The 55,389-nt window shown below is 60.3% G+C and carries 59 protein-coding genes (1 of these 59 only partly in view); 35 read left to right on the top strand and 24 right to left on the bottom strand.

Going from position 1 to position 55,389, the window contains the following annotated elements; translation table 11 throughout:
• The 14 genes from rplF to bfr form a co-directional block, all read left to right on the top strand.
• Nucleotides 1-471 carry the 3' portion of a 50S ribosomal protein L6 gene (gene rplF, locus YA0848_RS11000; RefSeq protein WP_003176412.1) on the top strand. It extends 63 nt beyond the left edge of the window, so only the last 471 of its 534 coding nucleotides appear in the window; the start codon falls outside the window, past its left edge; the stop codon is at nt 469-471.
• Between the two features lie 10 nt (nt 472-481).
• Nucleotides 482-832, top strand: coding sequence for a 50S ribosomal protein L18 (gene rplR, locus YA0848_RS10995; RefSeq protein WP_198712583.1), 351 nt, complete (start codon nt 482-484; stop codon nt 830-832).
• Nucleotides 833-835: 3 nt separating this feature from the next.
• On the top strand, nt 836-1,336 hold the full coding sequence (gene rpsE / locus YA0848_RS10990) for a 30S ribosomal protein S5 (protein ID WP_010566852.1): 501 nt from the start codon (nt 836-838) through the stop codon (nt 1,334-1,336).
• A gap of 2 nt (nt 1,337-1,338) precedes the next feature.
• Entirely contained in the window at nt 1,339-1,515 is a 177-nt protein-coding gene (gene rpmD / locus YA0848_RS10985; RefSeq protein ID WP_003176408.1) for a 50S ribosomal protein L30, read from the top strand.
• Between the two features lie 3 nt (nt 1,516-1,518).
• Complete coding sequence (rplO, locus tag YA0848_RS10980) at nt 1,519-1,956, top strand: 50S ribosomal protein L15 (RefSeq protein ID WP_016969471.1); 438 nt, start codon at nt 1,519-1,521, stop codon at nt 1,954-1,956.
• Nucleotides 1,957-3,285, top strand: coding sequence for a preprotein translocase subunit SecY (secY, locus tag YA0848_RS10975; RefSeq protein WP_198712584.1), 1,329 nt, complete (start codon nt 1,957-1,959; stop codon nt 3,283-3,285).
• Nucleotides 3,286-3,312: 27 nt separating this feature from the next.
• Nucleotides 3,313-3,429: a 50S ribosomal protein L36 gene (gene rpmJ, locus YA0848_RS10970; RefSeq protein WP_002555468.1), complete on the top strand. Its 117-nt coding sequence runs from the start codon at nt 3,313-3,315 to the stop codon at nt 3,427-3,429.
• Between the two features lie 129 nt (nt 3,430-3,558).
• Entirely contained in the window at nt 3,559-3,915 is a 357-nt protein-coding gene (gene rpsM, locus YA0848_RS10965) for a 30S ribosomal protein S13 (RefSeq protein WP_003194635.1), read from the top strand.
• A 30-nt stretch (nt 3,916-3,945) separates the two neighbouring features.
• Entirely contained in the window at nt 3,946-4,335 is a 390-nt protein-coding gene (gene rpsK, locus YA0848_RS10960) for a 30S ribosomal protein S11 (protein ID WP_002555466.1), read from the top strand.
• A gap of 18 nt (nt 4,336-4,353) precedes the next feature.
• The gene (rpsD, locus tag YA0848_RS10955) at nt 4,354-4,974 is read left to right on the top strand and encodes a 30S ribosomal protein S4 (protein WP_003176404.1); all 621 of its coding nucleotides are present in this window, start codon (nt 4,354-4,356) and stop codon (nt 4,972-4,974) included.
• A 22-nt stretch (nt 4,975-4,996) separates the two neighbouring features.
• Entirely contained in the window at nt 4,997-5,998 is a 1,002-nt protein-coding gene (locus YA0848_RS10950) for a DNA-directed RNA polymerase subunit alpha (protein ID WP_003176403.1), read from the top strand.
• A gap of 41 nt (nt 5,999-6,039) precedes the next feature.
• Entirely contained in the window at nt 6,040-6,426 is a 387-nt protein-coding gene (gene rplQ, locus YA0848_RS10945) for a 50S ribosomal protein L17 (RefSeq protein ID WP_003176402.1), read from the top strand.
• Nucleotides 6,427-6,664: 238 nt separating this feature from the next.
• Nucleotides 6,665-8,113: a catalase gene (locus YA0848_RS10940; RefSeq protein WP_169868948.1), complete on the top strand. Its 1,449-nt coding sequence runs from the start codon at nt 6,665-6,667 to the stop codon at nt 8,111-8,113.
• A 155-nt stretch (nt 8,114-8,268) separates the two neighbouring features.
• A complete protein-coding gene (bfr, locus tag YA0848_RS10935) occupies nt 8,269-8,733 on the top strand; it encodes a bacterioferritin (RefSeq protein WP_003176400.1) in 465 nt (154 codons plus the stop codon).
• A 66-nt stretch (nt 8,734-8,799) separates the two neighbouring features.
• Here bfr and uvrA read toward each other — a convergent pair whose 3' ends face one another.
• Entirely contained in the window at nt 8,800-11,634 is a 2,835-nt protein-coding gene (gene uvrA, locus YA0848_RS10930; protein ID WP_169903373.1) for an excinuclease ABC subunit UvrA, read from the bottom strand.
• A gap of 178 nt (nt 11,635-11,812) precedes the next feature.
• Between uvrA and YA0848_RS10925 the strand changes: the two genes are divergently transcribed.
• Nucleotides 11,813-13,207, top strand: a complete 1,395-nt coding sequence (locus YA0848_RS10925) for an MFS transporter (protein WP_034100992.1) — start codon at nt 11,813-11,815, stop codon at nt 13,205-13,207.
• 9 nt (nt 13,208-13,216) lie between these two features.
• The gene (locus tag YA0848_RS10920; protein WP_017849542.1) at nt 13,217-13,732 is read left to right on the top strand and encodes a single-stranded DNA-binding protein; all 516 of its coding nucleotides are present in this window, start codon (nt 13,217-13,219) and stop codon (nt 13,730-13,732) included.
• Between the two features lie 81 nt (nt 13,733-13,813).
• Here YA0848_RS10920 and YA0848_RS10915 read toward each other — a convergent pair whose 3' ends face one another.
• Nucleotides 13,814-14,638: an alpha/beta fold hydrolase gene (locus YA0848_RS10915; protein ID WP_034100991.1), complete on the bottom strand. Its 825-nt coding sequence runs from the start codon at nt 14,636-14,638 to the stop codon at nt 13,814-13,816.
• A 283-nt stretch (nt 14,639-14,921) separates the two neighbouring features.
• Here YA0848_RS10915 and tam point away from each other — a divergent pair, with 283 nt between their 5' ends.
• Complete coding sequence (tam, locus tag YA0848_RS10910) at nt 14,922-15,683, top strand: trans-aconitate 2-methyltransferase (protein WP_034100990.1); 762 nt, start codon at nt 14,922-14,924, stop codon at nt 15,681-15,683.
• 21 nt (nt 15,684-15,704) lie between these two features.
• Here the strand turns inward: tam and YA0848_RS10905 are convergent, their stop codons facing one another.
• The gene (locus YA0848_RS10905) at nt 15,705-16,268 is read right to left on the bottom strand and encodes a cysteine hydrolase family protein (RefSeq protein ID WP_034100989.1); all 564 of its coding nucleotides are present in this window, start codon (nt 16,266-16,268) and stop codon (nt 15,705-15,707) included.
• A gap of 96 nt (nt 16,269-16,364) precedes the next feature.
• Here YA0848_RS10905 and YA0848_RS10900 point away from each other — a divergent pair, with 96 nt between their 5' ends.
• The 3 genes from YA0848_RS10900 (at nt 16,365) to YA0848_RS10890 (ending at nt 19,362) form a co-directional block, all read left to right on the top strand.
• Complete coding sequence (locus YA0848_RS10900) at nt 16,365-17,336, top strand: GlxA family transcriptional regulator (RefSeq protein ID WP_169903375.1); 972 nt, start codon at nt 16,365-16,367, stop codon at nt 17,334-17,336.
• Between the two features lie 171 nt (nt 17,337-17,507).
• A complete protein-coding gene (locus tag YA0848_RS10895; RefSeq protein ID WP_034115253.1) occupies nt 17,508-18,617 on the top strand; it encodes a DUF3182 family protein in 1,110 nt (369 codons plus the stop codon).
• Nucleotides 18,607-19,362 carry an alpha/beta hydrolase family protein gene (locus YA0848_RS10890; protein ID WP_034100986.1) on the top strand — a complete coding sequence of 252 codons (756 nt, stop codon included), beginning with the start codon at nt 18,607-18,609 and terminating at the stop codon, nt 19,360-19,362. The genes YA0848_RS10895 and YA0848_RS10890 overlap by 11 nt, the downstream gene beginning before the upstream one ends.
• Before the next feature lie 2 nt (nt 19,363-19,364).
• Here YA0848_RS10890 and YA0848_RS10885 read toward each other — a convergent pair whose 3' ends face one another.
• Genes YA0848_RS10885 through YA0848_RS10870 form a run of 4 tightly spaced genes read right to left on the bottom strand, consistent with a single transcriptional unit; the run spans nt 19,365 to nt 23,269 of the window.
• The gene (locus YA0848_RS10885; protein ID WP_034100985.1) at nt 19,365-20,321 is read right to left on the bottom strand and encodes a lysylphosphatidylglycerol synthase domain-containing protein; all 957 of its coding nucleotides are present in this window, start codon (nt 20,319-20,321) and stop codon (nt 19,365-19,367) included.
• Entirely contained in the window at nt 20,311-21,573 is a 1,263-nt protein-coding gene (clsB, locus tag YA0848_RS10880) for a cardiolipin synthase ClsB (RefSeq protein ID WP_034139474.1), read from the bottom strand. The genes YA0848_RS10885 and clsB overlap by 11 nt, the downstream gene beginning before the upstream one ends.
• The gene (locus tag YA0848_RS10875) at nt 21,570-22,346 is read right to left on the bottom strand and encodes an endonuclease/exonuclease/phosphatase family protein (RefSeq protein ID WP_034115251.1); all 777 of its coding nucleotides are present in this window, start codon (nt 22,344-22,346) and stop codon (nt 21,570-21,572) included. Before YA0848_RS10875 ends, clsB begins: the two co-directional genes overlap by 4 nt.
• Nucleotides 22,343-23,269, bottom strand: a complete 927-nt coding sequence (locus YA0848_RS10870) for a DUF72 domain-containing protein (RefSeq protein WP_034139473.1) — start codon at nt 23,267-23,269, stop codon at nt 22,343-22,345. The genes YA0848_RS10875 and YA0848_RS10870 overlap by 4 nt, the downstream gene beginning before the upstream one ends.
• A 159-nt stretch (nt 23,270-23,428) precedes the next feature.
• Here YA0848_RS10870 and YA0848_RS10865 point away from each other — a divergent pair, with 159 nt between their 5' ends.
• The gene (locus YA0848_RS10865; protein WP_169903376.1) at nt 23,429-25,504 is read left to right on the top strand and encodes a mechanosensitive ion channel family protein; all 2,076 of its coding nucleotides are present in this window, start codon (nt 23,429-23,431) and stop codon (nt 25,502-25,504) included.
• 297 nt (nt 25,505-25,801) lie between these two features.
• Here the strand turns inward: YA0848_RS10865 and YA0848_RS10860 are convergent, their stop codons facing one another.
• Nucleotides 25,802-30,049 (bottom strand): Lhr family helicase, encoded by a 4,248-nt coding sequence (locus tag YA0848_RS10860; protein WP_169903377.1) that lies wholly within the window; start codon nt 30,047-30,049, stop codon nt 25,802-25,804.
• A gap of 167 nt (nt 30,050-30,216) precedes the next feature.
• On the opposite strand from YA0848_RS10860, the gene YA0848_RS10855 reads away from it, so the two are divergent.
• A complete protein-coding gene (locus YA0848_RS10855; protein WP_040265596.1) occupies nt 30,217-31,101 on the top strand; it encodes a sugar nucleotide-binding protein in 885 nt (294 codons plus the stop codon).
• A 120-nt stretch (nt 31,102-31,221) separates the two neighbouring features.
• Here YA0848_RS10855 and YA0848_RS10850 read toward each other — a convergent pair whose 3' ends face one another.
• The 5 genes from YA0848_RS10850 to YA0848_RS10830 form a co-directional block, all read right to left on the bottom strand.
• Nucleotides 31,222-31,920, bottom strand: coding sequence for an OmpW/AlkL family protein (locus YA0848_RS10850; protein ID WP_034100978.1), 699 nt, complete (start codon nt 31,918-31,920; stop codon nt 31,222-31,224).
• Nucleotides 31,921-32,015: 95 nt separating this feature from the next.
• The gene (locus tag YA0848_RS10845) at nt 32,016-32,537 is read right to left on the bottom strand and encodes a DUF3299 domain-containing protein (RefSeq protein WP_034100977.1); all 522 of its coding nucleotides are present in this window, start codon (nt 32,535-32,537) and stop codon (nt 32,016-32,018) included.
• An 11-nt stretch (nt 32,538-32,548) separates the two neighbouring features.
• Nucleotides 32,549-33,814 (bottom strand): ABC transporter permease, encoded by a 1,266-nt coding sequence (locus YA0848_RS10840; RefSeq protein ID WP_034100976.1) that lies wholly within the window; start codon nt 33,812-33,814, stop codon nt 32,549-32,551.
• Complete coding sequence (locus YA0848_RS10835; RefSeq protein ID WP_169903378.1) at nt 33,796-34,533, bottom strand: ABC transporter ATP-binding protein; 738 nt, start codon at nt 34,531-34,533, stop codon at nt 33,796-33,798. The genes YA0848_RS10840 and YA0848_RS10835 overlap by 19 nt, the downstream gene beginning before the upstream one ends.
• 6 nt (nt 34,534-34,539) lie before the next feature.
• On the bottom strand, nt 34,540-35,139 hold the full coding sequence (locus tag YA0848_RS10830; protein WP_034115247.1) for a DUF2796 domain-containing protein: 600 nt from the start codon (nt 35,137-35,139) through the stop codon (nt 34,540-34,542).
• Nucleotides 35,140-35,270: 131 nt separating this feature from the next.
• Here YA0848_RS10830 and YA0848_RS10825 point away from each other — a divergent pair, with 131 nt between their 5' ends.
• Nucleotides 35,271-35,618, top strand: a complete 348-nt coding sequence (locus YA0848_RS10825; protein WP_034100973.1) for a hypothetical protein — start codon at nt 35,271-35,273, stop codon at nt 35,616-35,618.
• Here the strand turns inward: YA0848_RS10825 and trxA are convergent.
• Nucleotides 35,615-36,487 carry a thioredoxin gene (gene trxA, locus YA0848_RS10820; protein ID WP_034115246.1) on the bottom strand — a complete coding sequence of 291 codons (873 nt, stop codon included), beginning with the start codon at nt 36,485-36,487 and terminating at the stop codon, nt 35,615-35,617. The two genes, YA0848_RS10825 and trxA, sit on opposite strands and share 4 nt — an antisense overlap.
• Nucleotides 36,488-36,560: 73 nt before the next feature.
• On the bottom strand, nt 36,561-37,460 hold the full coding sequence (locus YA0848_RS10815) for an Abi family protein (protein WP_332873552.1): 900 nt from the start codon (nt 37,458-37,460) through the stop codon (nt 36,561-36,563).
• A 12-nt stretch (nt 37,461-37,472) separates the two neighbouring features.
• On the opposite strand from YA0848_RS10815, the gene YA0848_RS10810 reads away from it, so the two are divergent.
• A complete protein-coding gene (locus YA0848_RS10810) occupies nt 37,473-37,790 on the top strand; it encodes a hypothetical protein (RefSeq protein WP_169903372.1) in 318 nt (105 codons plus the stop codon).
• A gap of 34 nt (nt 37,791-37,824) precedes the next feature.
• Here the strand turns inward: YA0848_RS10810 and YA0848_RS10805 are convergent, their stop codons facing one another.
• Complete coding sequence (locus YA0848_RS10805) at nt 37,825-38,478, bottom strand: class I SAM-dependent methyltransferase (protein ID WP_034100971.1); 654 nt, start codon at nt 38,476-38,478, stop codon at nt 37,825-37,827.
• Complete coding sequence (locus YA0848_RS10800) at nt 38,475-38,930, bottom strand: YbaY family lipoprotein (RefSeq protein ID WP_034100970.1); 456 nt, start codon at nt 38,928-38,930, stop codon at nt 38,475-38,477. Before YA0848_RS10800 ends, YA0848_RS10805 begins: the two co-directional genes overlap by 4 nt.
• A gap of 139 nt (nt 38,931-39,069) precedes the next feature.
• Here YA0848_RS10800 and nrdR point away from each other — a divergent pair, with 139 nt between their 5' ends.
• The 11 genes from nrdR to YA0848_RS10745 all read left to right on the top strand — a co-directional run bounded on the left by nrdR (nt 39,070) and on the right by YA0848_RS10745 (nt 47,276).
• Nucleotides 39,070-39,540 (top strand): transcriptional regulator NrdR, encoded by a 471-nt coding sequence (nrdR, locus tag YA0848_RS10795; protein WP_034100969.1) that lies wholly within the window; start codon nt 39,070-39,072, stop codon nt 39,538-39,540.
• A complete protein-coding gene (gene ribD / locus YA0848_RS10790; RefSeq protein WP_034115244.1) occupies nt 39,537-40,673 on the top strand; it encodes a bifunctional diaminohydroxyphosphoribosylaminopyrimidine deaminase/5-amino-6-(5-phosphoribosylamino)uracil reductase RibD in 1,137 nt (378 codons plus the stop codon). The genes nrdR and ribD overlap by 4 nt, the downstream gene beginning before the upstream one ends.
• Nucleotides 40,674-40,718: 45 nt before the next feature.
• Nucleotides 40,719-41,381: a riboflavin synthase gene (locus tag YA0848_RS10785; protein WP_034100967.1), complete on the top strand. Its 663-nt coding sequence runs from the start codon at nt 40,719-40,721 to the stop codon at nt 41,379-41,381.
• Between the two features lie 15 nt (nt 41,382-41,396).
• Nucleotides 41,397-42,488: a bifunctional 3,4-dihydroxy-2-butanone-4-phosphate synthase/GTP cyclohydrolase II gene (gene ribBA, locus YA0848_RS10780; protein WP_034100966.1), complete on the top strand. Its 1,092-nt coding sequence runs from the start codon at nt 41,397-41,399 to the stop codon at nt 42,486-42,488.
• A gap of 88 nt (nt 42,489-42,576) precedes the next feature.
• A complete protein-coding gene (gene ribH, locus YA0848_RS10775) occupies nt 42,577-43,053 on the top strand; it encodes a 6,7-dimethyl-8-ribityllumazine synthase (RefSeq protein WP_034100965.1) in 477 nt (158 codons plus the stop codon).
• Entirely contained in the window at nt 43,050-43,550 is a 501-nt protein-coding gene (gene nusB / locus YA0848_RS10770; protein ID WP_034100964.1) for a transcription antitermination factor NusB, read from the top strand. The genes ribH and nusB overlap by 4 nt, the downstream gene beginning before the upstream one ends.
• Before the next feature lie 18 nt (nt 43,551-43,568).
• Nucleotides 43,569-44,534: a thiamine-phosphate kinase gene (gene thiL, locus YA0848_RS10765; protein ID WP_034100963.1), complete on the top strand. Its 966-nt coding sequence runs from the start codon at nt 43,569-43,571 to the stop codon at nt 44,532-44,534.
• Nucleotides 44,535-44,600: 66 nt separating this feature from the next.
• Nucleotides 44,601-45,329, top strand: coding sequence for a substrate-binding periplasmic protein (locus YA0848_RS10760; protein WP_169903379.1), 729 nt, complete (start codon nt 44,601-44,603; stop codon nt 45,327-45,329).
• Between the two features lie 128 nt (nt 45,330-45,457).
• Nucleotides 45,458-46,075, top strand: a complete 618-nt coding sequence (gene ribA, locus YA0848_RS10755) for a GTP cyclohydrolase II (protein WP_034100961.1) — start codon at nt 45,458-45,460, stop codon at nt 46,073-46,075.
• Entirely contained in the window at nt 46,072-46,491 is a 420-nt protein-coding gene (locus YA0848_RS10750) for a hypothetical protein (RefSeq protein ID WP_034100960.1), read from the top strand. Before ribA ends, YA0848_RS10750 begins: the two co-directional genes overlap by 4 nt.
• Nucleotides 46,488-47,276 carry a cobalamin-binding protein gene (locus tag YA0848_RS10745; RefSeq protein ID WP_047882872.1) on the top strand — a complete coding sequence of 263 codons (789 nt, stop codon included), beginning with the start codon at nt 46,488-46,490 and terminating at the stop codon, nt 47,274-47,276. Before YA0848_RS10750 ends, YA0848_RS10745 begins: the two co-directional genes overlap by 4 nt.
• Before the next feature lie 8 nt (nt 47,277-47,284).
• On the opposite strand, the gene YA0848_RS10740 is transcribed toward YA0848_RS10745, so the two are convergent.
• The 7 genes from YA0848_RS10740 to YA0848_RS10710 all read right to left on the bottom strand — a co-directional run.
• Entirely contained in the window at nt 47,285-49,168 is a 1,884-nt protein-coding gene (locus tag YA0848_RS10740) for a TonB-dependent receptor domain-containing protein (RefSeq protein ID WP_169903380.1), read from the bottom strand.
• A gap of 82 nt (nt 49,169-49,250) precedes the next feature.
• On the bottom strand, nt 49,251-51,149 hold the full coding sequence (gene dxs, locus YA0848_RS10735) for a 1-deoxy-D-xylulose-5-phosphate synthase (RefSeq protein ID WP_034100957.1): 1,899 nt from the start codon (nt 51,147-51,149) through the stop codon (nt 49,251-49,253).
• 111 nt (nt 51,150-51,260) lie between these two features.
• Nucleotides 51,261-52,148, bottom strand: a complete 888-nt coding sequence (gene ispA, locus YA0848_RS10730; RefSeq protein ID WP_034100956.1) for a (2E,6E)-farnesyl diphosphate synthase — start codon at nt 52,146-52,148, stop codon at nt 51,261-51,263.
• Nucleotides 52,145-52,387 carry an exodeoxyribonuclease VII small subunit gene (locus YA0848_RS10725; protein WP_003194556.1) on the bottom strand — a complete coding sequence of 81 codons (243 nt, stop codon included), beginning with the start codon at nt 52,385-52,387 and terminating at the stop codon, nt 52,145-52,147. Before YA0848_RS10725 ends, ispA begins: the two co-directional genes overlap by 4 nt.
• A 74-nt stretch (nt 52,388-52,461) precedes the next feature.
• The gene (locus YA0848_RS10720; protein WP_169903381.1) at nt 52,462-53,601 is read right to left on the bottom strand and encodes a Fic family protein; all 1,140 of its coding nucleotides are present in this window, start codon (nt 53,599-53,601) and stop codon (nt 52,462-52,464) included.
• A 409-nt stretch (nt 53,602-54,010) separates the two neighbouring features.
• Nucleotides 54,011-54,343 (bottom strand): hypothetical protein, encoded by a 333-nt coding sequence (locus tag YA0848_RS10715; RefSeq protein WP_169903382.1) that lies wholly within the window; start codon nt 54,341-54,343, stop codon nt 54,011-54,013.
• The coding region (locus YA0848_RS10710; RefSeq protein WP_198731299.1) for an RHS repeat domain-containing protein at nt 54,340-55,389 on the bottom strand (1,050 nt) is incomplete at its 5' end. The genes YA0848_RS10715 and YA0848_RS10710, both read right to left, overlap by 4 nt.

The raw sequence follows: 55,389 nt of genomic DNA, 5'->3' as shown, positions 1-55,389 counted from the left end.
CAACAGCTTTCGGTGAAGGGTGCCAAGGGTACTCTTGAACTGAACATCCATTCGTCCGTTGAGATCGTTGAAGAAGCTGGTGAGCTGCGTTTCGCTGCTCGCAATGGCGATCAACAGACTCGCGCAATGGCCGGTACCACGCGTGCGTTGGTGAACAACATGGTCCAAGGCGTAAGCCAAGGCTTCGAGCGTAAGCTCCAGCTGGTCGGTGTTGGTTACAAAGCGCAAGCAAAAGGCACGGTTTTGAACCTGGCCCTTGGCTTTTCGCACCCAGTGGATTACGAACTGCCGGAAGGCATCACCGCTGAGACTCCTAGCCAGACCGATATCCTGATCAAGGGCATCGATAAGCAGCTGGTAGGTCAAGTGGCTGCTGAGATCCGCGACTTCCGTCCACCAGAGCCGTACAAAGGCAAAGGTGTGCGCTACGCGGACGAAGTCGTCCGTCGTAAAGAAGCCAAGAAGAAGTAGGGCATAGCAAATGACCGACAAAAAAGTTACTCGACTGCGTCGCGCTCGCAAAGCACGCCTGAAAATGCACGAACTCGAAGTCGTGCGTCTCTGCGTGTTCCGCTCGTCGCAGCACATCTACGCCCAGGTCATCACGGCCGACGGCAACAAAGTCCTGGCAAGCGCCTCGACTTTGGATAAAGAACTGCGTGATGGTGCCACTGGCAACATCGACGCGGCCACAAAGGTTGGCCAGCTGGTCGCTACGCGTGCTAAGGCCGCTGGCGTCTCGCAAGTGGCTTTCGACCGCTCTGGCTTCAAGTACCACGGCCGCGTTAAAGCGTTGGCTGATGCTGCTCGTGAAGCTGGGCTGGAGTTCTAAGTTATGTCAAATAACGACCAAAAGCGCGACGAAGGCTACATTGAGAAGCTGGTTCAAGTTAACCGCGTAGCCAAAACCGTTAAAGGCGGCCGTATCTTCACTTTCACCGCGTTGACCGTGGTTGGTGATGGTAAAGGGCGTGTTGGCTTCGGCCGTGGCAAGTCGCGTGAAGTGCCTGCTGCGATCCAGAAGGCAATGGAAGCTGCTCGTCGCAACATGATCCAAGTTGATCTGAACGGAACCACCCTGCAGTACGCAATGAAGTCCGCCCATGGCGCTTCGAAGGTGTACATGCAGCCTGCTTCTGAAGGTACCGGTATCATCGCTGGTGGCGCTATGCGTGCTGTCCTCGAAGTTGCTGGTGTTCAGAACGTTCTGGCCAAGTGCTACGGCTCGACTAACCCGGTAAACGTGGTTCACGCCACTTTCAAAGGTTTGAAAGCTATGCAGTCCCCTGAATCCATTGCCGCCAAGCGTGGCAAAAGCGTCCAGGAGATTTTCTGATCATGGCTACCGTTAAAGTAACGCTGATCAAAAGCATGACCGGCCGCATCCCTAACCACAAACTGTGTGTTAAGGGTCTGGGTCTGCGTCGCATCGGTCACACTGTAGAAGTCCAGGATACTCCCGAGAATCGCGGGATGATCAACAAGGCTTACTACATGCTGCGTGTCGAGGGTTAATCGATGAAACTCAATGATCTGAGTCCAGCGCCGGGTTCCCGTCGCGAAAAGCATCGTCCGGGCCGTGGTATCGGTAGCGGTTTGGGTAAGACTGGTGGCCGTGGCCACAAAGGTCAGACCTCCCGCTCCGGTGGTACCATCGCTCCAGGCTTTGAAGGCGGTCAACAGCCGTTGCATCGTCGCCTGCCTAAGTTCGGTTTCGTATCCCTGAAAGCCATGGATCGCGCAGAAGTGCGTCTGTCCGAGCTGGCTAAAGTGGAAGGCGACATCGTTACTCTGCAGACCCTGAAAGATGCCAACGTGATCAACGTCAACGTACAGCGTGTGAAAATCATGCTGTCCGGTGAAGTGACTCGCGCTGTCACTATCGGCAAGGGAATCGGCGCCACCAAAGGTGCGCGTTCGGCTATCGAAGCAGCTGGCGGCAAGTTCGAGGAATAAATGGCTAAGCAAGGTGCTCTCTCTGCGCTCGGCAAAGGCGGTATGTCTGAACTCTGGGCTCGTCTGCGTTTTCTGTTCCTGGCGATTATCGTCTACCGAATAGGCGCACACATCCCGGTTCCAGGTATCAACCCGGACCGACTCGCAGACCTGTTTCGACAGAATGAGGGGACCATTCTTAGCTTGTTCAACATGTTTTCCGGCGGCGCGCTGGAGCGGATGAGCATCTTTGCGCTGGGGATCATGCCGTATATTTCGGCATCGATCATCATGCAACTGATGACCGCCGTCAGCCCGCAGCTGGAGCAGTTGAAGAAGGAAGGTGAAGCTGGCCGTCGCAAGATTAGCCAGTACACCCGCTACGGCACTGTCATCCTCGCACTGGTTCAAGCTATCGGCATGTCCGTTGGCCTGGCCGGGCAGGGTGTTGCGTTCACTGGTGACTTTGGCTTCCATTTCGTTGCAGTTTCCACTTTTGTGGCTGGTGCAATGTTCATGATGTGGCTGGGTGAGCAGATTACTGAGCGTGGTGTTGGTAACGGTATCTCGATGTTGATTTTCGCAGGTATCGTCGCCGGTCTTCCGAGAGCGATTGGGCAGTCTTTTGAGTCTGCACGTCAGGGTGATATCAATATCTTCGCCTTGGTTGCCATCGGTTTGCTGGCAGTAGCGATTATCGGTTTTGTGGTGTTCATTGAGCGTGGCCAGCGTCGTATTGCTGTTCACTACGCCAAGCGTCAGCAGGGCCGTAAGGTTTTTGCCGCGCAGACTAGCCACTTGCCGCTGAAAGTGAATATGGCCGGTGTTATTCCGGCAATTTTCGCGAGCAGCATTTTGCTGTTTCCGGCTTCGTTCGGTACCTGGTTTGGTCAGTCTGAAAATATGGGCTGGCTGCAGGACCTCTCTCAGTCGATCGCTCCTGGTCAGCCGTTGAATATTCTGCTGTTTAGTGCAGGGATTATTTTCTTCTGCTTCTTCTATACGGCGTTGATGTTCAATCCGAAAGACGTAGCGGAAAACCTGAAGAAGTCCGGTGCCTTTATTCCGGGTATCCGTCCAGGTGAGCAGTCTGCACGCTACATTGATGGCGTTTTGACTCGTTTAACCCTGTTCGGTGCTCTATATATGACGGCCGTGTGCCTGTTGCCCCAGTTCCTGGTGGTTGCGGCAAACGTTCCGTTCTACCTTGGCGGGACCTCGTTGCTGATCGTGGTCGTGGTTGTGATGGACTTCATGTCCCAAGTACAATCGCACCTCGTTTCGCACCAGTACGAATCCCTGATGAAGAAAGCCAACCTGAAGGGTTACGGCAGCGGCATGTTGCGCTGAGTACCCATAAGGTTCGAGGAGTTGGTGATGAAAGTTCGTGCATCGGTGAAAAAGCTGTGCCGTAACTGCAAGATTATTCGCCGCGAAGGTGTTGTTCGAGTAATTTGCAGCGCGGAACCGCGTCACAAACAGCGCCAAGGCTGAGTGTGATCCGCTTGAAGCCCGGCAGCTAGTGCGCTGCCGGGTTGATTATTTGTTATTACAGCGATATTATCTCGCGCCCTATTTCTTGGCTTCCGGGGCGTAGGTAGCTGTCAATTGGAGTCCCACTGAATGGCCCGTATTGCAGGCGTTAACATTCCAGATAACAAGCACACTGTTATCTCGCTGACCTACATCTATGGTGTTGGTCGCACTACTGCGCAGAAAATTTGCGCAGTTGCTGGGGTAAACCCAGCCGCTAAGATCAAGGATCTGAGCGACGAGCAGATTGAACAGCTGCGTGGCGAAGTGGCGAAGTTCACCACTGAAGGTGACCTGCGTCGCGAAATCAACATGAAAATCAAGCGTTTGATGGACCTCGGTTGCTATCGCGGTCTGCGTCATCGTCGTGGTCTTCCAGTACGCGGTCAGCGTACCAAGACTAACGCGCGTACCCGTAAAGGTCCGCGTAAGCCGATCCGCAAGTAATCGCCCCCGCGAATCGACAGGAAAATTATCATGGCAAAACCTGCTGCTCGTCCTCGTAAAAAAGTTAAAAAGACAGTGGTTGATGGCATCGCCCACATCCATGCATCTTTTAACAACACCATCGTGACCATCACCGACCGTCAAGGTAACGCGCTTTCTTGGGCTACCTCCGGTGGTTCGGGTTTCCGCGGTTCCCGCAAGTCCACCCCGTTCGCTGCTCAAGTAGCTGCTGAGCGTGCTGGTCAAGCTGCGCTGGAATACGGCCTGAAAAACCTCGACGTTAACGTCAAGGGTCCAGGTCCAGGTCGTGAGTCTGCTGTCCGTGCTTTGAACGGCTGTGGCTATAAGATCGCCAGCATCACCGACGTGACGCCAATCCCGCACAACGGGTGCCGTCCGCCGAAGAAGCGCCGCGTGTAATCCAGGAGATTGTAAAGAATGGCTCGTTACATTGGTCCAAAATGCAAACTCGCTCGTCGCGAAGGCACCGATCTCTTCCTGAAGAGCGGCGTGCGCGCGATCGAATCGAAGTGCAACATCGAAGCAGCACCTGGTATCCACGGCCAACGCCGCGGTCGCCAGTCCGATTACGGCACCCAACTGCGTGAAAAGCAGAAGGTCCGTCGTATCTACGGCGTTCTCGAGCGTCAGTTCAGCGGCTACTACAAAGAAGCTGCTGGCAAGAAAGGTGCAACCGGTGAAAACCTGCTGCAACTGCTCGAATGCCGTCTGGACAACGTTGTATACCGTATGGGCTTTGGTTCGACTCGTGCCGAATCCCGTCAGCTGGTATCGCACAAGTCGATCAGCGTTAACGGTCAGACCGTAAACGTTCCGTCTTATCAGGTTCGTGCTGGTGACGTGGTCGCAGTTCGCGAGAAAGCTAAAAACCAACTTCGCATTGTCCAAGCTCTCGATCTGTGTGCCCAACGTGGCCGCGTAGAATGGGTAGAAGTAGACACTGAGAAGAAGTCGGGCGTTTTCAAGAACGTTCCAGCTCGCAGTGATCTGTCCGCCGACATCAACGAAAGCCTGATTGTCGAGCTCTACTCCAAGTAAGGGCTAGAAAATAGGTGCATCCATGCAGATTTCGGTAAATGAGTTCCTGACACCCCGCCACATTGATGTGCAGGTTGTCAGTCCAACCCGCGCTAAGATCACTCTCGAGCCTCTCGAGCGTGGTTTTGGCCACACCCTGGGCAACGCGCTGCGCCGCATCCTGTTGTCCTCAATGCCCGGCTGTGCAGTAGTCGAGGCCGAGATTGACGGTGTGCTCCACGAGTACAGCGCCATCGAAGGTGTACAGGAAGACGTAATTGAAATCCTGTTGAACCTTAAAGGTCTGGCTATCAAGCTGCACGGCCGTGACGAAGTTACGCTGACCTTGTCGAAGAAGGGTTCGGGGGTGGTTACCGCTGCCGATATTCAGCTGGATCATGATGTCGAGATCGTTAACCCCGATCACGTAATCGCTAACCTGGCGTCTAACGGCGCCCTGAACATGAAGCTCACCGTAGCTCGTGGTCGTGGTTATGAACCGGCCGACTCGCGTCAGAGCGATGAAGACGAAAGCCGCAGCATTGGTCGCTTGCAGCTAGACTCTTCGTTCAGCCCGGTTCGCCGTATCGCATACGTGGTGGAAAACGCCCGTGTCGAACAGCGTACTAACCTGGACAAGCTGGTTATTGATCTGGAAACCAACGGTACCCTGGATCCTGAAGAGGCTATCCGCCGCGCGGCAACCATTCTGCAACAGCAGTTGGCTGCGTTCGTGGACCTCAAAGGTGACAGCGAACCAGTGGTAATCGAGCAGGAAGACGAGATCGATCCGATCCTGCTTCGCCCGGTTGACGATCTGGAACTGACTGTACGTTCGGCTAACTGCCTTAAGGCGGAAAACATTTACTACATCGGCGACCTGATTCAGCGTACCGAAGTAGAACTGTTGAAGACTCCGAACCTGGGCAAGAAATCCTTGACCGAAATCAAGGACGTTCTGGCCTCCCGCGGTCTGTCCCTCGGCATGCGCCTCGACAACTGGCCGCCTGCAAGTCTTAAGAAGGACGACAAGGCGACTGCCTGATCGTCGTAATCACCGAACGTGAGTTTGGTAAGGAATGAACCATGCGTCATCGTAAAAGTGGTCGTCACCTGAGCCGTACCAGCTCGCACCGCAAGGCCATGTTCCAGAACATGGCGGTGTCGCTGTTCGAGCACGAGCTGATCAAAACTACACTGCCGAAAGCTAAAGAACTGCGTCGCGTTGCTGAGCCGCTGATTACTTTGGCTAAGACAGACAGCCTGGCTAACCGCCGTCTGGCTTTCGACCGTACTCGTTCGAAAGCTATCGTTGGTAAGCTCTTCAACGACCTGGGTAAGCGCTACGCTACCCGTGAGGGTGGCTACCTGCGCATCCTCAAGTGCGGTTTCCGCGCTGGCGACAACGCGCCAATGGCGTACGTCGAGTTGGTTGATCGTGCTACTGCTGGCGAAGCTGTAAGCGCCGAGTAAGACGACAGTCTGTAACGAAAAACCGGGCCTAGTGCCCGGTTTTTTGTGCGCACAAGAAAAGCGCGAAGGGTACAAGCTTCCTCAAATTGCAGTTGGCACCATGGGCATAGGAATTGTTGGTAGATATTTTCTATTGATGCTTACGATTTAATGAATTTGTCAGTGTCATGTTGATGATCAATACTTCCTTCAAGCCGATTAGCCGGCAGTGCCACATCTGACCTGAGGAAAATTGAACATGAGCCAGGATAAAATCCTTACCACCGCGAGCGGTGCTCCCGTTGCGGATAACCAGAACTCTCGTTCGGCCGGCCCGCGTGGTCCTCTGCTTCTTGATGATTTTCATCTGATCGAGAAGCTTGCTCACTTCAACCGTGAAAACATTCCTGAGCGCCGCGTACACGCCAAAGGCTCGGGCGCATACGGCACGTTTACCGTGACCCGCGACATCACCCAATACACCAGTGCTAAGCTTTTCGAAGCGGTTGGCAAGCAGACGCCTACCTTTTTGCGATTTTCTACGGTCGGTGGTGAGCGTGGTTCGGCTGACACTGAGCGCGATCCCCGCGGTTTCGCTTTGAAGTTCTATACCGAAGAGGGTAACTGGGACATCGTGGGTAACAACACGCCGGTATTCTTCATTCGCGATCCGTTGAAATTCCCTGACTTTATCCACACTCAAAAGCGCCTGCCGCAAAGCAACCTGAAAAGCGCGCAAATGATGTGGGATTTTTGGTCGCATTCTCCCGAAGCGCTGCATCAGGTCACGATTTTGTTCTCTGACCGCGGTATCCCTGATGGCTACCGTCATATGCACGGCTTCGGTAGCCACACCTACAGCCTGATCAACGCGCAAGGCGAGCGGCGTTGGGTCAAGTGGCACTACAAGACCAAGCAAGGCATCAAGAACCTCGCGCCGGAAGAGGCCGCGCGCCTCGCGGGAACAGATCCCGATTACGCGCAGCGCGACCTGTTCAGCGCAATTGAGCGCGGTGAATTCCCTAAATGGCGGGTGTGCATCCAGATCATGACTGAGGCGCAGGCCAATGCTCATTACGAAAATCCTTTCGACGTGACCAAAACATGGTCGCAAAAGGAATTCCCGCTGATCGAAGTTGGCGAGCTGGAGCTTAACCGTAACCCGCAAAACTACTTCGCTGAAGTAGAGCAGGCTGCGTTCGGCCCAAGCAACATGGTTCCGGGTGTAGGGTTGTCTCCCGACCGTATGCTGCAAGGTCGCGTATTCGCTTATGCAGATGCGCACCGCTACCGTGTCGGTACCAACCACCAGCAGCTGCCAGTGAATGCGCCACGCAGCCCGGTGAATAGCTACCAGCGTGACGGCTCCATGGCATTCGGTAGTAATGGCGGGGCGGCTCCCAACTACGAACCGAATAGCTATTCCGACGCGCCGAAACAAGCGCCTCAATATGCTGAACCCGCATTGGCATTGAGCGGTGCGGCGGACCGCTACGATCATCGCGAAGACACCGACTACTACAGCCACGCAGGTGCGCTTTTCCGGCTGATGAGCGATGAGCAGAAAGCTCTGCTCACCAACAACATTGCCGGTGCGATGTCTGGGGTTTCGAGTGATGTCGTTGAGCGTCAGTTGCGACACTTCTACAAAGCAGACCCAGCTTACGGAGAAGCAATCGCAAAGGCGCTGGGTGTATCGCTTAACTGACTCTAAACGAGAAGCAGAACCGCCCTCATTTGGGCGGTTTTTGCGTTATTTCAGCTACTTTTCGCGATAAATCTTCACTTTTCTGCCGTTGGTCTCGTGACCTCCGCGTCATCATGGTTCAAACTACAGACTTTCAAGCAGGGAGATGTAGGGCGATGCAAGGTCACCCCGACGTAATCGATTACCTCAACACGTTGCTGACGGGCGAACTGGCAGCTCGTGACCAATATTTCATCCATTCGCGCATGTACGAGGACTGGGGCTTTACCGAGCTCTACGAGCGTATCAATCATGAAATGGAAGAAGAGGCACAGCACGCCGATGCTTTGATGCGCCGCATCTTGATGCTCGAGGGAACGCCACGTATGCGCCCTGATGATCTGGATGTGGGCACCACGGTACCTGACATGCTCGCCGCCGACCTTCGCCTTGAGTACAAAGTTCGTGCTGCGCTCTGCAAGGGCATTGAGTTATGCGAACAGCATAACGACTACGTCACCCGCGAAATTCTGCGTGTGCAGTTGAACGACACTGAAGAAGATCACACCTACTGGTTGGAAAAACAGCTGGGTCTGATCAAGCTGATTGGTCTGGAAAACTACCTGCAATCGCAGTTCTGATTTCCGGTACGAAAAAGCCCCTGTCACCCAATAAGGTGACAGGGGCTTTTTATTGCGCCGGATAAATCAGGCCCGATCGCGTTCCAGCAAAGGTTTCAAGTAGTAACCCGTGTGGGATTGAGGCATCTCGGAGACCTGCTCCGGCGTGCCCACTGCGATGATCTGGCCACCCTTGGAACCACCTTCCGGCCCGAGGTCCACCAGCCAGTCGGCCGTCTTGATCACATCCAAGTTATGCTCGATTACTACCACGGTATTGCCGTGGTCACGGAGTCGGTGCAGTACATCCAGCAGTTGCTGGATATCGGCGAAGTGTAGGCCGGTGGTCGGCTCGTCCAGGATGTACAGGGTCTTGCCGGTATCGCGCTTTGATAGTTCGCGAGACAGCTTCACCCGTTGCGCCTCACCGCCCGACAGGGTAGTTGCCGACTGTCCGAGCTTGATATACGACAAGCCTACATCCATCAAAGTCTGCAGCTTGCGCGCCAGTGCCGGAACTGCATCGAAGAACTCCCGCGCTTCCTCGATCGTCATTTCGAGGGTTTCGTGGATGCTCTTGCCCTTGTATTTGATCTCCAGGGTCTCGCGGTTATAGCGCTTGCTCTTGCATACATCGCAGGGCACGTAGATGTCCGGCAGGAAGTGCATTTCTACCTTGATCAAGCCATCGCCCTGGCAGGCTTCGCAGCGGCCACCCTTGACGTTGAACGAGAACCGGCCAGGCCCGTAGCCGCGGGAGCGCGACTCCGGAACCCCAGCGAACAGTTCGCGAATCGGGGTAAACAGCCCGGTGTAAGTCGCAGGGTTAGAGCGCGGCGTGCGACCAATAGGGCTCTGGTCGATATCGACCACTTTATCCAGATGTTCCAGGCCTTTGATGCTGTCGTGTGCCGCCGCTTCCAGAGTGGTCGCGCCGTTCAAGGCGGTGGCACTCAAAGGGAATAGCGTGTTGTTGATCAGCGTCGACTTGCCTGACCCGGAAACACCCGTCACGCAGGTAAGCAGGCCCAGTGGAATCTCCAGGTCTACATTGCGCAAGTTATTGCCACGCGCGCCCTTGAGGTGCAGGGCCATCTTCTTGTTGCGCGGTGTGCGTTTGGCCGGGACTTCGATCTTCACTCGACCCGAGAGGTACTTACCGGTCAGCGAATCCGGGTGAGCCATGACTTCGGCCGGCGTGCCCTCGGCGACAATATGCCCGCCATGCACGCCTGCACCCGGCCCGATGTCGACCACATAATCCGCCAAGCGAATCGCATCTTCATCGTGCTCGACCACAATCACCGTATTACCGATATCGCGCAGGTGTTTCAAGGTGCCCAGCAACCGGTCGTTGTCGCGCTGGTGCAAACCAATCGACGGTTCATCGAGGATATAAAGCACACCCACGAGGCCTGCGCCGATTTGACTGGCCAGGCGAATCCGTTGGGCTTCACCGCCGGACAGCGTGTCCGCGCTGCGATCGAGCGAAAGGTAGTCCAGGCCGACGTTGACCAGGAACTGCAAACGCTCACGAATTTCCTTGAGAATCTTGTCGGCAATTTCCCCGCGCCGTCCGGTGAGCTTTAGCTCACCAAAGTACTCACAGGCATCGCCAATCGGCAGATTGGTCACCGCCGGCAGGGTTTTTTCACCAACCCACACATGACGCGCCTCGCGTCGCAGGCGCGTACCCCGGCAATCCGGGCACGGCTGGGTGCTGAGGAACTTCGCCAATTCTTCGCGCACGCTCGCCGATTCGGTCTCGCGATAGCGGCGCTCCAGATTCGGCACGATGCCTTCAAACGGGTGAGAACGCTTGACGATATCGCCTCGGTCGTTCAAGTACTTGAAGTCGACATTCTGCGAGCCGCTGCCATTTAGGATGACCTTTTGCTGGTCCGCTGGCAGTTGGTTGAACGGCACTTCCAGGCTGAACTTATAGTGGGAGGCCAGCGAACCGAGCATCTGGAAGTAATAGACGTTACGTCTATCCCAGCCGCGTATCGCGCCTTCGGCAAGGGTCAACTCACCATTGACCAGGCGCTTGATGTCGAAGAATTGCTTGACCCCCAGACCATCGCAGGTCGGGCAGGCGCCGGCCGGGTTGTTGAAAGAGAACAGCTTGGGTTCCAGCTCGCTGATGGCGTGGCCACAGATCGGGCAGGCAAAGCGCGCGGAGAAGATGATTTCTTCGCCCGGTTCGTCATCCATTGGTGCGACCAGGGCAATACCGTCCGCCAGTTTCAGCGCTGTTTCAAACGATTCAGCCAGGCGTTGCTGCAGGTCCGCCCGCACTTTGAAGCGATCGACTACAACATCGATAGAATGCTTCTTCTGCTTGTCGAGCTTCGGTGCTTCATCGAGTTCATAGAGCTTGCCGTTGATGCGAGCTCGCACGAAACCCTGGGCGCGCAGCTCTTCGAATACGGACAGATGTTCGCCCTTGCGCTCGCGGATCACCGGCGCCAGCAGCATCAGCTTAGCCCCTTCGGGCTGCGCCAACACCAGGTCGACCATCTGGCTGACGGTCTGGGCTTCCAGAGGAATGTCGTGGTCCGGGCAGCGGGGGATACCTACCCGCGCATACAGCAGGCGCAGATAGTCATAGATTTCGGTAATGGTGCCCACGGTGGAACGGGGGTTATGGGACGTCGACTTCTGTTCGATGGAAATGGCTGGCGACAGACCTTCGATGGTATCGACGTCAGGCTTTTCCATCATCGACAGGAACTGGCGGGCGTAGGCCGACAGCGACTCCACATAACGACGCTGACCTTCGGCATACAGCGTATCGAAGGCCAGAGACGATTTGCCGGACCCGGACAGGCCGGTGATCACGATCAGTTTGTCCCGTGGCAGGGTCAGGTCGATGTTCTTCAGGTTGTGGGTTCTAGCCCCACGAATCAGGATCTTGTCCAAGATGGCCTCGCACGGCGGGCGTAAATAATGCCGGAGTATACGGCTAAAGACTGGATGAATATACACTGTCAAAAGGCCGCTTGCAGCCTTACATGAAAGCTGCGCGGCAAACCGCCGCATATACCCTCTCAATCGATGGGACTGGTAGAATCGCCGCCGGTTCACACGAGGTTTTTCCATGCACGATCCCCACAGCGAACGCATGAGTAGCGGCGAGACCCGCGCGGCAAGCGGTCTGGCCCTGGTGTTCGCCTTCCGTATGCTTGGCATGTTCATGGTATTGCCGGTACTGGCGACCTACGGGATGGATCTCGCAGGCGCGACCCCCGCTTTGATTGGTCTGGCCATTGGTGCCTACGGCCTGACCCAGGCGATTTTTCAGATTCCGTTCGGGATCATTTCCGACCGCATTGGTCGTCGTCCGGTGATTTATCTCGGGCTGGTCGTATTTGCCCTTGGCAGCGTACTCGCAGCGCAATCCGATTCGATATGGGGCGTGATCGCTGGCCGCATCCTACAGGGCGCCGGGGCGATTTCGGCGGCGGTGATGGCGTTGCTATCGGACCTGACCCGCGAACAGCATCGAACCAAGGCCATGGCCATGATCGGCATGACCATCGGCCTGTCGTTTGCCGTGGCCATGGTGGTGGGTCCGCTGCTGACGCGCGCTTTTGGTCTGCATGGTTTGTTTCTGGCCACTGGTGGTATGGCATTGTTCGGTATCGTGATCGTGGCGTTCATGGTGCCGCGCTCCACCGGCACGCTGCAGCATCGCGAGTCGGGCGTTGCGCGCAAGGCGCTGTTGCCGACGCTCAAGCACCCGGACTTACTGCGCCTGGATTTAGGTATCTTCGTATTACACGCCATGCTGATGTGCAGCTTCGTCGCCTTGCCCCTGGCCCTGGTACAAAAAGCCGGTCTGCCCAAGGAGCAGCACTGGTGGGTGTACCTGACCGCGTTGCTGATTTCATTCTTCGCCATGATCCCGTTCATCATCTATGGCGAGAAGCGACGCAAAATGAAACGTGTTTTGCTGGGCGCCGTCGCGACATTGATGCTCACTGAACTATTCTTCTGGCAGTTCGGCGATAGCCTGAGGGCGCTGGTAATCGGCACGGTGGTGTTCTTCACCGCGTTCAACCTGTTGGAGGCTTCGCTGCCTTCGCTGATCAGTAAAGTTTCACCGGCCGGCGGCAAGGGCACGGCGATGGGGGTGTATTCCACCAGCCAGTTCCTGGGCTCCGCATTGGGCGGCATCATGGGTGGCTGGATGTTCCAGCATGGCGGTTTGTCGGTTGTGTTCCTTGGGTGCGCAGGTCTGGCTGCCCTCTGGCTGGCCTTTGCTGTTACCATGCGCGAACCTCCGTATGTGACGAGCCTGCGCCTGCCGTTATCGCCTGAAGCGATGCGCGAGGCTGGCTTGGTCGAGCGCCTCAAGGCCGTCGTTGGAGTAACGGACGCAGTAGTGGTTGCGGAAGAAGCCGCGATCTACATCAAATTGGACACCGAATTATTGGATCGCGCGACGCTCGAGCAACTGGTCAACCCAGTGCCGACAGCGCGCCCAGCTTAGGAGAACGTTATGGCCCGTGGGGTTAACAAAGTCATATTGGTCGGTACATGCGGCCAGGATCCCGAAGTTCGCTACTTGCCTAACGGTAATGCCGTGACCAACCTGAGTCTGGCGACCAGCGAACAGTGGACCGACAAGCAGACCGGCCAGAAGGTCGAGAAGACCGAATGGCACCGCGTGTCGATGTTCGGCAAGGTCGCGGAAATCGCCGGCGAATACCTGCGCAAAGGTTCGCAGGTCTACATCGAAGGCAAATTGCAGACCCGCGAGTGGGAAAAAGACGGCATCAAGCGCTACACCACTGAAATCGTGGTCGACATGCAAGGCACCATGCAACTGCTGGGCGGCCGTCCACAGGGCGATCAACAGGGCCAGGGCGGCATGTCCAACTCGGCACCGCGTCCACAGCAGTCGCGCCCACAGCCAAGCCAGCAGCCTCAGCGTGAGTCGCGTCCAGCGCCACAGCAGGCGGCACCCCAGCCGGCTGCGGATTTCGACAGCTTTGATGATGACATTCCGTTCTAGGACGTCTTGAAGGCAAACACTGCGAGCTGAAAAAAACCGCGCCGCTGACAAAGCCGCGCGGTTTTTTTGTATGGACTGCGCCTAACGCAGGGCGAATGCCAGCATGTCTGTGTTGACCCGCTGCTTATGAGTGTCCGTCAAACCATGAGGCGCGCGTGAGTAGATCAGCAACTCGGAGTGCGGGATCAAGAAGTTAGTCTGCAACGCAGAGGCCTGTATCGGCACTATTTGATCGTCACTGCCGTGGATGATGAGTGTGGGTATGCTGAAGTGTTTCAAGTCCTCTCGGAAGTCGGTTTCCGAAAATGCTTTGATGCTATCAAAAGTATTTTTATGCCCCCCCATCACACCCTGCGCCCAGAATGAATTAATTAAACCTTGAGAGGGTGTGACGCCCGCCCGGTTGAATCCAAAAAATGGGCCGCTGGCCAGATCAAGATAAAGCTGCGAGCGATTGGCGATGGAGTCGGCACGTAATCCGTCGAAAACTTCGATTGGTGTTCCTTGTGGGTTGCTGGCGGTTTTAAGCATCAATGGCGTGACCGCGCAAATCAAACCCGCCTTCGCTACGCGCGCAACGCCGTGGCGAGCGATGTAGCGTGCGACTTCGCCGCCGCCGGTAGAAAACCCGAAAAGAATTACCTCTTTCAGATCCAGATGTTCTATCAGCTCCGCCAAATCATCGGCGTAATGGTCCATGTCATTGCCATCCCAGGGCTGGCTTGAACGACCATGCCCCCGGCGGTCATGTGCAATGGCGCGAAAACCATTGTTAGCGAAATGCAGCATCTGCGATTCCCAACTGTCGCTGTTCAGTGGCCACCCATGACAGAACACAACGGGCTGACCGCTGCCCCAGTCTTTGTAATAAAGATCATTGCCTTCGCGAGTTTTTAGATAGGACATGGCATAGCTCCATGGATATGCGGATTAATTTGGCGGTGATGGCCAGAAAAATCGTCCGTGGACACTGCGCTGGCAGTTTTTACTAATGCCTCCCTGATGCCGATTCTGCACGGGGCATAACTGAGTTTAGATCGGTTTCTCGGGCGACACGATGGAAAACCCCCGTTGGGTTTCTGATGTACCAACCCCCTTACCACGCAGGGAGGGCCAATAATCCTAGGTTTGTTCTCATGGCTAACACGATTTAGGCTGTGGCCATCCTCTCAAACGAAGGAAAGCCGCGATGACCTGGTCAGCCAAGCAATACACGATGTTCGAACAGCAACGTACCCGCCCGGTGCGTGATCTGGTTGCCGCCATCCCCACCGTCGAGGTGCGCACGGCCATTGATCTGGGGTGCGGCCCGGGCAACTCCACCGAAGTATTGGCAGCGCGTTTCCCGCAGGCGCACATCACTGGCATCGACAGCTCCGGCGATATGTTGATCGACGCCCGTAAGCGTTTGCCTGCCTTGAGTTTCGAACTGGCGGATATTGGCGCGTGGCAGCCGTCCCAGTCTTTCGATGTGATTCTGGCCAACGCCTCGCTGCAATGGCTGCCCGACCACGCTACGTTGTACCCGCACCTGATCCAGCAACTGACGCCCGGCGGCACCTTGGCCGTGCAGACGCCGGACAACCTTGATGAACCTGCCCACCGGCTCGCCCGCGAAGTCGCTGCCGATGGCCCGTGGGCGGCGAAGATTGGTGGCTTCAAACACAACGAGCGGCATGCGCCTGGCTACTACTACGAACTGCTGAGCAAGCACTGCAGCACGGTCGACGTATGGCGCACCACCTACCAACATCCGTTGGCCGATCATGGGGCCGTGGTGGAGTGGTTCAAGGGCACAGGGCTGCGACCTTTTCTTGCGCCGTTGACCGACGAAGAAAGAGTCGCTTTCCTACAGGAATACCAGGCGCGGATCACCCAAGGTTATCCGGCTCTGGCTGACGGCACCGTGCTGTTGCCGTTTCCACGTCTGTTCATCATCGCCACGCGCTAAAGCGCCCCTTGACGGTGACGGTCAGGCCGTCGCCGTTTGCGCTGTCAGAAACTCATCCGCCGACACCACGCCCGCATAACCGAATGCCAGTGACGCCATATAGGCGCCATGCACCTGCGCTGCGGGAATCACTTGGCCGTTGAACTCCAGGTCGCGGGTGGCGCACGCATCATGGATCACGGTGACGGTGTAGCCCATGTCTGCCGCAGCCCGCACCACGCCGTCGATGCACATATGGCTCATGCTGCCGACTACCACCAGTTCGGTGATGCTGCGTTGTTCGAGCAACGCGCGCAGGTTGGTTTCGCGAAACGCGTTCACGAAATGCTTGAGCACCACTGGCTCATCGCCTTGATTGAGCACCTGGCTGTGCAGGTGTGCGCCTTCGGAGCCGGGAGTGAAGAACGGTGCATCCTCGGACGTAAACTCATGACGCACATGAATCACCGCATCGCCGGCCTGGCGAAAGGCTTGCAGCACCTGCGCCGCCTTGTCGGCAGCGGCTTGCACGCCGTCGAGCGGCCACTTGCCCTGGGGGAAGTAGTCGTTCTGGATATCGATTAGGATGAGCGCCTGCTTGGCCATGGAGGTTGCCTCGAGATGGGTTGATGGGCCCAGTATCTTAGCTGGCGCCGCGCCCGAGGATTGGCAGCACCGACAATAACAGGGGGAAAACTGACAATGGCCGTGGAACGCTCCACCGTTGAGCTGGGTGTGCTGATCTACCAGGGCGCGCAATTGGCCGCGGTGCATGGTTTGACCGATCTGTTCGGCGTGGCCAATCGCATTGCTGCCGAGCATGCGTCCACCCAGCTACCGTTGCTGCGCATCAGCCATTGGCAAGTGCAGGCCGAGGGTGAACCTGTGCGGGTATTCGACAGCCAGCCCGGCCCGGAACTGCCGCTGATAGCTGTGTTGGTGCCGCCCTCGATTTGTGGCTTCACTGACGACCAGGCGCCGCCGACTCTACTGGCGTGGCTGCGTAAAAGGCATGCCGACGGTACGGTGCTCGGTGGCGTGTGCATCGGTTCGATCATGCTGGCGCGCAGCGGCCTGCTGGACGGGCGCAGCGCCACCACCCATTGGTCATCCGCCGAGTCGTTTGCCGCGCTGTACCCGTCGGTGCGGTTGGAGGCGGATAAGCCGATTGTGGACGACGGCGACCTCATCACCACCGCCGGGCTGATGGCCTGGTCCGAATTGGGCTTGCGCCTGGTCGACCGCCTGATGGGGCCGAGTATCGCCGCCGACACCGCGCGTTTCCTGGTGATCGAGCACAGCGACAGCGCCAGCCAGTGCGGCAGCAACTTTGCGCCGATCCTCAGCCATGGCGATGGGGCGATTCTCAAGGTCCAGCATTGGTTGCAGGCCAGCGGCGCGGTGGATGTGTCCGTTGCAGCCATGGCGCAGCAGGCGGGACTGGAAGAACGCACGTTCCTTCGCCGTTTTCGCAATGCCACCGGGCTCAAGCCCACTGAATACTGCCAGCACCTGCGGGTTGGCAAGGCGCGGCAAATGCTGGAATTCACCAATGGCACCATCGACCACATCGCCTGGACCGTGGGTTATCAAGACCCCAGTGCCTTTCGCGCCACCTTCAAGAAGATCACCGGCCTGGCGCCGAGCGACTACCGTAGTCGTTTTGGCGTTTGAATCGTGCAGAACGCCGGAGGCGCTAGAAGAGGTCGTGCAGAATCAAACAGGCCAATGGCTATCGCTCTGAGCGTAACTGACTGATTTGCCAGCGCTGTCCCTCTACTTGGGGTTGGCCTGATCCCTGCAACTGTCCTTCTACACACATGGCAGGATGGCCAAGGGGGACGCATGACCCCGATTCAACGCAAAAAATCTGTTGCGGCGCATTCCACGCGCGATGGAGCGCCCCAGCATGAAGTCGACACCAATCGCGCCCTGGCTCGTTGGCTGGCGCAAATCCTTGGGCTCAAGTTTGCGGGCAGCTTTGACCCGCAGCAGCATGCGGGGCGCGATCTCTACTTATTACCCACGCAAACCATTGTTGGCCAAGAACAGGCCCGCGCTTTGAATATCCAAGGTCCGGACGATCTGTGGGGCGGATATGTGGATCACGCTTTCATCTGCACCAAAGCCATCAGCCATGGCTTGCTCGGCCCGGATGCCAAGGCACCGGAGGGCTGGTCGCCGCAGTTCTGCGAGCAAGTGCGCGATGTGGTGCTCGACGGCCTCAGCGTATTTGCCTTAGGCGATGCGCGGGAGGCTGCCACGCGCCTGCTGTACAGCGGGCCGATTCGCCTGAAACCCGTGCATGCCTGCGCAGGGCGCGGTCAACAAGTAATCCGTAGCCTCGACGAACTGGATACCGTGCTGGCGCGCCCGGAAGCAGCGGTAATGTTCAACAACGGCGTGGTGCTGGAGCAGGACCTGCACGACGTCGTCACTCACAGCGTGGGCCAGAGCTTTATCGGCGATTACGTGCTCAGTTACTGCGGCCAGCAATACCTGACGCGGGACGGGCAGGGCGAAGAGGTCTACGGGGGCTCTAACCTGCTCGTGGTGCCTGGGGACTATGCCGACCTGCTTGCACTGGCGCTGCCCGACGACGTGCGCCTGGCGGTCGAGCAGGCCAGGGTATTCGACGCCGCCGCCGACCAATGTTACCCAGGGTTCTACGCCTCGCGGCGCAACTACGATATCGCCCAAGGCCTGGACAGCCAGGGCCAGCGCCGCAGCGGCGTGCTCGAACAGTCCTGGCGCATGGGCGGTGCCAGCAGCGCGGAAGTCGCCGCGCTACAGAGCTTTATCAACCATCCGGGCCTGAAGGCTATTTACGTGTCCTCGGTGGAGACTTACGAGGATCAAGCGCTGCCGGCGGATGCCATCGAGGTGTACCGAGGCCCGGCGGAACACAGCGAATTTCTTCTCAAGTACGTAACGGTCAATTCTTATGACGGCTAGAAGCGAAAGCATTGCGATCGATATCGACGACGAACAAATGAGCGGCACATTCCTGAGCCCCAAATCCAAAGTGCCCGGCGTGTTGTTTGTGCACGGCTGGGGCGGCAGTCAGGAGCGTGACCTGGAGCGGGCCAAAGGTATTGCGGGGCTGGGTTGTGTATGCCTGACCTTCGACCTGCGAGGTCACGCCGGCACCGGTATTCCGCTGTCGCGGGTGACGCGCGAAGACAACCTGCGCGACCTGCTGGCCGCCTACGATCGATTGATCGCGCACCCGGCCATCGACACCTCGGCGGTGGCGGTGGTGGGCACCAGCTACGGCGGTTACTTGGCGGCAATCCTCACCTCGTTACGCCCGGTGCGTTGGCTGGCGTTGCGGGTACCGGCGCTGTACCGCGATCAGGAGTGGCTCAAGCCCAAGCGCGACCTGGATAAGGCTGATTTGATGGATTACCGCAGCACCCTGGTGCAGGCCGAGACCAATCGTGCCCTGCACGCGTGCTCGGTGTTTACCGGGGATGTATTGATCGTCGAATCGGAAACCGACGACCACGTGCCCCATGCCACCATCATGAGTTACCGCGCGGCATGCCGGCATACTCACTCGCTGACCCACCGCATCATCGACGGTGCCGACCATTCCCTCAGCGATCCGGTGTCCCAGCAGGCTTATACCTCGATCCTGGTGGACTGGATCACCGAGATGGTGGTGGGCGAGCGCTTAAGCATCATCCAGTCGCGCTAAGCCTATGCGGGTGTTTTCTTCACCCGCAGCGCCTTGGCCTTGGCTTCAACGCCCAAGTACATGACCAAGGCAATCAGCAACGGGCAGATAAAATAGATCGCCCGGTACGCAATCAGCCCGGCCAGCAGGCTGCCGCGCGATGCCTCGTGTTGCAGCAGCGCGATAAACACCGCCTCCAGCACCCCGAGCCCGGCCGGGATATGCGTAACCACCCCGGCAATCGCGCTGATCAGCAGCACGCCGAGCACCAGCGGGTAGTCCAGCTTGCCCGGCAACAGGGTGAAAATCACCGCCGCCATCAACGACCAGTTCAGTGCACCCAATGCCAATTGCAGGCACGCCATGCGCAGCGACGGCAGGTTGATTTCGATACCGCGGATCGACCACGCGCGCTTCTTCGAGAACCGGCAGGCCGCCAGGTAGCCCAGGCTCGCCAATACCAGCAACACCCCCACACCCTGCAAGGCGCCGCTGCTCAACTTCCAGCCCGGCGGCAGAGTCACCAGACCGCTACTGAACACCACGCCGGCCAGGGCCATGTAACCGAACCAGTTAGTGGCCAGGCTCAGACCAAGGATCTTGGCGATATTGCTGGTGCTCACCCCCAGCCGCGAATACAGCCTATAGCGCATGGCGATACCGCCCACCCACGCACTGAGGTTGAGGTTGAACGCGTAGCTGATAATGCCCACCGGCAAAATCTGTTTCCAGCGCAACGGCTGGCGGATGTAGGTGCGGCCGATCAGGTCGAAGCAGGCGTAGACGATGAAACTGCATAGGGTCAACGCGCTGGCGATCAGCAGGGTGCGTAGCTTGAAGTCGCCCAAGGTCTGCACCACTTCGCTCCAGTCGATGCGGCGCGCGAGCATCGTGAACAGCACGATCAACAGCAGGAAGAACGCGATGGTCAGCGGTTTTTTCCAGCGCTTGAAGCGTGAACCGCCGGTTTCAGTGGTCATGGGCCTGGCTCTCGAAAGGTTTCAAACGCGGTTTATGGGCCGGCAGCCAACCCGTCAGCACGGGGAAATGGCGCATCACATGGAACACCAGGAAACCCACGGTCAGGCGCCACAGCCACAGGCGTGGCTTGCGGTTCTCCGGCATGGTCTTGCAGTGGTTGTTCGCCAGTGCCTCCAAACGTTCGTACAACTGCTGGTTGAACGCACGATCACGGATCAGCACGTTGGCTTCCAGGTTGAGCGCCAGACTCAGCGGGTCCAGGTTGCTCGAACCGACGGTGCTCCATTCGTCATCCACCAGCGCCACTTTGCCGTGCAGCGGGCGCTGGCAGTATTCGTGGATCACCACGCCGTCCTTGAGCAGGTAGTCGTAGAGCATGCGCGCCGCCAGCTTGGCCAGCAGCACATCGGGTTGGCCCTGCATGATCAATTGCACATGTACCCCGCGCCGCGCGGCGTTGCGGATCTCACGCAGCAGCCGGTAACCGGGGAAGAAATAAGCGTTGGCGATCACCGCACGTTTTTGCGCCTTGCTCAACGCATGGATATACGCCTCTTCGATGTCGTCTCGGTGTTGCAGGTTGTCGCGGTAAATCAGGCGCACCTGACCGTCACCTTGCTCGGCCGGCCATACCGAGGGCCGTTGCTGGCGCCGCCGCCAGCCACGTCGGGTGCGCACTTGGCGGCCGCTTTGCGCCAATGCGAAATGATGCAGGTCGGCAACCGCCGGGCCGGTAATTTGCACCGCGTAATCCTGTTTGGCTTCCGGGCCGAAATCGCCGAGGTGGTCGGCGGAAAAATTGATCCCGCCGATAAACCCCACGGTAGCGTCCACCACCACGATCTTGCGGTGCAGACGGCGAAACCAGTTGGTGCGAATGCCCAACGTCTTGGACGCCGGGTCGAACATCTGCACCGCCACGCCCGCATCCGCCAACGCACCGAGGAACGCCGGGCTCAATTCGCCGCTGCCAAAACCGTCGAGGCTGGCGACCACCTTGACGCCCCGTTGCGCCGCCTCGATCAAAATACTCTGCAGCTCATTGCCCACCTTGTCTTCGAACAGAATGAAGGTCTCCAGCAGGATCTCGCGCTGGGCCTGACGCATGGCTTCGAACACCCTGGGGAAGTACGCTTCGCCATTCTCCAGCAGCTCGACTTGATTGCCGCTCTGCCAGCCGTAATCGAGGTCGCGGGCCTTGGCTTCGTCCGGCGGCTGATCGGTGGAAATGTGTTCTACCGCAATGTTCATAGTTCGATCTCCACCGACAGCGGCACATGATCTGACAGATGGGACCAGGGCCGTGTAGTCAGCACCCGGGGGTTATGGGCGGTGAGGTTGCGCACGTAGATGCGGTCCAGCGCCAACAACGGCAGGCGCGCCGGGAAGGTCCGCGCCGGTTTGCCGTGGGCGCCAACGAACACTTCGGTCAGACCGCTGCGGCTCAAGTCGGCTTTTTGCCGCCAATCGTTGAAATCCCCCGCCACCAGCAACGGTGCATCCGCCGGAATTTGCGCGATGCGTTGCTCCAGCAGGCGCAATTGCTGCTGACGATGCACCTCACGCAGGCCCAGATGGATGCAGATCGCGTGCACCTCCTGGCCCGTGCCCGGCAAGCGCAGCACGCAATGCAGCAGGCCACGGTTTTCGTGGCCGCTCTGGGAGATGTCGAGGTTGTCGTAGCGCACGATCTGGAATTTCGACAGCAGCGCATTGCCGTGGTCGCCGTGGGGGTAGACCGCGTTACGCCCATAGGCGAACTGCGGCCAGATGCTGTCGGCGAGGAACTCGTACTGCGGCATGTTCGGCCAGTTGCTGTAGCGCTGCGGGTGTTGCTCGTGGGTACCGTGGATCTCCTGCAAAAACACCATGTCGGCGCCGATGCTACGCACCGCTTCGCGCAGCTCGGGCAGGATGAAGCGGCGGTTGAGTGCGGTGAAGCCCTTGTGGATATTCACCGTCAGCACGGTAAAGCGCGTGATCGGCGCCGTGGGGGTGATGGGGATCAATTCAGGGTGGGTCATGGCAACACTCCCGGTTCCGGCAGTTGTCCGGGTGCGGTGGCCAAGTGTTTGTCCAGCGCGAAACGCTGCAGCAATTGGCGGGCATCGAAAGGCGCGCGCACCTTGATGTCATTGTCGAAAAAACAGAACACGTCGCGTTGCTTACGTGCCGGTGGCGTGTGGTGCGGGTCGATCAGGTGAGCATCGGCAGACTGTTTGCCGTGGCGCCAGCAGTCGATGCGCTCGCCCCAGCGTTTGAGTGCTGCATCGGTATAACCGCTGGCGTACAACTGCTTGTCGCCGTGCAGGCGCAGGTACACAAAGTCGGCAGTCACGTCCTCGGCATACGGCCACTTGCCGGCGGTGTCGGCCACCACCAGCGCTACGTTGTGCTGTGCCAGCAGCTTTACAAACTCGGGGGTGACAAAGCTTTTATGCCGGATCTCCACCGCATGGCGCAGCGCACGCTTGCCGTGGGCCTGCATGCTCGCCTTGCCGTTCAGGCGCGCCTCATGCTGGCGGGCGAGGGTGGCGGCTTGCTGGGTGTCGGTGGGCAGCTCCTTTAGAAACGCCTCGAACAGCGGCGCATCGAACTTGAAACTGGGTGGAAACTGCCAGAGCACCGGACCGAGTTTTTCTTTCAGCTCCAGTACCCCGGAGGCAAAAAAATTCGCCATTGGCTTATGCACATCCCGCAAGCGCAGGATGTGGGTGATGTAGCGCGGGGCCTTGACGCTGAACATAAAACCTTCAGGCGTATCGGCGTACCACTCGGCATAGCGCTTGGGCGTTTGCAGCGCATAGAACGAGCCGTTGATCTCGATGCTGTTGACGGCGCGTGACGCAAATTGCAATTCGCGTTTCTGGGGCAGCCCTTCGGGGTAGAAGTCCCCGCGCCAGGGCGTATAGCGCCAGCCGGATATGCCGATGTGAATCGCCGCCATGGTTGCTCCTGTCAATGCCAGGCCGGTTTGCCTGCGTTGTTGGATGACTGCCGGATTTGGCGGAAAGTTTCGCGATTCCTACAGACGGCACATTCTCGGGAACGATCAGGAAGCAAACCCGTCAGTTCCTTACAGACCTACGCGAAGGAGCCCGGTGTTTTGCTGAATTCAAAGACTGCATTACTGCTTGGTGCGCTGCTGTTGTGTGGCAGCGGCGCATTGCACGCCGCGGCTACCGCGCCTGAAACCGAAGCCCCGGCCAAGCCGGAATTGCTGGTGGAGGGCGGCCTTCTCGGCGCGATCAGCTCCAGCCTCGATGAGGTGCAGGACAAGCTCGATCTCAATCAGAACCTTATCGATGCCTGGCGCTTGCGCGCGGACCGCGCTGCCGATGAAGTCGGGCGCCTGGTCAACCAGACCGCGCAACGTTCGCCGTGGAGCGTCGCCGGGGACTTTCTGCTGCTGTCCGGTGTGTGGATCGGCGCCTTTACCCTGTTGACCTTACTCGGTCGGCTGATCGTGCGGCGTCTTGGCCAGCGTTCTTTCTTCGAGCGGCGGGAGCGCCTGTTGGGTGTGCTCAGTTATGTCGTGCCCTATACGATTCCGGCGCTGATCTGTCTGCCGCTGACCCTGTACGTCAGCCATTTTCTTTCCCCGTCTATTGGTCGCGCGCTGGCGCTGTGTTTTGCCTACGCGACCAGCAGCGGCATCTTCTCTACCTCGGTACTGCTGTGCGTGATCGTCATGTTCAACCTCGGGCATAAGCGGCGCGCGGTGCAGATCATTCGCGAGTACTGCCCAAAGCCGCTGTTCCTGATCGGTTTTCTCGCCGCGCTCAGCGATGCACTGACCAGCCCACAGATCGCACGGCAGTTCGGCGGCAATATCACCAGCAGTATCGCGGTGTTCACCGGCCTGTTCGCGGCGGTGATTTTTGGCGTGCTGGTGGTGCGCCTGCGCCGGCCGGTGGCGCATCTGATCCGGAATCGGCCGCTGGCCCAGCGCCTCAAGCATCCGGCGTTGCAGCAGTCGCTGCGGGTGTTTTCCGGATTGTGGTACTGGCCAATCCTGTTGATGGTGTTGGTCTCGGCGATCAACCTGATCGGTGCCGGCGACGATAACCAGAAAGCCCTGCGTTGCGCGCTGTTCACCACCATTTTGTTGATCGGCACGGTGTTTCTCAGCACGGTGCTGCAACACCTGTTCAAGTCCCGCAGCCAGGTGGCAATCCAGCGCAGCAGCGCCTACAAGGAACGTTTCCTCAGCCTGCTGCATGCGGTCCTGCGTATCGTTATGGCGATTGCCTTTATCGAGATTCTTGGGCGCATCTGGGGCGTGTCGCTGTTTGAATTCGCCCAACGCAATTCGGTGGGCCGGGCGATCAGTGACTCCCTAAGCAGCATCGGCCTGATCCTGCTGGTGACATGGCTGTTTTGGGTGGTGCTCGACACGGCGATCCAGGAAGCGCTCAAGCCGCCGGTAAACAAACGCTCCAGCCGCCAACCCAGCACACGGGTCAAAACCATCCTGCCGCTGCTGCGCAATGCGGTGAAGATCATTCTGGTGGTGATCTGCGCGATCACCACTATGGCCAACCTTGGCATCAACGTCGCGCCGCTGCTGGCGGGTGCCGGTGTGGTCGGTCTGGCGATTGGTTTTGGTTCCCAGCAGTTGGTGCAGGATGTGATCACCGGCCTGTTCATCATCATCGAAGACACGCTGTCGATCGGCGATTGGGTGGTGCTCGACTCCGGCCATGCCGGCACCGTCGAGGGCCTGACCATCCGCACCCTGCGCCTGCGCGACGGCAAGGGCTTTGTGCATTCGGTGCCGTTCGGGCAGATCAAGGCGGTGACCAACCAATCGCGGCAATTCGCCTATGCGTTTTTCTCGGTGCAGTTCACCTACGACACCGATGTGGACAAGGCCGTGGAGCTGATCCGCGAGGCGGGGCAGTCGATCCGCGACGACGTATTCCTCAAATACAACCTGCAAGGCCCGCTGGAAGTGTTTGGCGTCGACAAAATGGACCTCAACGGCGTGGTGCTGACCGCGCAATTTCGCACCGTGTCGGGCGGGCAGTATGCGGTAAGCCGCGCGTTCAACCAGCGCTTGAAAAAGCTTGTGGATAACTGTGATGAGGTGCACTTTGCGCAGACTTATCCACAGCAGGTGTTGCTGCCCAATCGTAGGGTGCAACTGGATGCGCCGGATGCTGAGGCGCCGGTTGCTTGATGGTGTTTGTTAGGGCCTCATCGGGGGCANNCTTGCCCCCGATAGGGCCCTAACACTCACAGCCTGATCAACTTCTCCTGCACCGCCAGCTGATCTTCCTCCACCAGCAATTGCTGCTTGCTGCCGCCCCTCACTGGATGCGCTGGATGCTGAGGCGCCGGTTGTTTGTTGGATGAACCAGATGCTGAGGCGCCGGTTGTTTGATGGTGTGTGTTAGGGCCCTCATCAGGGGCAAGCCCCTCCCACAATGGCGGCCAAAATGTGGGAGGGGGCTTGCCCCCGATAGGGCCCTAACACTCACAGCCTGATCAACTTCTCCTGCACCGCCAGCTGATCTTCCTCCACCAGCAATTGCTGCTTGCTGCCGACCCTCACCGCTGCCGGCAGCCCGTCGCGATACACGATGCGATTGCCACTCACCGCCGGCACTTTATTGCCCGGCAATAACGTCCCCACCAGGTTCAACGGGTCCGCACCGCACACGGCCACCAGGCGCCCGTCATGGGGCCGACGCCGCACTTCGCGCAGTAATGGGATGGCTTCCGGCAAGGCAAATTGTTCACCTGCCAGACCGCTGACAAATCGTCCGCCGCGAATCTCCCCTCGGGCCTCCAGGCGGTGGAAGGTGCGCAGCAGTTCGCGCCAGCTTGGGAGCCAATCGGCCTCGCGTTCCAGCAAGCGCCAGAACACCACGCCGTAGCGACGCAGCAGGGTCATTGCCACATGCTCCAGGGTTTCGGCCGAGTGCGGGCCGGCGGCGCTCGGAGGGCGACGGATCAGCGCCCAGCGCCCCGCATCGTCCATGCCGCCGATAAACGCCCCGCGTCCGCGTCGGCTGCTGCGCGCCTGGCGTTTGCTGGCGGGGGTGGTCAGTGCGCGCAGGCCGGCAAAACTGTCGGCATTCACCAAACCGGCACCGACCAGTTCCAGCAGCGCGGTTTCCAGCTCGCTGCGCAAGAGACGAGCTTCGTGCACCAGCTCGTCGAAAAACAGCGCGCCGTGTTCACGCAACGCTCCGTGGACTTTCTGCGCCTTGGGCGACAGCGTGCTGCTGTCGGCCGCATCGGTCAGGCCGCTCCACATGCCCACCTGGCTGCGCGGCAGTACCACCACCGGCGTGCTGCGTTGGGCGCTGGCGCTGTGTTTGTCGGTCAGGCGCATCCAGACCCATTTGCCGCTGCGGCATAGCTCATCGAGCCAAGTCGGCGAGTAATCCTTGAGTCGAACGCTGAGTAGATCGCTGTCCCACGCTGACGCGGCGGCGGCATAGCCTTCGAATTGCCCGACGATCTGCGCCAGCATGGCGCTGCCTTGGCCACGGGTTTCATCGGACAAGTGCTGCCAATCGAACAGAAACCGCATGAAGTCTTGCAGCGCCACCGGTTCGATTTCCCGGCGCAGACGCTTGACGGTGTAGCGATGGATGCGCGCCAGCAGGTGCCGTTCGCACCATTGTTCGCCGTCGGCCCCGGGGCTGAAGTGGCCGCGCAGCACGTAGCCTTCCTGTTCCAGCCGAGCCAGGGCCTGAGCGATGTCGGTGGCCGGCAAGGCCAGGGGCGCGGCGATCTCGGCCAGGGTCTGCGGGCCGAACCCACTGAGCCGTGCGCGCAGTATTTCCGCGAGGGCGTCCTCAGGAATCCAGGGCTCATCGAAACCGGGCAGCAGCGCCAAGTGGTGGGGAATGATCGCCTGCCAGATATTCAGGCGCTCCACCGCCACCCACAGACCGTTGGGTAAACAATGGGCGCGCCCGGTTTTGGCCAGCGCTTGCAGCCACGTGGCCCAGGTTGGCGTGATTTCGCTGGGGGCGATGCCGCCCAGGCTCATCAGCGCTTCGTGCATCTCATCCACGCCTTGAGGCGCCGGCCAGGCTTCTTCGCGTACGCCAGCGATGGCTTCTGCATCCAGAGCACCCAGGTCGTCGGTGCTCTGCGGATCGCTCCAGCGGCGGTTCAGCACGGCTTGGGTACGTCGCTCCTCCAGCGGCGCGTCATCCAGAAAGGTGTAGGGGCGTGCGCTGAGAATTTCTGCGGCCATGGGCGAAGGCGCCGGCAGATCGCGGCTGATCAAGCGCACTTGGCCGCTTTCCATACGCCGCAACAGGGCAAGCCAACCGGCGCTGTCCATGGCGTCGTGCAGGCAATCATCGAGGGTTTGTTCCACCAGCGGGTGTTCCGGCACTTCACGCTCGCCGGCGAGGTTTTCCAGGCAGGCGATCTGGTCGGGGAACACGCTGGCGATCAGGTCTTCGCTTTTCATGCGCTGGATCTGCGGCGCCACCTTGCGCCCGCCGGTGTAGCGCGGCAACGCCAGGGCCACGCCGGCGTTCCAGCGCCAGCGCACGCCGAACAGCGGCGCGTCGAGCACGGCCTGGATCAGCAGGTGTTCGGCAGTCTGGCTGTTGAGGTAACGCCATACTTCGTCTAGCGGGAAACTGTGGCTGGTGGACAGCGACAGCACGATCGCATTTTCACTGGCCGCCGCCTGCAGTTCGAAGTTGAAGGTGCGGCAAAAGCGTTTGCGCAGGGCCAAGCCCCAGGCGCGGTTGATGCGGCTGCCGAAGGGCGTGTGGATGATCAATTGGGTGCCGCCGGAGGCGTCGAAAAACCGCTCCATGATCAGCGTGTCCTGGGACGGTAGCGCGCTCAAGGCCTGGCGCGCGCGGGCCAGGTAATCGAGGATCTGCTCGGCGCTGGCGCGGTTCAGGCCCAAGGTCTGGGTGAGCCAGGTCGAGGCCGTGCTCAAGTCGCCGGGAGTGGCGCCGAGCAGGCTATCCAAATGCCCCTGCAAACGCGCCACAGCGGCCGACAACTCATGGCTGCGCCCTGGCGCTTCGCCCAGCCAGAACGGAATGGTCGGCGGTTGGCCGTGGGCGTCTTCCACCCGCACCTTGCCGGCGTCGACCCGCAGGATGCGGTAGGAGGTATTGCCCAGTTGGAAGATATCCCCGGCGATGCTTTCCACCGCGAAATCCTCGTTGACGCTGCCAATGTTCAAGCACTGGGGTTCGAGCAAGACGCTGTAGTCGGCGTTATCCGGGATCGTGCCGCCGCTGGTCACAGCGGTCAGCCGTGCGCCACGTCGGCCGCGCAGGGTGTGGGTCACTGCATCGCGGTGCAGGTAGGCGCTGCGGATGCCCTGGCGCCCGTTATAGCCGTCGGCGAGCATGTGCAGCAGCGCCTGGTAGTGACGCTCATCCAGCTCGGCATAAGGCGCGGCGCGGTGGATCAGCGCCAGCAGGGCGTGTTCCGACCACTCCTGGGCGCTGACCTCGGCGATGATCTGTTGCGCCAGCACATCCAGCGGTGCGACGGGGATGTGCAGCGTGTCCAGCTCACCTCGGCGCACGCAGTCGAGCAGGGCGGCGCACTCAATCAAATCATCGCGGGTGAGGGCGAACAAACGGCCCTTGGGTGTGCCGCCCACATGGTGGCCGGAGCGCCCGACCCGTTGCAGAAACCCGTTGATGGACCCGGGCGAACCGATCTGGCACACCAGGTCGACGTCGCCGATATCGATCCCCAGCTCCAGGGAGGCGGTGGCGATCAGCACTTGCAGCTCGCCGGCCTTGAGGCGTTGCTCGGCATCCAGGCGCATCTCTTTGGCCAGGCTGCCGTGGTGGGCGGCCACTGCGGTTTTGCCCAGGCGCTCGCTCAGATGCCGGGCCAGGCGCTCGGCCAGACGCCGGGTGTTGACGAAAATCAGCGTGGTGCGGTGCTCGCGCGCTAGATCGGCGAGGCGGTTGTAGACCAGCTCCCAGACATCGTTGGCCATCACCGCTGACAGCGGCACCGGCGGCACTTCGATGTCCAGGTCGCGGGGGCGCGCGTGGCCGATGTCGACAATGGCGCAGGGCCGGCCCGTGCCCACCAAAAAGCGCGACACCGCCTCGATGGGCTTTTGCGTGGCCGACAAGCCGATGCGCATCAGCGGTTCGCCGCACAAGCCTTGCAGACGCTCCAGGCTCAGGGCCAGGTGGCTGCCGCGCTTGCCGGCGGCGATGGCGTGGATTTCATCGACGATCACCGTGCGCGTGGTGGCGAGCATCTGCCGGCCGGAGTCCGAGCCCAGCAGCACGTAGAGTGATTCCGGGGTGGTCACCAGGATATGCGGCGGGCGTTTGCGCATCTGTGCGCGGTCTTTTTGCGGCGTGTCGCCGGTGCGCACGGCGGTGCGGATCGCCAGCGGTGGCAAGCCCTGTTGCTGCAAATGGTGGGTGATGCCCGCCAGCGGGGTTTGCAGGTTGATCTGGATGTCGTTGGACAGCGCCTTGAGGGGCGACACATACACCACCAGGGTTTCATCCGGCAGTTCGCCGCCGTTGGCCAGCCCCTGGTGGACCAAGTCATCGAGCACCGCCAGAAACGCCGTCAGGGTCTTGCCCGAACCGGTGGGCGCGGCGATCAAAGTCGAGCGGCGCTGGCCGATCAGCGGCCACGCCTGGGCCTGGGCAGCGGTCACCGAGGGGAAGCTGCTGCGGAACCAGGCGCTGACGGCGGGGTGGAAACCGTTCAGGACCGTGTCGGTTGAATCAGATACGTTCATGGAGTGATTGATACTGGCAGTTCCAACAAGTTGCAAACCCGTACTTTATCCGTGACGGTTGCGCTACAAACCCGCAAAATGCAACGATTCTGGCAACTATCCACGGCACGGCCCACAGCCTTGTCGACAACCACCATCGTTCCAAACAGACCGGGCCTGCTCAATCTATGCGAATGCGCCTTATGTTACTGGGCGGCGGGAATGCCCTCGGGCAGGCGCTGATTCGCCTCGGTGCGGAGGAAGATATCGGTTTCCTCGCCCCCAAACCGCCCCAAGACGGCTGGGATGCCGCGAGCCTCACCCAACTGCTCGACGACACCCGTCCCGATGCGTTGATCAACCTCGCCTACTATTTCGACTGGTTCCAGGCCGAAGCGGTCAGCGAAACGCGCCTGGCCGCCCAGGAGTTCGCCATCGAACGCCTGGCCGAACTGTGCCAGCACCATTCGATCACCTTGCTGCAACCGTCCAGCTACCGTGTGTTCGATGGCTCCCGCGCCACCGCCTACAGCGAAAAAGATGAGCCGGTGCCTCTGGGCCTACGTGGCCAGGCGTTGTGGCGTATCGAACAGAGTGTGCGTGCGGCGTGCCCGCAACATGTGTTGCTGCGGTTTGGCTGGTTGCTGGATGACAGCGTCGACGGCACCCTCGGGCGTTTTCTGGAACGGGCCGAACGAGCGGAGCCATTGTTGATGGCCGATGACCGGCGCGGCAACCCGACGCCGGTGGACGACGCCGCACGGGTGATCATTTCGGTGCTCAAGCAACTCGATTGCGCCGCGCCGCTGTGGGGCACCTATCACTATGCCGGCCAGGAGGCGACCACGCCGTTGGCGCTGGGCCAGGCGATCCTCACCGAAGCCCGCGGCTATCATCCGCTGGCCATCGAATCACCCACCGCCCAGGCCCACGCCGCCCGGCCGGACGCCAACGAAGAACCGCAGCACGGCGTGCTCGCCTGCAAGAAAATCCTGCACACCTTCGGCATCAAGCCACGGGCATGGCGGGCGGCGTTGCCGGCCTTGCTGGACCGTTTCTACCGCCGCAGCTGAATGTGAGAGGGGGCTTGCCCCCGATAGCGCTGGGCCAGTCAATGAACCTGTTGACTGACACTTTGCTATCGGGGGCAAGCCCCCTTCCACATGGGTTATGCAGCGCTGGTTAGAGCAGGCTTAGAACTTGTAGCCGATACCCACCATGTAGACCATTGGGTCCACGTCCACATTGACCTTGGCGCGAGTGCCGGCGGCCACAGCGTTGTTGTCCACGGTGGCTTTGGTGCTGATGTCGATGTAGCGCGCCTGGGCGTTGATCATCCACTTGTCGTTGATCATGTAATCCGCACCGATCTGCGCGGCCCAGCCCCAGGAGTTTTCTGCTTTGAAGTTGCTGAAGCCTGCGCTCTCGGCACGGCTGCCGACGTGTTCGTCGTAGATCCAGGTGTAGTTGATACCGGCACCGACGTACGGTTGGAACGCGGATTTTTTATCCAGCGGGTAGTACACGACGCTCAGGGTCGGCGGCAGGTGCTTAAGGGTACCGAGCTTGCCGTTCGCGGCGCCGAGGGCGGTGTTCTTGATCTTCACATCGTGCTCGAACGGGGTAGCAGCCAGCAGTTCGATACCGACGTGGTCGGTGACCATGTAGGCGAAGTTCAAGCCCAGTTGAGTGTCGCTGCTCATGGTCGCCTTGCCGCCGAGGTTGGCGCCGGCCAGAGGGCCCTGGTCAACCTTGACGCTGCCGCTGTCGGCTTTCGGGTTCACGGTGATTGCACCGGCGCGAACCAGAATGTCACCAGCTTCGTGAGCGTGGGCGGCAGGGGCGACGAGGGCGAGCGCGAAGAGGGACGCGCCGAGCAGAGACTTGTTCATGGGAGCTCCAAAGGACGTTAAAAAAGTTGTAGGTCCAATGGTAAAGATCGTTCCGTTCGGTCTTTTGACTCAGCTCAATGAAAGGGCAATAAGCGCTATTCGGGTAGTTCGTACATATAAATTTTCTCGGCGTCCATCTGGTAACCGGCGTCGGCCAGCTCACTGGTGGACGGCTTGACCTGCATCGCGCCCTCGATCCAGTACGGCTGGTACAGCTCATCGAGCTTCACACCGATTTCGCTTTTGACATGCACGATCTGGTTCGACGGCGGCGGCGGCACATGGATGCACGCGCCAAAGTACGGCACCAGCAGAAACTCGGTGGTGCGGCCTTCCTCGCTGACTTCCAACGGCACGATATAACCCGGCAGACGAATATGCTGGCCGTCTAGGCTCTTGACCACCGGCGCATTGGGCAAGTCCTGCTTGGCCGCTGGCGCCGCTTCCACGGACAAGGCATCGGCCATTTTCGACAGGTCGTGCAGCGGCTTCATATTGGGCACTTCCGGCGGCGCGTCCGGCGGAATCATTTCCTGCCAGGACAGATCCCTGGGCGGCTCATCGGCCCAGGTCGGCACGGCCAGCACGAGCAACAGGGCAAACAGGGCACGGCGCATCGAAACCTTCCTCATAAACGAATGGACAGGCCGTCGGCCAGGGATTGTCGATAGGCGCGCCACGCGGGCACGCTGCCCATCAACAGCGCGGCGGCCAGGATACCGGCGAGCAGGGTCCATTCATATTCGCTCGGCCATGACATCGGCAGGTCCAGGCCGTAATTGGCCTGCAAGTAACCGCGCGATGCGGCGATGCACACATAGAGCAAACCAACGCCCGCGGTTACTCCTGACAGCGCCAGGGCGAAGGCTTCGAAGATCAGCAGCGTCGCGATGTGCCACGGTCGCGCACCCACCGAGCGCAAAATCGCCATCTCGCGGCGGCGCTCGTTGAGGCTGGTGAGGATCGCCGTGAGCATGCCGATCAGGCCGGTCAGCACCACGAACAGCGAGATTACAAACAGCGCTTTTTCGGCGGTGCCCATCATGCTCCACAGCTCTTGCAACGCCACGCCCGGCAGGATCGCCAGCATCGGCTCGCCGCGAAATTCGTTGATCTCCCGTTGCAGGGCGAAGGTGGAAATCTTGTTGTTCAGGCCCAGCATAAAAGCGGTGATGGCCTGCGGCGTAAGGTCCATGTTGCGCGCCTGGTCCGCGCTGATCCGGCCTTTGCCTTGGGCGGGGACGCCGTTGTGCCAGTCGATGTGGATCGCTTCCATGCCGCCGAGGCTGATATGCAGCGTGCGGTCCACCGGCGTGCCGGTGCGTTTGAGAATACCGACCACGGTGAACGGCTTGTCATCGTGCTTCACCAGGCTGACCACCGCTACGCCGTGGGCCAGCACCAGTTTGTCGCCGAGTTTATAGTGCAGCGCATCGGCCACTTCGGCGCCGAGCACCACTTCGAACGGGTCGCTGGCAAAGGCGCGGCCGCTGGCCAGTTCGAGGTTCTGCTTGCGGCCGTACTGGTAGTGCTCGAAGTAAGAAGCGTTGGTGCCCATCACGCGGTAGCCGCGGTGGGAGTCGCCGAGGGAAATCGGAATCGCCCATTTCACCTGAGGGCTGGCGGCGAAATGCTCGAAGCTGTCCCAGCGGATGTTGTTGGTGGCGTTGCCAATGCGGAACACCGAGTACAGCAGCAGGTTCACCGAGCCCGAGCGCGCGCCGACGATCAGGTCGGTGCCGCTGATGGTGCTGGCAAAACTATTGCGGGCCTCGACGCGCACCCGCTCCACGGCCAACAACAGGCACACCGACAAAGCGATGGCGAAGGCGGTGAGGATCGCGGTGAAGCGGCGGTTCGCCAGGCTGGCCATGGCTAGACGGAACAGATACATCTCAAACCTCTAACCTCTGCGGGCGTGGCGGCGCGATTGAGTTCGGCCAGCGACAAATGACGGTCGAACAGCGGCGCCAGGCTCTGGTCATGGCTGACGAACAACAGGCTGGCACCGGCGTCGCGGCACTCGGCGAACAGCAGTTGGATAAAGGCTTCGCGGGCGTCGTAGTCCAGGGCCGAGGTGGGTTCGTCGGCGATCACCAGTTCCGGTTGACCGATCAGCGCACGGGCGGCGGCCACCCGTTGTTGCTGGCCGATGGACAGCGAGTCGGCGCGGCGCTCCAGCAGATCCTTGTCTTTCAACCCCAAGTGCGCGAGCAGAGTAGCGGCTGCCTGGTCGACGCTGCCGTGACGCTGGACCGCGCGTTGCGCGCGCAGCTTGGAAAAGTGGCAAGGCAGCTCGACGTTCTCGCGCACCGACAGGAACGGCAACAGGTTGAACTGCTGGAAGATATAGCCGGTGTGGTCAACACGGAAGCGATCCCGGGCACCCGCCGACAGCGCGGTGAGTTCCTGGCCGAGCAGGCGGATGCTGCCTCGGCCGGGCTTCTGCACGCCACCCAGTAAGCCCAGCAACGTGGTTTTACCGCTGCCGCTGGGGCCTTTGAGAAACAGGGTTTCCCCGCGCTCCAGACGAAAGGCGGGGATATCCAGCAACTGAGGATGACCGGGCCAGCTAAAGCCCAGGTCGGACAGTTCGATCAATGGGTGGGTCATGGGCACTCAGAACTTCAAAGTGGCTGCGGTGGCCGTCGCATCAACGCCTTGCTGGCCGCTCGGGCCGATCAGTTGTACCTGAATTTTCTGGGTGGCGGGAAAGGTCTTGAACACTTGGGTCAGGTCCAGATTGCTCAGGGCGCTCGGTGTTGCGCAGGTGAATTGATAGTGAGCGTGGATCTCGCTGTGGTCGTGATGATGCTCATGGGCGGCTGCGCCTTTGCCGTCGGTGGCGTCATCATCGTCGTCGTGATCGGCTTCGGGCTTGTCACCGAACAGCGGGCTGTTGAGTTCCTGGGAGCTGACTTTGCAACCGGCGGCCGTGGGCAGGTTGAAGAGGGCAACAGGGTTTTCCAGTTGCTTGCGCGCGGCGGCGACTTTGGCTTTATCGGCGGCGCTGCTGGCCATGTGCTCGAACCCCACCAGGTTCATCGCCGGGCTGTCCAGCTCAAGCTCCAAGGCCTGGCCGTCGAGCACCGCGTTGAGGCGAGCGACGCCGTGTTCGTGGGCACCGAGGCTACCGTGTTCGTGGTCATGGTCCTCATGAGCCTGAGCAACGGCCAGTGGCAGCAGGGCAAACGGCAAGGCAAGCAACAGACGGCGCATGGAAAAGCTCCCGGAGATGAAAGTTTTGTTATGTGATCTTATAACAATAGTGGCGAGAGTTTGACCGCCCGCTTGGCGTTGTGCAAGCCACATGGGAGCATGCCGGTCAGAAAAACTGCGGAGTAGGGACGATGTTGCGAATTCGTGGAACCATCGGCGACCTGCCGGTGGACTTGACGGTAGAGATGGACGACGGCGATTGGGCCCGCCTGGGCGCGCAATTTCAGACCGCGCCAGTGGCCCCAGCCAGCGCTGCACCGGCAGCCGCGGCGAAGCCCAACGATGACCTATGGCAGGGCGCCCAGGACCTATTGCGCAATGCGGGCCAACTCAGCGGCCTGGAACTGCTCGATCAGTTGGAAGGGCTGGCCGGCGACGCGGCGGCGGGCAAGCGTCTGCTGGTGCGCCTGCGCCACAGCGCCAAGGTCAAAGTGGCCAGCGGCGGGGATACGCCGCTGTACCGTTGGGTCGGCGATTAGTACAGCGCGGCAAACAGCTTGCGGCGGTACGCCGTCACCAGCGGGTGATCGTTGCCCAGCAGTTCGAACACTTGCAGCAAGGTCTTGTGCGGCAAGCCTTCGTTGTAGCTGCGGTTGCGGATGAACAATTTGAGTAGACCTTCCAGCGCCGCCTCGTATTGCTGGCGGGCCAATTGCTGGATCGTCAGTTGATACGCCGCTTCATCATCCTGCGGGTTCTGGGCCAGACGGCTTTTCAGCTCGGCGGCGTCCGGCAGGTCGGCGGCTTGGCGCAGAAAGGTGATTTGCGCCTTGGCGCCGGCGAGGGCGGCTTTGTGATCGTCGCTTTTTACCGCATCCAGCACGGTCTGGGCTTCGCCCAACTCACCGCGTTCGGCCAGGCAGCGCGCGTAGAGGATCAGCGCACCGGCGTTGGTGTTGTCCTCGCCCAGCAGCGCCACCAATACGGCTTCGGCATCGCTGATACGCCCTTCGGCAAACAACGCCTGGGCCTGCTCCAACGGGTCCGCCGCGGCCGGCGGTGGCATCTGCACATGGGGCTCCAGCATCGCACGCACCGCCGATTCCGGCTGCGCCCCGGCAAACCCGTCCACCGGTTGACCGTCCTTGAACAGCACAACGGTCGGCAGGCTGCGGATACCAAAGCGCGCGACGATATCCTGCTCGGCATCGCAATCGACCTTGGCCAACAACAACTCGCCCTGATAACTCTCGGCAATCTGCGCCAGCATCGGCATCAACGCCTTGCACGGCGCGCACCACTCGGCCCAGAAATCCACGAGTACAGGTTTGTGGAATGAGTTTTCGATTACCGCCTGGTCGAAGGTGGCAGTGGTGGCGTCGAAGATATACGGGGTGGGCTCACTCATGGGGCGTCTCGAAGAAAGCGGGAATGGGGGCAACTATAAGGGCTGGCGAAAGCTACCGGAAGCAGCAGGGTGCTCAGTTTTCAAGCGCATGCCAAAAAGGGTCCTGATACCAATTGAGAGGGAAGCCCATCGCATTAAGGCTAACGTCGGGAAATTCGCAAATCAGTTGATGCAAGCGTTGATCCCAGTGGCTGTCGGGGCTCACTCGATGTGTCAGATGATTCAAAATGCATAGCGCTGCAAAAATGCGGGTGTGCGGCCCGGGCTGAAAGAGATGTTTGGGCCATAAAAAGTTGGCTTTCTTTGGCAGTTCGGGACGAATGCCTAATTCTCGGTTCCACAGCCGTGAATGATGGGCGCATATGTTTCGAATGGTGGTCAGGGTGTGCAGCCAAGACTGCATCAGGGGAGCCGCAATTCCCAGACGCCTGGCAATCGCCTTTTTGTCCGCGTCTTTCGCCAAGCCTTTATATAAATGGGATAAATCGCCCAGTGTCAGTTCCTCCAACATCGCCCAGCCAGGCATAAGAGGTGCGTGGGCGTAGGTGGCGGGGTAGTGGCGGGCGTAGCTTTCTTTAGCTCTTTGGCGTTTAAGTAGGCCTTTTCTCCTGTCGTCCGCACGGGATCTATCGATGCGCTCGCATTCGCGCTGAAAATCACGCATGGCTGTGGATTGTTTGAAGGACAGCGTCGTAAGCAGCCGCTGATGATCGAACATCTGATGGAACATTCGTGGGTCTATATACCAATGACTGCCATGGGCGGGCCCCATATGGTTGCTGATGACTGCACGAGATGCGATTTCGACTCTCTCGATGGCATCCATGGTCAGTAAGCGAAGCCGTCGATCAAAGTCGTAGAGACGCGTTAACTGACGAAACTGGCTGCCATCACGAAAGCGATGATCGATATCCTCCGGTTGCTGAAACGGTCGCATATAGGGGCTGAGCCTAAAGAAGCTGACCGATTGCAAAAAAGACTCTGCGTGAACCTCATCCTGAACATTCAACCCGCGGTGCTTGAGCAGCTCAAGCTGGGCGCGAACGTCAATGGCGGGTTTGCTGAATGTCCTCATGCTCAAAAAATACCGGGCAAAAAAACCCCGCACAATTTGTGCTTGGTTGCTAAGGCAACCAGAGGCATGGCGGGTGTATTGCTGCAAAGGTTAGGTAGCCGCCCGATTTTTTGCAAGGGCGTTGAGCGCTCAGCAATGATTGAAACTGTTTGGAAAAGCATGCAGATCGATGGTCCAGGCCGCTTGCGAAGGAGGGCATTTTCCATGCACCCGCTTTTGCTGTCTTAACCAATCTATTGCTGAAAATCTGTAACGTGCGGGTTTAACGCTTCGAATGGTACAGGCTCACCTTGCGAAACTCCCAAGGCTCGGCCAGGTCCGGCAGGGTCAGGGCATCCAGTATGTCCAGGCGTCGATAGGCGGGGTGTTGGAAGTCCCGCACGCGCGAATCGGCCACCAACGCTTCGCGTCCACGGCTGAGGAAGTGATCCAGCAGTGGCAGGTTGGCGCGGTCGTAGAGCACGTCGGCCACCAGGATCAGGTCGAAGCGGTCGGCTTCGGCGAAAAAATCGGCGGAATAAGCCAGTTCGACGCCGTTGAGTTCGGCATTCGCCCGACAAGACGCGAGTGCCAGCGGGTCAAGGTCGCAGGCCACCACTTCCAGGGCGCCAGCTTTGACGGCGGCGATGCCAGCCACCCCGGAGCCAGCGCCGAAGTCCAGCACGCGCTTGCCCGCAACCCAATCAGGGTGCGCCGCCAGATAGCGGGCCAACGCCAGGCCGCTGGCCCAGCAAAAACTCCAGTAGGGCGGTTCATGCAGGATGCGCCGGGTTTCTTCCTGGCTGAAGGCGCGGTCCATGTTGTCCGCGTCCAGCAGCCATAACCACAGGTCGGTGCCCGGCAGCGCGCAGGGCACCAGGTGCGCGTCGCCGATCAGCGCACTCAGGGCGCGCTGCAGGTGCAGCGGTGGCGTCATGGTGCTTTGACGAGTTGCAGGGGGCCGGTGGTCTGGGTGATCGCCTGGGTAATGCGCACGGCGGGCAGGTGCAGGATCAACTGGCCGGATTGGCTGGCGCGACCGCGCAACTCGACCCGCGCACCGGCCGGGAACGCTTCAGGGTTGAATCGCAGGCGGAAGGCCAGGGGTTTGCCGTTGCCGGTCAGCACACTGCTGGCCAGTAATTGTTGCGGGCGCGAGCGGTCGTCGATCACCAGCAATGCCATCTCGACCTCGGCGCCGGCGGGCACGTTGGTCAGGCTGCCGTTGATTTCACGCTGGTAGGCCGGCAGGGGGCCGAGGTCTTCGACCCCTGGGACTTTTTTCTCCTGCGCGGGCGTCGGTTGGGGCGCGCTCGGCTTGGGGGCTTCGCTGCTGCAGGCGACCAGAACACTGAACAACGCGAGTAAAACAACAGGTCGTAACTGCATGTACGGCTCCAGAAGGGACAAAATCCGTGGCTTAAAAGAGAAGAAACATAATTGTCAGCCTATATACCGTAAAGGCTATGGCTTGTCTTGCCACGGGGATGCGCTACCATGGCCCTCCCATTTTTTGTTGCCTGCCACCATGCACTGTCCCTTCTGCGGTGCCAACGACACCAAGGTCATCGACTCGCGACTGGTCGCCGAGGGCGATCAAGTACGTCGCCGGCGCGAATGCCTGGCCTCTGGCTGCGGTGAACGTTTCACCACCTTCGAAACCGCCGAACTGGTGTTGCCACGGCTGATCAAGTCCGACGGCAGCCGCCAACCCTTCGACGAAGAAAAACTGCGCGCCGGTATGCAGCGTGCCCTGGAAAAACGCCCGGTGAGCGTCGAGCGGCTGGAAGCGGCCCTGGCGCATATCAAGCACAAATTGCGTGCCACCGGCGAGCGCGAGGTTAAGAGCCTGGTCGTGGGCGAGCTGGTGATGGGCGAGCTGCAAAAGCTCGACGAAGTCGCCTATATCCGTTTCGCCTCGGTGTACCGACGCTTCCAGGACCTCAACGAGTTCCGCGAAGAGATTGATCGCCTTGCCCGCGAGCCGGCCAAACAATGAACCCGCCTTCCGCCGAACAGGCCGTGCTCGACGCCCACTACATGGCCCGTGCCCTGGAGCTTGCGCGCAAGGGCGTGTACACCACCCATCCCAACCCACGGGTCGGCTGCGTGATCGTGCGCGATGGGCAGATTGTCGGCGAAGGCTGGCATGAGCGCACCGGCGAGCCCCACGCAGAGCCCAATGCCCTGCGCGCCGCCGGCGATAAAGCGCGCGGCGCCACGGTGTACGTGACCCTCGAACCTTGCAGCCACCATGGCCGCACGCCGCCATGCGCCGATGCGCTGGTGAGTGCTGGCGTGGCACGGGTGGTGGCCGGGATGCAGGACCCCAATCCGGAAGTCGCCGGGCGCGGCATGCAGCGTCTGGCCCAGGCTGGGATCGAAGTGCGCAGCGGCGTGCTGGAGAGCCAGGCGCGAGCGCTGAACCCCGGCTTTCTCAAGCGTATGGAACACGGTCTGCCTTTTGTGCGGGTCAAGTTGGCGATGAGCCTGGACGGTCGCACCGCGATGGCCAGCGGCGAAAGCCAATGGATCACCGGCCCCGCCGCCCGTGCCGCAGTGCAGCGCCTGCGTGCCGAGGCCAGTGTGGTCTTGACCGGTGCCGACACGGTGCTGGCCGACGGCGCGCGGCTGACCGTGCGTGCCGCCGAACTGGGCCTCGATGAAGCCACAACCGCCTTGGCCATGTCGCGCCCGCCGTTGCGCGTGTTGATCGACGGCCGCCTGCGGGTGCCGCTCAATGCGCCGTTCTTCAAGGCCGGCCCGGCACTGGTCATCACCTGCGTGACCCCGGAAAACCAGTTTCCCCGTGGCCCTGAATGCCTGGTAGTACCGGGCGTCGACGGCCAGGTCGACCTGCGTTCGGCGCTGGTGGCGCTGGCTGCGAGGGGCGTCAACGAAGTGCTGGTGGAGGCAGGGCCAAGTCTGGCCGGCGCGTTTGCGCAGCAGGGCCTGGTGGACGAATACGTGATATTCGTCGCCGGCAAGTTCCTCGGCTCCGCCGCCCGCCCTTTGCTGGACTGGCCGCTTGAGAAACTGGCCGACGCTCCCCAACTCAAGATCACTGACATGCGCGCTGTAGGCGACGACTGGCGAGTCACCGCCATCCCTGTGCCATCAGCCAGCGTATAATTTTCGGCCTGCGCACCGCGCGGCCCCGTTTTCCAGGAGAAGGCCATGTTCACCGGCATTATCGAATCCATCGGCAGCATTCGCGCCATGACCCCCAAGGGCGGCGACGTTCGCCTGCTGGTTGAAACCGGCAAGCTCGACCTGGGCGACGTCAAACTGGGCGACAGCATCGCCGTCAACGGCGTGTGCCTGACCGTCATCGAACTGCCGGGCAATGGCTTTGCCGCCGACGTCAGCCGCGAAACCCTGGACTGCACGGCGATGAACGATCTCAAGGCCGGCAGCCCGGTCAACCTGGAAAAAGCCCTGACCCCGACCACCCGCCTGGGCGGTCACCTGGTCAGCGGCCACGTCGACGGCGTTGGCGAAGTGGTGTCGCGCAGCGAAAACGCGCGGGCGGTGGAATTTCGCATCCGCGCGCCAAAAGACTTGGCCAAGTACATCGCCCACAAAGGCTCGATCACCGTCGACGGCACCAGCCTGACCGTGAACGCCGTCAACGGCGCCGAATTCGAATTGACCATCATCCCGCACACCCTGAGCGAAACCATCATGGCCTCGTACCAGCCGGGTCGCCGGGTGAATCTGGAAGTGGACTTGCTTGCCCGTTACCTGGAGCGCCTGTTGCTGGGCGATAAGGCCGCAGAGCCGACTGCCGGGAACATCACCGAAAGTTTTCTAGCCGCTAATGGCTACCTGAAATCCTGACCAAGGGGGTGCCACGTGGCGCTCAATAGCATCGAAGAACTGGTTGAAGACATCCGCCAAGGCAAGATGGTCATCCTGATGGATGACGAAGACCGCGAGAACGAAGGCGACATCATCATGGCCGCCGAAGCCTGCAAGGCCGAGCACATCAACTTCATGGCCAAGCACGCCCGCGGCCTGATCTGTATGCCCATGAGCCGCGAGCGCTGCGAACTGCTCAAGCTGCCGTTGATGGCGCCGCGTAACGGCTCAGGTTTCGGCACCAAGTTCACCGTATCGATTGAAGCCACCACCGGCGTCACCACCGGCATCTCCGCCGCCGACCGCGCGCGCACCGTGCAGGCCGCCGCCGCCAAGGACGCCAAGGCTGAAGACATCGTCAGCCCCGGCCATATCTTCCCGTTGATGGCCCAGCCCGGCGGTACCCTGGCCCGTGCCGGCCACACCGAAGCCGCCTGCGACCTGGCGCGCATGGCCGGTTTCGAACCCAGCGGCGTGATCTGCGAAGTGATGAACGATGACGGCACCATGGCCCGTCGCGCCGAACTCGAAGCGTTTGCCGCCGAACACGGCATCAAGATCGGCACCATCGCCGACCTGATTCACTATCGGATGATCCACGAACGTACCGTTCAGCGGATTGCCGAGCAGCCACTGGACAGCGAACTGGGCCAATTCAACCTGGTGACCTACCGTGATTCGGTGGAAGGCGACGTGCACATGGCCCTGACACTGGGCAATATTTGCGCCGATGAACCGACGCTGGTCCGCGTGCATAACATGGACCCGCTGCGCGACCTGCTGATGGTCAAGCAACCCGGCCGCTGGAGCCTGCGCGCCGCCATGGCCGCGGTTTCCGAGGCTGGCAGCGGCGTGGTGCTGTTGTTGGGCAACCCGGTGGATGGCGACGTTTTGCTCGCGCATATCCGTGAAACCGCCGAGCAGACCCAGGTGAAAACCCCGACCACCTACAGCATTGTCGGTGCCGGTTCGCAGATCCTGCGTGACCTCGGTGTGCGCAAAATGCGCCTGATGAGCGCACCGATGAAATTTAATGCGATATCCGGTTTCGATCTGGAAGTTGTAGAATACGTGCCCTCCGAATAAAGGCCGGCGATTTCTGCCCCTTGTTCGCGGTTAAATCATCACTGAGGGACGCACTTTTCGCGTCCCGGCTCTTTAAGAGATTTGTCGAATGACCCTGAAGACCATCGAAGGTACCTTCATCGCCCCCAAAGGCCGCTATGCCCTGGTGGTTGGCCGCTTCAACAGCTTCGTGGTTGAAAGCCTGGTAAGCGGTGCCGTGGACGCCCTGGTTCGCCACGGTGTGAGCGAGAGCGATATCACGATCATCCGCGCCCCTGGCGCCTTCGAAATTCCGCTGGTTGCGCAAAAAGTGGCCCAACAGGCCGAATACGCTGCAATCATCGCCCTGGGCGCGGTCATTCGGGGCGGCACGCCGCACTTCGAATACGTGGCCGGCGAATGCACCAAGGGCCTGGCCCAGGTGTCCATGGAGTTCGGCGTGCCGGTTGCGTTCGGCGTGCTGACCGTGGATTCCATCGAACAAGCCATCGAGCGTTCCGGCACCAAGGCCGGTAACAAAGGTGCCGAAGCTGCCCTGTCCGCCCTGGAAATGGTCAGCCTGCTGTCGCAGTTGGAGGCCAAGTGATTTCCGACGAGAGCGATCAGTTCAACCCTCAGGACCCACGCCCTGCGGATGCCGGCAAGCCGTCCAAGAGCGAGAAGCGTCGCAAGGCGCGTCAACTTGCGACCCAGGCGCTGTATCAGCGTCATCTGGCAGGTGCTTCGCTGAACGAAATCGAAGCGCAGTTTCGCGTCGATAACGACTTTACCTTCGCCGATCAAAGCTATTTCCACGACATCCTGCACGGCGTTCACGCCAGCTTGACCGAGATCGACACGGCCCTGGCACCTTGCCTGGACCTGACCATCGAGGAACTGGACCCGGTAGAACTGTGCGTAATGCGCCTGTCCACCTGGGAACTGCTCAAGCGCGTCGACGTACCGTACCGCGTGGTGATCAACGAAGGCATCGAGCTGGCGAAAGTCTACGGTTCGACCGACGGCCACAAGTTCGTCAACGGCGTGCTCGATAAGCTGGCCCCGCGCCTGCGCGAAGCCGAAGTCAAGGAACACAAGCGCTGATCCGCGCTTGAGTTCTCGATGGGTGAGTTTGAGCTGATCCGCACATACTTCGCCGCCGCGCCTTGTGCGCAGGGCGGCGAAGGCATTGCCCTGGGGATCGGCGACGACTGCGCCTTGCTGGCGCTGCCCCCTGGGGAGCAACTGGCAATCTCCACCGATACTCTGGTGGCCGGCGTGCATTTTGCCGACCCCTGCGATCCGTTCCTGCTCGGCCAGCGCTCGTTGGCCGTGGCGGTGAGCGATCTGGCCGCCATGGGCGCCCACCCCCTCGCATTTACCCTTGCACTCACCACGCCGAGCGTCGATGCCGATTGGCTGCAACGCTATGCCCAGGGGTTGAACGCCATGGCGCAACGCTGCGGCGTGGGCCTGGTGGGGGGCGATACCACGCGCGGGCCGCTGAGCCTGACCATGACCGTGTTCGGCCGTGTCCCGGCGGGGCAGGCCCTGACCCGTAGCGGCGCGCAGCCAGGTGATTGGCTGTGCGTGGGCGGCGAACTGGGCAACGCCGCAGGCGCCTTGCCGCTGGTGCTAGGCCAGCGCAGCGCCGAGGCGGCCGTCGCCGAGCCGTTATTGGCCCATTACTGGTCGCCGCAACCGCAACTGGCACTGGGATTGGCGCTGCGCGGCAAGGCCACAGCGGCGATGGATATTTCCGATGGGCTATTGGCCGATTGTGGGCATATCGCCAAAGCCTCGGCTGTCAGCCTGGTCATTGAGCGGCAGGCGCTGCCATTGTCCAAAGCTCTTTTGGCATTCGTTGGTGACGAGCAGGCGCGGGTGGCCGCCCTGAGCGGTGGCGACGACTATGTGCTGGCCTTTACCCTGCCGCCCGCGCAGCTGGCGCCGTTGCTGGGCGACGGCTGGCCGATTCATGTGATCGGCCGGGTCGAGGCAGGCCAGGGCGTGACACTGCTTGACGCCAATGGCCAGGACATCACACCCGCCGTGCGTGGCTACCAACATTTTCGCGATGCACCCTGAAGCGGTGGCCTAGGCTACCCTCAATAGCGTAATCCCTGATGCAAGGCTCTGTAGGAGGTCGCCCCCATGGGTGCACGCCGCTGGTTGCTGACACTGCTGTGCTCCGCCGCGACGCTGTTGCAGGCGCAGGAGACGCCCGTGTCACCTGCCAAGGTTACGCTGGCCAGTGAGGCGTGGGACGGCTACACCAATGCCGACGGCAGCGGCCTGGCCTGGGACGTGATGCGCAAGGTATTCGAGCCGGCGGGATTCACTGTTCAAATCCGCACCGAGCCCTACACCCGAGCGGTTGGCTTGGCCCAGCGCGGCGAGGTGGACGGCTGGGTCGGTTCGTACCGTGACGAAGTCGAGGATGTGCTGTATCCCCGCTGGCACTACGATTCCGATCCCATTTACGCCCTCGGCCTGGCCACGTCCAAGGCGCCGAGCCTGGCCACGCTGGGGGAGTATCGCCTGGCCTGGGTGCATGGCTACAAATACGAGGCCTACTTGCCGAATGTACGACGTTTTAACCAGATACGTCGGCGCGACGGTATTTTGCCGATGCTGCAGCACGGACGAGCTGACTTCTACATCGATGCCTTTACCGAGGCACAGGAAGTCCTCAATCAGGCGCAAGACCCGTCGATCTTTCAGTTGACCCATCTGACCCAACTACCGCTTTACGTGGGTTTTGCCGATACCGAGCAGGGGCGGGGCCTGCGGAACGTGTTTGATCGGCGTATGGATGTGCTGGTGAAAAGCGGCGAACTCAAACCGATTTTCCAGCATTGGAAACAGCCCTATCCATTCTGACCTGCATAGAACCGAGTTGAAGGCCAATCGAACCGATTGATCTTTATCAGCGATCATTCAGCTTAAGCGTCTGTCAGAACCTGCTGTTACAATGCCGCCTCTGTGAAATCTGAAATCAGGAGCACACGGTGCCCGTCGTTTTCGTCGCCGCTTCCAAGCTGCCTACCCCTTTTGCCACGTTCACCATGAGCGGCTTTCTTGAAGAAGCCACCGGGCGCGAGCACGTTGTGCTCAGCCTGGGCGACATCGCCGATGGCGAACCCGTGCTTGGCCGTCTGCACTCTGAGTGCCTGACCGGCGATGCGTTGTTCAGCCAGCGCTGTGACTGCGGCTCGCAGCTCGAAGCCGCGCTGCAGGCCATCGCCCGGGAAGGTCGTGGCGTGTTGCTGTATTTGCGTCAGGAAGGCCGCGGCATTGGCCTGCTGAACAAAATCCGCGCCTACGAATTGCAGGATGGCGGCGCCGATACTGTGGAAGCCAACGAACGTCTGGGTTTCGCGGCCGATCAGCGTGACTACGCGATCTGCCTGCCGATGCTTGAGCACCTGGGGGTCAAATCCCTGCGCCTGATGACCAACAACCCGCGCAAGGTCAAGGCCTTGACCGACATGGGCATCACCGTGGCCGAGCGCGTGCCGCTGCACACGGGGCAAAACCCGCACAACAAGCTCTACCTGGCGACCAAGGCCAGCAAGCTCGACCACATGATGGGCAACGAGCATCAGGGTGAGGTAGACCGCGCGTGACTCGGGGCCAGGTCAAGCGTCGGCTGTCCGTCAACTGGTGGCAGTATCTGGCCCTGGCGCTGTTGCCCTTGTTTGTGATCAACCTGGTGTTTGGCCAGGCTGAATCCTTGCTGCCGGTGTTGGCCATGCCGTTCTTTATCGCGGGTGTGGCCTCGATGTTCCTCAGCCTGCGCTACTTCAACGGCTATAAACACGCGTTGATCGCCACCTCCAAAGCCCTCGACACCGCCGAAGAACCCGGCGCCTGGATCACCCTGGCGGCCCGTCGCCGTACGGCGCTGCTGGTGGCCGCGCTGCCCGCGTGGATCGGTGCGCTGGCGGTGTTCGTCGGCCTGGAGGCGGTGCCGTTGTTTCTATTGGCGCTGTCGACGATGGTGCTGTTTTACCTCTACCGCATCCCGCGTCAGTTGGGATGATGCGCCGCTGGCTGGCGCTGCTGGTGTTGGCGCTGAGTGCCCAGGCCCTGGCGGCTGAGCGAGTGGTCAGCCTGGCGCCGTCGCTGTCGGAAATCGTGATGGAACTGGGTGCCGCCGACCTGCTGGTGGGCCTGCTCGACGGTGGCGAGCGCCCGGCGGCATTGGCGCAGGTGCCTTCCGTGGGGCGTTACGGGCAGTTGGACATGGAACGCCTGCTCAGCCTCAAGCCGGACCTGATCCTACTGTGGCCCGGCAGCGTCGGCCCGGCCCAGCGCGCGCAGTTGCAGCGTTTGAATATCCCGGTGTACGTCGCCGAACCCCACAATCTCGAACAACTCACCACCCAGGTTCAGGCCATCGCCGAGCGGCTTGGGCGTGCCGACGCCGGCCGGCAATTGGCCGAGCAGTTGCGCCAGCGCCTGGCCGAACTGCGTCAGCGCTACCGACGTGCCGAACCTTTACGAGTGTTTTACCAGGTGTGGAACTCGCCGCTGTACACCGTGGGCGGTGGGCAGATCATCAGCGACGCGTTGACGGTCTGCGGCGCACGCAATGTGTTCGACGACCTCAAACTGCCGGCGCCGCAAGTCAGTATCGAGTCGGTGTTGCAGCGCAATCCCGAGCTGATTCTGGTCAGCGATCAAGCGCAAATGGACGCCTGGAAAGCCTGGCCAACCATGGCCGATCGCGTACGGCAGGTGCCCGATAAAGGCCTGGAGCGGCCCAGTGGGCAGATGCTGGAGGCGGTGGGGCGGTTGTGCCAGGTAATTGCGCCGGACCTGTGACTGGAGCCTCAGATTTCCGGAGTCCAGGTCACACCGAACAGCCATACCCGACCTTCTTCGCGGTAATCCTGATTGTTTATAAACGCCGGATCGTTATAGCTATAGCGCGCCCGGGTGTAGGACTTGTCCAGCACGTTATCGACCTTCAGCGACAGCGCCACTTCTCGATTGATCGCCCAACGGCTGCGTAGCCCAAGTAATGCATAACCGCCCAGGCGTTGTGCATTGTCGGCATCGTCATAGCTGCTGCTGATTGCCTGCCAGCTGGCGCCGAGGCCGAGCTGATCGAATTGCCGGTCCAGGTCCAGGCTCAACGTTCGCCGTGCGCGCCGGGCCAGGGTATGGCCGGTGCTACGGTCGCGCGGGTCGATGATCGACAACCCCAGATTGCCCTGCCAGCCGAACAGGTCCTGCTTGAGCGCCGCTTCCATGCCGTTGATACGCGCCGCCGCCACATTCTGCGGCATATCCGTGCTATCGACGATGATTGCGTCGCTCAAGTCGGTACGGTAAAGCGAGGCTTCCAGGTGAGTGCTGTCACTGAGCTGGCTGCGCCACTGCAATTCGTAGCTCTTGGAAGTTTCGGGCTGCACGTTAGGATTGCCGTACTTGGGGTAATACAGGTCGTTGAAGGTGGGGGCGCGAAAGCCTTCGCTGTAGCTCAGCAGCACATCATTGTCGGGGTTGATCGGCAAGGTCAGCGTGCCGCTCCAACTGTTCTGCGCGCCGAACTGTTGATTCTGGTCACGGCGCAGGCCCAGTTCCGTGGAAAACCACTCGCTGTGAAACCGATGCTGCACAAAGGCCGCGCGGTTCCAGCGGCTGTTTTCACTGAACGCGGCGGAGCCGTGGAAGCGGTCTTCATACCAGTCACCGCCTAGGATCAGGCTGTTGTGTTCGTCCAGGGTCAGGTCGTTCTGCCAGTTGACCGAGTCGCGGTAGGTGTTGAACACACTGAAGTCGTCGCTGAGGGTGTCACGCTTGGTGTCGCGGTTCTCGCTGTGGCCCAGTTCCAGGCGTGACTGCCAGCGCGGGTTGAACGTGGCATCGAGGTAACCGCTGGCACTGCTGACGGTGTAATCGGTGTAGGGCTTTTGCCCCAGCGTCTGGCCGCTGGCGGCGTCGTAGCGGCCGAAACTGTTGTCGTACTCCGACTTGCCCCGACTATCGAGCAGGTTGAAACCCGCCTCCAGCGCCTCGCTGAATGAATGGCTGAGGTTAAGACTGAGGGACTGGTTACGGTAAGCATCGTGGTCGCCGTCAGTGGGAAAGGACGCGTGGGTCGAGTTGATACCGGCGGTTTCATCCAGGCTTGCGCCCAGGTTGAACCGCGTGTGTTCATCCCCGCCTGACAGACCGAGGCTGCGCTGCCAGGTCTGAAGGCTGCCGAAGCCCAAGGTCAGACGTGGCTGTAAGCCTTGCTCGGCGTTGCGTCGGGTGAAGACTTGAATTACCCCGCCAATTGCATCGCTGCCGTAGATCACCGAGCGCGAGCCGCGCAGCACTTCCACGCGCTCGATCTGATCGACACTGATGTATTGCAGGCCGCTATCGCCGGAGGTGGTATTGGCGATGCGCTGGCCGTCCACCAGCACCAGGCTTTGAGCGGACTTGGTGCCGCGCAGGTAGATCCCCGGCAAACTGCCACGCCCGCCGGTGGGCGCCACTTGCACGCCAGGCACGCGGTTGAGCAGGTCGGTAAGGCTGGTCGGTTGCAGGCGGTCGATATCGTCGCGGGTGAACACCGTGTTGGCGGCGCTGCTGTCATTGCGCGCCTGGACCTGGCGGTTGGAGCTGATGACGATATCGGGGAGTTTCAGCGCATCGTCGCGGGTGTCGGCGAGCAATTGCGGGGAGGGCAGGAGCAGCAAGGCAAGGTACAGGTGTTTCATGGGCTGTCCATGGCGTTGAGAAGGGCACAAATCAAATATGGGAGGGGGCTTGCCCCCTCCCATATTCCTTTGGTCCCGGTTTCTACAGGCCCAGCAGCGCCATGCGGTTGCGCACAGAGGCTTCAATCCCGGCCTCATCCAGCCCGCATTCGGCCAGCATCTGCGCCGGCTTGGCATGCTCGACATATACATCCGGCAAGCCCAGGTGCAGCACCGACTTGAGGATATTCTCCCGCGCCAGGTACTCGCTGACCGCTGCACCGGCGCCGCCCATGATGGCGTTTTCTTCCACCGTGACCAGCAACTCGTGACTGCCGGCGATCTCGCGCACCAGCGCTTCATCCAGAGGTTTGACAAAGCGCATGTCGACTACCGTGGCGTCGATCTTCTCGGCGACTTTCAAGGCTTCGGCCAATTGCACGCCGAATACCAGGAACGCCACCTGGCTGCCCTGGCGACGCACGACGCCCTTACCGATCTCGATGGGCTCCAGGTCTTTTTCGATCACGGCGTTCGGACCGTTGCCGCGTGGGTAGCGCACCGCAGCCGGGCCGTTGTACAGATGGCCGGTACTGAGCATCTTACGCAATTCGTTTTCGTCGCTCGGCGTCATCACCAGCATGCCGGGGATGCAGCGCAGGTAGGACAAGTCGAAACTGCCGGCGTGGGTCGGGCCGTCTTCGCCCACCAGGCCGGCGCGGTCGATGGCGAACAGCACGTCGAGGTTCTGCACCGCGACGTCATGCACCAGTTGGTCGTAACCGCGCTGCAGGAAGGTGGAGTAGATCGCGACCACGGGCTTGGCGCCTTCGCAGGCCATGCCGGCGGCGAACGTCACCGCGTGTTGCTCGGCAATCGCCACGTCGAAGTAGCGCAGCGGGAAACGCTCGCTGAACGCCACCAGATCAGAGCCTTCCTTCATCGCCGGAGTGATGCCCACCAGGCGCGAGTCGGCGGCGGCCATGTCGCACAGCCACTCGCCGAACACCCCGGAATACTTCGGCCCGCTGGCCTTTTTCGGCGCGGCGGCGGGAGCGTCCAGCGGTTCGAGCTTGGTGATCGCGTGATAACCGATCGGGTCGACTTCCGCCGGGGCGAAGCCTTTGCCTTTTTTGGTGACGATATGCAGGAACTGCGGGCCCTTGAGGTCACGCATATTGCGCAGCGTGGCGATCAGGGTCGGCAGGTCGTGGCCATCGATGGGGCCGATGTAGTTCCAGCCCAGTTCCTCGAACAAGGTGCCGGGCACCAGCATGCCCTTGGCGTATTCTTCGGTGCGCCGGGCAATTTCCCACGCGCCGGGCAGACGCGAGAGTACCTTTTTGCTGCCTTCGCGCATGCTGGCATACGTACGGCTGGAAAGGATCTTGGCCAGGTAGTTGGACAAGCCGCCGACATTGCGCGAGATCGACATGTCGTTGTCGTTGAGGATCACCAGCATGTTGGCGTCCACTTCCGGCGCGTGGTTCAGCGCTTCGAACGCCATGCCGGCGGTCAGTGCACCATCGCCGATCACGGCAATCGCTTTGCGATCACTGTTTTGCAGACGGGCGGCAATCGCCATGCCCAGTGCCGCACTGATGGACGTGCTGGAGTGGCCGACGCCAAAGGTGTCGTACTCGCTCTCCGAACGACGCGGGAAGGCGGCGACGCCGTCCTTCTGGCGCAGCGTGCTCATGCGCTCGCGACGGCCGGTGAGGATTTTATGCGGATACGCCTGATGGCCCACGTCCCACACCAGCCGGTCGTCCGGGGTGTCGAACACGTAATGCAGGGCGATGGTCAGCTCGATGACGCCCAGGCCGGCACCGAAATGCCCACCGGTCTGACCGACCGTGTAGAGCAATTCCAGGCGCAATTCATCGGCCAGGGTTTCCAGCTCGGCTTCACCCAGACGACGCAGGCCGTCCGGCGTGGCAGCACGGTCGAGCAGGGGCGTGGACGGGCGCTTGCGGGGAATCTCTTGAAACGTCGTGGGCATCAGGCGAATCGTTATAGGTATAGAAAGAGGCGGCAGTTTACCTCAAGCATCGCAAACTGCCCACGCGGAGCGCCGAACTTGGCCGATATGCGGCCGTAATGGCCGTGGTTATCAGTGGCGGCGTTCGACGATATACCGCGCCAGGTTACGCAACGGCTCGGCCGCCGCGTCGAAAGGTCGCAGGGCCGCCAGGGCCTGGTCGCGCAGTTCCAGGGCGTAGGCCTTGGCAGCATCGAGCCCGAGCAGCGCAGGATAGGTCGGCTTGTCCCGGGCGATATCGGCGCCCTGGCGTTTGCCCAGGGTGGCGGTGTCACTTTCCACGTCGAGAATGTCGTCCTGCACCTGGAAAGCCAGGCCGATGGCCTGGGAGTAGGTCTGCAAGGCCGCCAATTGCGCAGGCTGCGCATGGCCGCTGGCCAGCGCGCCCAACTGCACGGCGGCCTCTATCAGCGCGCCGGTCTTGTGGCGATGCATGTGTTCGAGTGCTTTTTGATCCAACTTGAGACTGACCGAGCCCATGTCGATGGCCTGCCCGCCGACCATACCGGCAGGACCCGCAGCCTGCGCCAGTGTGGTGACCATGCGCAGGCGGATCTCGGCGTTGACGCTGCTCAAGCGCGGGTCCAGCAATGCGCTGAACGCCAGGCTTTGCAGGCCATCACCGGCCAGGATGGCATAGGCTTCATCGAAGGCTTTGTGAGTAGTGGGCTGGCCGCGACGCAGATCGTCGTCGTCCATGGCCGGCAAATCGTCATGTACCAGGGAATACGCGTGAATCAACTCCACCGCGCACGCGGCGCCATTGGCCTGCTCGGCCGGCGCGCCCAGCGCTTCACAGGCTGCGTACGCCAGCAAAGGGCGCACGCGCTTGCCGCCATTCATCACGCTGTAACGCATGGCTTCATAGAGGCGATTCATTTCCGGGCTTGGCGCTACGAACAAGGGTTCCAGCGCCGCATTCACCCGGGCTTGGCTACTGGCCTGATACGCGTCGATCATTCCGGCTGTTCCGCGTCGAAAGGTTCTTCGGCCAACTCCCCGTCACGCTCCAACAACACCTGTACCTTCTGCTCCGCCTGCGCCAACGCGCTCTGACAGTCGCGGGTCAGGCCGATGCCTTGCTCAAACGCTGTCAGCGAGTCCTCCAGCGACAACTCGCCGTTCTCCAGACGCTCGACCAGAGCTTGCAGGTCAGCGAGGGATTGTTCGAAATCGAGTGCAACTTTTTTGCGGGCCATGGCGGCTATTCCGGTAGACGGTAAACCGGCGCGACACTAGCAGACATGGGGATTCTGGGCAAATGAGCGGGGTCTCACTTGCCTTCTGTGTTGACCTGATAACGCGTGCTGCGGCCGCCTCCGGGCAGACGAACCAAGCAGTTTTTTTCCAGCAGGTCAGCCAGGTGTCGCGTCGCTGTCGCCTTGGAGACCTTTGCCACCGCTTGGTACTGCGCTGCGCTGATGCCGTGTTCGAAGCCCTTCTCACCACCGTCGAGCAGTCGATTGAGAACCTTGATCTGTTCAGCAGACAAAGGGAGGTCGCGGTGTTGCTGCCAGAACCGACTCTTTCCCAGCACTCGGTCAATCCGCGCCATTGCCTGCTGCACGCTGCGTAACAGGGTTTTAAGGAACCACTCCAGCCAGTCAGTGATATCCAGTGAGGCCTTCTGGCTGGATTCCAGTGCGTTGTAGTAGCCGGTGCGGTCTTCGAGGATGCTGGCTGACATGGCATAGAAACGGATGGACTGGTGTTCACCCTGGGCCAGTGCCAAATCGGTGATAGCGCGTGTCAGGCGACCATTGCCGTCATCGAAAGGATGCAGTGTGACAAACCAGAAGTGCGCGACGCCGGCGCGTACCAATGGGTCCAGTTCCGGCTGATCGCGGCTGGTTTCGAACCACTCCAGAAAATCCGCCAGTGCCTGCTCCAGTCCCAGACGTGGCGGGGCCTCGAAATGCACGGTCGGCCGATCAAGCCGGCCCGACACGACTTGCATTGGCTCATCTCCCCTCAAGGATCCAATATTGAGCGCTCGAGCGGCATAGCCCGCTTCCGGGACCGGGAACAATAAGTGATGCCATTTCAATAGGCGGGCGAGGGTAAACGGCTGGGTGAATTGTTGAGTGGCATCCATCATCAACTCGGCGAGGCCTTCGCTGCGGCGGCTTACCTGACCGTCTTCCATCGCTTCCAGGCCCATCCGCCTTGCCAGGGACGAGCGCACCGAGCCGACATTCAACTGTTCACCCTCAATCGCCGAGGACGTCAGGATATTTTGCAGCAGCGCATCCAGTTCATTCTGTGCGCTGACTGGCTGGCTGACGGAGCCGAGCATGCCCAGCAATTTGCCCTGGGCTTGTCCGCAATCGCGCAGCAACGCCGCGAGGCGACCGGGTTGCCAGTGGAAGTGCGGCCAGTCGGCGTGTTGCCAGATCCAGTGCGGATGAGCCATGGTGGAATGCCTGGGGTGCGTGAGCCGAATAAAGGGGTTATTCGGCTCATTTGGTGAGCCGATTGTGCTGCGGATTTGGCTCAGGGTCTAGGCTGGTGGTGGGTGTTTTCGTGAGCACGCCATAAAGTCCACCTTCTAGGCCGAAATCTAATGACGGATGCTGTACTCTCCGATTTTTCAGGAGCAGTCATCCATGATGCGTCCCGACATAAAAGTCGAATGAGTGTGTCTCTATACCAAGCCCGTAGGTGACGTTCTGCTCAGATATTTGTTGGATAAAGAAAAATGTTAGTTGATCTCACTTCGAAAGAAGCTGGATTAGCGAGTGATTAGCTCATCAAACTCAATGTTTTAGTTGCGCTATGGAGAAATGGTAGAAAATGACCATTTACCAAGTACATGTATCAAGCTAAAAGAAGAAAAATAGCCCTGTGTGGTTCTTGATTGCGATTGTGTTCAGGTGGATCAATTTTTTCATTATTGATGAGTTTTCAGGCGTCAGGTGGTCTTTAAATATCGCTAGCGCCTTGATGAGGTCCTCGTTGGTATTGATACTCTCATCTTCGTAGTCGTCAATTATTTTTCCCAGGGTGTTATTTATAGTTTCCACTGCGCCAGAGATCAGTAGTTTTTTATAATCTTCATCGGTGAGGTGAATGGTTTCAAGCAGAGAGTCCGGGCAATCATTTATGTCCAATAACCTCATGGCCTCTAGCGTAAGTGGGACACAAATCATCTTCATTGTTTTAGTTCCTTATTGAAATGGGTTGCTTCATTGTATTCACTTTGTGTTCTGCCCATTTGCTTTCCTGAAGGAGATGTCTTGTTGTTGGGCACGACGCCTTCAAGGCTTAAGTATCGTCTCGATCCCGGCAATGATGGGTCGTAGATTCTAAAGTAGTTTCCATTGATGTCCTCTACAACTTCAATTCCATTTAGAGGGTTCTTATATATTTTTTTGCCTTTGTCTGTTGTGGTTACAGTTGGATCGGTGCCGGCAAATTTGACAATGTTTTCACTCAGGCTAGCTGTTTTCCAATTCGCTGAATATTTAGCTGATCGCTCAGCTCCTCCTGTTTTGGGTAATACAGCATCTCCTTCATCAGCTTTTACAGTTTTGGCCGGTTCATTAGCAGCTACCTCTGGCTTACAACCGTCTCCCCCGGGGCAGGTGTTTAAGCCTAACGGATCTACCCATCCTGTAGGGTTTAGAGCGTACTGGTAGGAGTTGATCCCACCCGCCAACTTCACCGGGTCTGGCGTCAGGTAGCGACCAATATCCGGATTGTAGTAGCGATGGCGGTTGTAGTGCAGGCCACTTTCTTCGTCGAAGTATTGGCCCTGGAAGCGCAGTGGGTTGTCGATTTTGCCTACGTCGAGCCGGGCGATTTCGCCGTAGGCGCGGTAGTGCGCGGACCAGACGATTTCGCCATCCGGGGCTGTGAGTTCTTGCGGCGTGCCGAGGTGGTCGAGTTGGTAGTGGTAGGGCTGTGTTTCTTTTGGACCGAAGCCTTGTAAAAGCGCCAGCGGCCGGAAGCTGTCGGGTTCGTAGAGGTAGCTGCGGTGGCGGCCCGCTTGGTGTTCGGCGATAAGTGTGTCGCCTTGCCAGAAAAATTCGGTGGTGATGCCGTCGACGGTTTTGCTGATACGCCGGCCAAACGGGTCATAGCGGTAACGGGCGGTTTGGCCGTTGGACCGGGTGATTTCGATCAGCCGGTGCTGGCTGTCATAGCGGTATTCGGTGACGAGTTGCTGGCCTTTGCCACGCCGTTCCTGGGTCAGGTTGCC

The sequence above is a fragment of the Pseudomonas sp. S4_EA_1b genome, assembly GCF_016307435.1.
In the GTDB taxonomy this organism is placed as follows: domain Bacteria; phylum Pseudomonadota; class Gammaproteobacteria; order Pseudomonadales; family Pseudomonadaceae; genus Aquipseudomonas; species Aquipseudomonas rhodesiae.
This window is presented reverse-complemented; position numbering and strand designations above follow the sequence as displayed.

Excerpts from the sequence above, each read along its gene's own strand:
- trxA (WP_034115246.1), bottom strand. The coding sequence starts at position 36,487 with ATGAGTGAGCCCACCCCGTATATCTTCGACGCCACCACTGCCACCTTC.
- ribD (WP_034115244.1), top strand. The coding sequence starts at position 39,537 with ATGAACCCGCCTTCCGCCGAACAGGCCGTGCTCGACGCCCACTACATG.
- YA0848_RS10875 (WP_034115251.1), bottom strand. The coding sequence starts at position 22,346 with ATGACCCACCCTGAATTGATCCCCATCACCCCCACGGCGCCGATCACG.
- YA0848_RS10760 (WP_169903379.1), top strand. The coding sequence starts at position 44,601 with ATGGGTGCACGCCGCTGGTTGCTGACACTGCTGTGCTCCGCCGCGACG.
- YA0848_RS10950 (WP_003176403.1), top strand. The coding sequence starts at position 4,997 with ATGCAGATTTCGGTAAATGAGTTCCTGACACCCCGCCACATTGATGTG.
- YA0848_RS10830 (WP_034115247.1), bottom strand. The coding sequence starts at position 35,139 with ATGCGCCGTCTGTTGCTTGCCTTGCCGTTTGCCCTGCTGCCACTGGCC.
- rplR (WP_198712583.1), top strand. The coding sequence starts at position 482 with ATGACCGACAAAAAAGTTACTCGACTGCGTCGCGCTCGCAAAGCACGC.
- rpsK (WP_002555466.1), top strand. The coding sequence starts at position 3,946 with ATGGCAAAACCTGCTGCTCGTCCTCGTAAAAAAGTTAAAAAGACAGTG.
- YA0848_RS10805 (WP_034100971.1), bottom strand. The coding sequence starts at position 38,478 with ATGACGCCACCGCTGCACCTGCAGCGCGCCCTGAGTGCGCTGATCGGC.
- nrdR (WP_034100969.1), top strand. The coding sequence starts at position 39,070 with ATGCACTGTCCCTTCTGCGGTGCCAACGACACCAAGGTCATCGACTCG.
- YA0848_RS10860 (WP_169903377.1), bottom strand. The coding sequence starts at position 30,049 with ATGAACGTATCTGATTCAACCGACACGGTCCTGAACGGTTTCCACCCC.
- YA0848_RS10900 (WP_169903375.1), top strand. The coding sequence starts at position 16,365 with ATGGCCGTGGAACGCTCCACCGTTGAGCTGGGTGTGCTGATCTACCAG.
- YA0848_RS10785 (WP_034100967.1), top strand. The coding sequence starts at position 40,719 with ATGTTCACCGGCATTATCGAATCCATCGGCAGCATTCGCGCCATGACC.
- YA0848_RS10870 (WP_034139473.1), bottom strand. The coding sequence starts at position 23,269 with ATGGCGGCGATTCACATCGGCATATCCGGCTGGCGCTATACGCCCTGG.
- YA0848_RS10915 (WP_034100991.1), bottom strand. The coding sequence starts at position 14,638 with ATGTCCTATCTAAAAACTCGCGAAGGCAATGATCTTTATTACAAAGAC.
- YA0848_RS10940 (WP_169868948.1), top strand. The coding sequence starts at position 6,665 with ATGAGCCAGGATAAAATCCTTACCACCGCGAGCGGTGCTCCCGTTGCG.
- ribH (WP_034100965.1), top strand. The coding sequence starts at position 42,577 with ATGACCCTGAAGACCATCGAAGGTACCTTCATCGCCCCCAAAGGCCGC.
- YA0848_RS10905 (WP_034100989.1), bottom strand. The coding sequence starts at position 16,268 with ATGGCCAAGCAGGCGCTCATCCTAATCGATATCCAGAACGACTACTTC.
- clsB (WP_034139474.1), bottom strand. The coding sequence starts at position 21,573 with ATGAACATTGCGGTAGAACACATTTCCACCGATCAGCCGCCGGACGAA.
- YA0848_RS10715 (WP_169903382.1), bottom strand. The coding sequence starts at position 54,343 with ATGAAGATGATTTGTGTCCCACTTACGCTAGAGGCCATGAGGTTATTG.
- rpsD (WP_003176404.1), top strand. The coding sequence starts at position 4,354 with ATGGCTCGTTACATTGGTCCAAAATGCAAACTCGCTCGTCGCGAAGGC.
- YA0848_RS10890 (WP_034100986.1), top strand. The coding sequence starts at position 18,607 with ATGACGGCTAGAAGCGAAAGCATTGCGATCGATATCGACGACGAACAA.
- YA0848_RS10885 (WP_034100985.1), bottom strand. The coding sequence starts at position 20,321 with ATGACCACTGAAACCGGCGGTTCACGCTTCAAGCGCTGGAAAAAACCG.
- rpmD (WP_003176408.1), top strand. The coding sequence starts at position 1,339 with ATGGCTACCGTTAAAGTAACGCTGATCAAAAGCATGACCGGCCGCATC.
- rpsE (WP_010566852.1), top strand. The coding sequence starts at position 836 with ATGTCAAATAACGACCAAAAGCGCGACGAAGGCTACATTGAGAAGCTG.
- YA0848_RS10825 (WP_034100973.1), top strand. The coding sequence starts at position 35,271 with ATGTTGCGAATTCGTGGAACCATCGGCGACCTGCCGGTGGACTTGACG.
- YA0848_RS10745 (WP_047882872.1), top strand. The coding sequence starts at position 46,488 with ATGATGCGCCGCTGGCTGGCGCTGCTGGTGTTGGCGCTGAGTGCCCAG.
- YA0848_RS10855 (WP_040265596.1), top strand. The coding sequence starts at position 30,217 with ATGCGAATGCGCCTTATGTTACTGGGCGGCGGGAATGCCCTCGGGCAG.
- dxs (WP_034100957.1), bottom strand. The coding sequence starts at position 51,149 with ATGCCCACGACGTTTCAAGAGATTCCCCGCAAGCGCCCGTCCACGCCC.
- YA0848_RS10800 (WP_034100970.1), bottom strand. The coding sequence starts at position 38,930 with ATGCAGTTACGACCTGTTGTTTTACTCGCGTTGTTCAGTGTTCTGGTC.
- YA0848_RS10850 (WP_034100978.1), bottom strand. The coding sequence starts at position 31,920 with ATGAACAAGTCTCTGCTCGGCGCGTCCCTCTTCGCGCTCGCCCTCGTC.
- YA0848_RS10720 (WP_169903381.1), bottom strand. The coding sequence starts at position 53,601 with ATGGCTCATCCGCACTGGATCTGGCAACACGCCGACTGGCCGCACTTC.
- YA0848_RS10925 (WP_034100992.1), top strand. The coding sequence starts at position 11,813 with ATGCACGATCCCCACAGCGAACGCATGAGTAGCGGCGAGACCCGCGCG.
- YA0848_RS10895 (WP_034115253.1), top strand. The coding sequence starts at position 17,508 with ATGACCCCGATTCAACGCAAAAAATCTGTTGCGGCGCATTCCACGCGC.
- tam (WP_034100990.1), top strand. The coding sequence starts at position 14,922 with ATGACCTGGTCAGCCAAGCAATACACGATGTTCGAACAGCAACGTACC.
- thiL (WP_034100963.1), top strand. The coding sequence starts at position 43,569 with ATGGGTGAGTTTGAGCTGATCCGCACATACTTCGCCGCCGCGCCTTGT.
- rpmJ (WP_002555468.1), top strand. The coding sequence starts at position 3,313 with ATGAAAGTTCGTGCATCGGTGAAAAAGCTGTGCCGTAACTGCAAGATT.
- YA0848_RS10845 (WP_034100977.1), bottom strand. The coding sequence starts at position 32,537 with ATGCGCCGTGCCCTGTTTGCCCTGTTGCTCGTGCTGGCCGTGCCGACC.
- rplO (WP_016969471.1), top strand. The coding sequence starts at position 1,519 with ATGAAACTCAATGATCTGAGTCCAGCGCCGGGTTCCCGTCGCGAAAAG.
- rplQ (WP_003176402.1), top strand. The coding sequence starts at position 6,040 with ATGCGTCATCGTAAAAGTGGTCGTCACCTGAGCCGTACCAGCTCGCAC.
- ispA (WP_034100956.1), bottom strand. The coding sequence starts at position 52,148 with ATGATCGACGCGTATCAGGCCAGTAGCCAAGCCCGGGTGAATGCGGCG.
- YA0848_RS10835 (WP_169903378.1), bottom strand. The coding sequence starts at position 34,533 with ATGACCCACCCATTGATCGAACTGTCCGACCTGGGCTTTAGCTGGCCC.
- secY (WP_198712584.1), top strand. The coding sequence starts at position 1,957 with ATGGCTAAGCAAGGTGCTCTCTCTGCGCTCGGCAAAGGCGGTATGTCT.
- rpsM (WP_003194635.1), top strand. The coding sequence starts at position 3,559 with ATGGCCCGTATTGCAGGCGTTAACATTCCAGATAACAAGCACACTGTT.
- YA0848_RS10740 (WP_169903380.1), bottom strand. The coding sequence starts at position 49,168 with ATGAAACACCTGTACCTTGCCTTGCTGCTCCTGCCCTCCCCGCAATTG.
- YA0848_RS10840 (WP_034100976.1), bottom strand. The coding sequence starts at position 33,814 with ATGTATCTGTTCCGTCTAGCCATGGCCAGCCTGGCGAACCGCCGCTTC.
- bfr (WP_003176400.1), top strand. The coding sequence starts at position 8,269 with ATGCAAGGTCACCCCGACGTAATCGATTACCTCAACACGTTGCTGACG.
- YA0848_RS10725 (WP_003194556.1), bottom strand. The coding sequence starts at position 52,387 with ATGGCCCGCAAAAAAGTTGCACTCGATTTCGAACAATCCCTCGCTGAC.
- YA0848_RS10920 (WP_017849542.1), top strand. The coding sequence starts at position 13,217 with ATGGCCCGTGGGGTTAACAAAGTCATATTGGTCGGTACATGCGGCCAG.